Consider the following 57671-nt stretch of genomic DNA (forward strand, 5'->3'; position numbering starts at 1 on the left):
CTTCGCGCATCTTCTCGGCCACGAGGGGCATGACCGAGATCTTGTTGATCGCAGCGTTGATCTTCAGGACGATATCGTTCGGCATTTTTGCCGGGCCGACGAGGCCATAGAACGTGTAGCCGCTCATCCCCTTGAGATCACCAGTGGCGGCTTCAGCCATGGTCGGCACGTTGGGCAGGGCGTTGAGGCGCGTTGTGCTGGTCACTGCGATCGGGCGAACCTTACCGTCTGAGGCCAGCACAACCACCGACTGCGCAGGCGCAAGGCCCACGTGCACCAATCCGCCTGCCACCGCCTGAACCGACTCGTTGGCCGCCTTGTACGGGATATGCGTCATTGAGATGCTCGCCGCCTTCAGCATGTACTCCATCTGCAGGTGACTGGAGGAGCCAACGCCGGCCGAGCCGTAGTTCAGCTTGCCTGGGTTGTCTTTCGTGTAAGTGATCAGCTCTGCCATGGTGCGCACCGGCACGGATGGGTGGACGAAGAACACACCGGGCGCCGTGGCGATCAGGCCGATCTGCGTGAAGTCCTTCGCCGGGTCATACGGCAGGTCATTGCGGACTGCAGGGCCCATCGTGAGCGAACTGCCGGCCGCAAGCCACAGCGTGTAGCCATCGGGCGGTGAAGACATGAGCGTCCGGATGGCCATGAGCTCGGATGCGCCGGCCTTGTTCTCCACGATCACAGTTGCGTTCAGCGCGTCCTTGAGCTGCTGCGCGTAGAGGCGTGCGATCAGGTCGGTCGCACCACCAGGCGCGAAGCCCACGAGTATGCGGATCGGCCGCGAGGGGTACGACTGAGCCTGCAGTACGGTGGCGCTCAGTGCCAGAGAGAGAAAGAGAAGTGCGGGGCGCACAAGACGGTTGAATTGCATTCGGATTCCTGCATTCTGGAAGGCTCGGGCGTTCAATCTTAGTGCTAGCTAGTTCCATTGATTGGAATTGGTAGCGATGCACGAAACCTATGCTATTGTCTTTCCCATCAAAGTTCAAGTGGGGTGTCCATGACGACTCATCCCTCAGCCGCACGGGACACCATCGGGTTCATCGGCCTCGGCGCGATGGGCGCACCCATGGCCAGGCGCCTTGCGTCGCTCGGGTATAGCGTGTTTGTGCACGACGTGAACGCGCGGGCCGTGGAATCGGTCATCGCGGCCGGCGGCCGGGGTGCCGCGTCCGCCCGCGCTATCGCCTCCGAAGCGAAGCTGGTCATGACTTGCCTGCCGTCGCTGGACGTCCTGCGCCGGGTGGTCCTGGGCAAGGACGGTCTGCTCGAGGGTGGCGCGATTAGCACTCTCGTCGATTTCTCCACCACCGGTGCACACTTCGCGCAAGAGCTGGCGGGCGAGTTGCGACAGCGCGGCATCATGATGCTGGACGCGCCCATCACCGGGAATGTGGTCACGGCCGGCAACGGCGGACTGGGAATCATGTGTTCGGGGCCGCTGCCCGCCTTCGAGCAAGCAGAAGCCGTGATGCGCGAGTTGGCCTCGGCCGAGGTGCTGTATCTAGGCGAGCGCAACGGCAAGGCCCAGACGCTCAAGCTATTGAACAACCTGCTCTCCGCGACGGGCATGGCGGCGTCGTGCGAGGCATTCATCTTGGGAGCCAAGGGCGGGCTTGATCCGCAGGTACTGCTGGAGATCATCAATGCCGGCGAGGCGAGCAGCAGTGCTACGCGCAACAAGTTCCCGAGTTCGGTGCTTCCCCGCCGCTTTGACTTCGGCGCTCGCATGGCGATTACGGCCAAGGACACGTCGCTCACCATAAAGGAATCGGAAGAGCTCGGCGTTCCCATGTGGATCGGCCAGCAGGTGCGCCAGGTGTGGAACTTTGCTGTCTCGCAGGGCGGCGCCGATCGCGACGGCACCTCGCTCATCACCTACTTGGAACCGCTCGCCGATGTCGAAGTGTGCCTTCGCCCCAAATCGGAATCCTTTCCAGTCGATGACACCGCCCCGGCTTGGTCGTTCGACGACCACGTGCTCGTATGCACCGCGCGCCGTGCCCCTGTGCTTGCGCGGCGGCTGCGCGCCTTCGGCTGGCGCGTCGTCATCGCTGGCGAGTTGCATCCTGCGCCGCCAGTGGGCGGCAGGCTTTGCACGGTCGTCTGCGTAGAACGAGACATGGATTGCGGCACCGTCATCCAAGCACTGCCTCGCGCTGAAAGCCGGCGGGTGGTAGTCAATACCTGCCTGCTGCAGCCTGCGCATGCTCTCGCGCTTGCGCAGGGCCGTGGCGAAAACGACGTCTACCTCGACGCGCCTATCGCGGGTACTCCGCAGGACATCGAGTCAGGCACGGCAGCAGTGATTGTCTCGGGGCCGGCCGGCGCGCTGGAAAGCGCCGCCCCCTTGTTGGAGGCGCTTGCGGGCCGCGTGTTTCGCGTTTCGAGCCGGGGCGGCGATGCGCAACTCGCGCAGCAGATCAATGGCGCGCTGTCCGCCACACTGTTCGCGGTGACCTGCGAGGTGTTCGTGGCCGGTGCGAAGGCGGGGCTGGACCCGCTCACGATGACGCGCATTCTCGGCATCGAGACCGGTAGAAATGCTGCCAGCGCACGGATCATTCCGCAGCAGGTGGCGACGCGGCGATTCAATCATGGTTTGCTGCTCGGCGAGGCGCTGCGCGAATTGGAGCTCGCAAGTGATGCGGCACGGGAGCTCGGTGTTACGGCCTGGATTCTCGAGAAGTCGCGGCTCCTCTATGGCCTGGCCGCTCGCCTTGGGGATCCGCAAGACGACATCACGCGGCTCATCACGCACTACGAGCGCTGGGCCAGCGTGCAGGTCAGGGCGGGCGGTGTGTGAGCAAAAGTTGCCGGCGCGACAAGCTAGCGCGGAAGCCGCGCCAGGCAGGCGCGCTCATGGTGGGACGATTACGAGGTCGCGCGGAACCAGCAATTCGGGCCAAGGTGGCTGACTCGCCCGATGCCTGAGAAATGCTAGGCGGCCTCGTGGACAGCGCCCATCATCGTCAGCTGTGAGGGCGCCAGGGTCGTTGGTAGTTCGTGCAGGATGGCGAGCAGCGCACGAGCGCGTTGCTCGCCGAGCACGGGAGACGTGAGCTCCATGAACTTCGCGTCGTGTGCGTCTTCCTTCATGGGGTTGTCGGGTGTGCCGAGAGAGTTCTCGACGAAGTGAGTCTCGGTTGCGCCGTCGAGGAAGGTGATAGTCGCTTCCGTCACGAATTTGCCAGGGTACAGCTTGTCCATTTCGGGCGCTTCCACCAGCTTGACCTTCCGCGCGGCGCTGCGCACTTGGTCCATGTCAAGCTTGCCGTCGAGATAGTCCATGTGCGACTGGTAGCCGTTGCCGAGGCCAAGTAGCGCGAAGGCGGCCTGAACCGGCAGACTGAATTGCACCTGCTCGATGTTCCCTGGTGTGTACGCGTTGCTATTGACCGACCCGACCATGGTGTTGGCAAGCCTTGGGATGCGTAGCGACACACTCTCGATGTCCGCGAGGCGACCTGCATAAGCCGAAAGGATGTCGATCGCCGCGTGGTTGGCACCGCAGCAGCAGTAGCGCTTGTAGCCGCCGCGCAGGATCTCGAATTTTGCAGAGAAGCTGAAGCGGTCTGCCGCGTCAGTGGCCGGCGCGCGTTGCAGGAACGCGTTGTAGAAGCCTTTGACCCCACTGAGGAATGCGCGCGGACCGGTGATGCCGGCACGGGCAAGCGCAGCGGACATCATGCCGCCACGCACGCCGATGCCGGGATGCACTCGCTTGATCGAGCCACCGGTAGAACTGTATTCAGCCGCGCCCGATGCGTGACTCAGCGCGATGGAAAGCGCATGCAATGTCGTCTCGGCATCAAATTTTCGCAGTTTCGCCGTGACTGCGGCCGCGCCGAAGCTTGCGAGCATGGCGGCTGGGTGGAAGCCGCGCTGCATCAAGTCTGGTGCGCCCAGCACGCCGATGCGCGCATAGATCTCATACCCCATGAGGATGGCGGCAATCACTTCGTCCAATGTGGCGCCCACTTCTTCGCCCACAGCGATGGCGGTCGCGACGGCGCAACTGCCCGGATGGCTGTTGCTGGGCCGATGGCCCTCATCGTATTCGAAGCCATGTGCGTACGTTGCATTGATGAAGGCCGCGTCCTGCGCGCTCATTGTGCGTTCGCTCGTGATCACGCGGCTCGCACCGGGCACGTGGTGCGCATCGACCATCGCACGCACTTGACGCGACCAGGGCAACCGTGAATTACCAACCTGCGAGCTAAATTGGTCACGCATCACGCGGCTGACCAGTACCCGGAGTTGGGGGGTGACATGGGAAATGTCGAATTCCTGGATGAAGCGGACTACTGCGGTTTCCAGGGGGGGGCAATCGGCCGGCGCGGTGGCCGGATAAACCGAGGAGGAGAGTGTCGGCATGGTTAGAAGTCCTTCATTCTTCGGCTTTGATGTTGGCCGCCTTGATCAGTTCGCCCCAGTTCTTGAAATCACGTGCAACGAACGAAGACATTTCGATTGGGTTCAGGAATATCGGATCGGCGCCATTGGCGACGAACCGCTCGCGTACCTGGGGGTTCGCCATGATCTTCTGGCACTCTGAGCTCAGGAGCTCGACGATGTCTTTGGGCACGCCTGCCGGCCCGATGAGCGCATACCACCCAGAGCCCGTGGATAGCTCCCTCAGGCCTGCTTCTGCAATGGTCGGCACGTCCGGCAGCATGGCTGAACGCTTGGAGCCGGTGACGGCAATCGCACGTAGCTTGCCGTTTTGGATGAACGGCGCGGCCGCCACGACCGTGGGCAGCGACATATCGACATGGCCCGCCATGATGTCGGTGAGTGCTGGCCCCGACCCCTTGTACGCGACATATTCGAACTTCACCTTCGCGGCGCGCTGCAGCAGTTCGCTTGCGAGGTGGCCAGGCGCCGCATTGCCTGTGGTGGCGAGCGTGAGGGGGGCGGTAGTGCTTCGCGAGCGGGCCAGTGCGAGGAGATCTTTCAGGTCCTTGGCCGGCAGCGATGGGTTGACCACGATCACGTTGGGAACGCTCGCGAGCATGGCGATTGAGGTGAAGTCTTTCACCGGGTCACGCGGCGTCCTCTTGTACAAATACGGATTGGTCGTCATGCCCATAGAGGTGAGCAAGAGCGTGTAGCCATCTGGGGCAGCGGCGGCTACGGCGTTGGCCGCGAGCAGGCCGTTTGCGCCGCCCTTGTTTTCCACCACGACTGACTGGCCGAGTACCTCGGTCAGCTTTTGTGCCAGCAAGCGGCCGATGAAGTCCGTGGAGCCGCCCGGCGGAAAACCCACAAGCAGCGTGACCGGTTTGGTCGGGTAGCGCCCCTGCGCCAGGGCCGGGCCGCCCAAGGTGGCGGTAGCCAAGGCGGCTGGCACAGAAAGGACGAACCGGCGGGTGATTCCGGCGGCGGAGGGGGGGCGTGTCTGCATTGTGTCTCCTAGACCTGAAAAAAGCACCCGACAGGGCGGTTGCTTTCGGATTTGGTTCTGATTGTCAGTATAGGTTTCGATTAGTGAAACCTAGAGCTTGATTGTCAATCTGGCGTTGAAACTCAGTCAATCCGCTTTCGTTCAAGCGAGGCGGCTGTGCCCCTAGGCTCGGAAGGGCTTGACCCCGGACGGGTCGATCACCATCCAGGAAAAAGAGCACATGGACCTGACCACACAGCGGCTTGCGCGCTACTCCCACGCCTTCAAGCTCGGATCCCTTGACGCGCATAGCCTGCACGAATGCCGGCTGCGGCTGGTAGATGCGGCGGCCAGCGCGATCGCGGCGTACCGTGAGCCTTTCTGCGAGCACATCCGCGGCTTCGCGAGTCGCTTTACGGGCCCGCGGAACGCGCGGCTATGGGGTAGCGGCCAGCGCGCGTCGCTCGAGATGGCAGCCTTTGCAAACGGCACGACCCTGCGCTACCTCGACTTCAGCGACACATACATGAGCCGCAACGCCGGTCACCCGAGCGACATGATTGGTGCGCTGGTCGCGACGGCTGAGGCCATGGACCGCAGTGGTGAGGCGCTGACCGCGGCGCTAGTGGTGGCCTACGAGCTGTATTGCGGCCTGTGCGACGCAGTGGCTTTGCGCGATCATGGCGTAGACCAGGCGACGTGTGCGGCGGTGGGCACCGCGGCCGGAGTCGGTCGCTTGCTGGGGCTGAGCGAGGAACGGATCGGCGAAGCCATCGCCCTCGCGCTCGCGCCGAACGTGCATCTGTACAACGTGCGCAAGGGCACGCTGTCGGAGTGGAAGGGCTGCGCGGGTCCGAACGGTGCGCGAAACGGAGTGTTCGCTGCGATGCTGGCTGCCGAAGGCGTGGCCGGCCCCACAGCAGTGGTCGAAGGTGAAGGCGGCCTCTTTGAAGTCGTCGGCCGCTTCGACTGGACGGTTGGCGAGCGCGCGGCACCGCGCATTGTCGAGACGCACCTAAAGCTGCATCCAGTGTGCTACCACGGGCAAGCAGCGATCGACTCGATCCTTGCGCTCCGCGCACAGTTGAAGCCGGAGGACGTCGAATCCATCGACGTGGAAACGTACGACGCTGCGTTCCACATGGTGGCAGGTGATGCGCAGCGCTGGGCGCCGACCACGCGCGAGACAGCCGATCACAGCCTGCCGTTCACGGTGGCGGCGGCCTTGATGGACGGACGACTGTCGGCGGCTACGTACGCGCCTGACCGGTTGGTCGACCCGGTCACGCTCGCCCTCGCGCGTAAGGTACGCGTCGTGCGTTCATCGCAGCTCACGGCGCAGTTCCCTGAAAAACTGGCGATCCGCTTCACCGTGCGCTCGCGCGATGGAAGCGTCCTCAGACGCGCACAGGACTGGCCTAAGGGACACGCGATGAACCGCGCATCCGATGGAGAAGTGGAAGCAAAGTTCATCATGGCTTACGAGGAATGGCGAGGTGCGGCGGCTGCCAGGGATGCGCTGAAAGTACTGCGCGCGGCTGATCGTCTACCGAAGGCAGCGATGCTGGTTGACATGCTCTGCGAAGACCAGTGACTGCCCGAATACGCGGCGCGAGAAGCGCGCGTATGCTGCATTCGTCGCCATTCCTACTGAACTTTCCAGGCCATCCATGCAGAACGTCCGTGGGATCACCACCTTCATCCGTATCGTGCAGACGGGCAACTTCAGCCGCGCCGCGCGCGAACTCGGCATCACGCCGCAGGGCGCGAGCATCCAGGTCAAGCAACTGGAAGAGTGGACCGGCGTGCGTCTGTTCAATCGGAGCACGCGCAGGATCAGCTTGACCGAGGAAGGAAAGAGCTTCTACGAGACCTGTGTGACAGCGATCGGCTCGATCGATGCAGAGGTAGAACGCATGCGCGACTCGTCGCAGGAAGTGGTCGGCACGGTGAGGCTCGCGGCACCTGTAGGCATGGGGTCGCGCTTCATCGCGCCCTCGCTCGGGCGCTTCCTCGAAAAATACCCGCGCGTGTCGGTGGACCTGTTGGTGCAGAACCGTATTCCCGATATCGTGGGCGAGGGCATCGACCTGGGCATCTTGCCGCATCCGTTGCCGCACACGAACCTCGTGGCCCGCCGTGTTGTGACTTCGCCTTTCGTGCTCGTAGCTTCACCGGCATATCTTCAGCGGTACGGCAGGCCGATGGCCGTTGAGGATCTGGCGCGACATCGGCGGATTGACCTACGCAGCTGGATCACCAATACCGTGAGGCCGTGGCGCTTGCTGCGCGGTGACGAAGTCGTGGTGAGTGACGTGCGTGCGAGTCTAGTCACCAACGACGGCGACAGTCTCATCGAAGCGATCCTGAGCGGCGCTGGCATTGGCCTCATCACGATGTACCGCGTCGCGCCATACCTGCGTTCGGGACGGCTCGAGACTGTCCTCGATGGACTGGTCGAGGGGGATCTGAGTTGGTCGATCTACATGCAGCAACGCAAGCATGTGCCGCAGAAGATTCGGGTGCTATCGGACTACATCCACCACGTTCTCAGCACACACCCAGACCTGCAGGGGCGCGCGCCCGCATAGGGCACGCTACATTCGGTCAGTGCGACCGCCGTCGACGCGAATCGTTTCGCCTGTGATGAAGCTCGATTCGTCCGAGGCGAGGAACAGCACTACGTTCGCCAGCTCTTCGAGTTTGCCCGGCCGCTTGAGTACCGCCGCTTCGGTGCGCACGCGGATGTGCTCTTCTACCTCCTGCGGGTTGCGCGCAGCGCCAGTGAGCGGTGTGAGGAAGAAGCCCGGCGCCACGCAATTGACGTTGATACCGGTCGGCCCCAGTTCGCGGGCAAGGATCTGGGTGAGCTGGATCACCGCCGCCTTGGCAGAAGCGTAAGGGGCTGCGGCGCCGGCGCTCAGCGATCCCACGTGCGGCGTGGTGCCGGTGCCCAAGCTGGACGAGATGTTCACGATCTTGCCGTATTGCTGGCGCAGCATGTAAGTGGATGCAGCCTGCGCGCAGAAGAACACAGCTTTCAGATCCAAGCCAAGCACGGCGTCCCAGTCTTCGGGGCCCACGGCTCCAAAAGCACGGTAGCGAGTGATGCCAGCGTTGTTGACCAGGATGTCGATACGGCCGTGCGTGTCGACGAGTTCCTCCATGAAGTCGCGCAGCGCGCGCTGGTCTGTCACATCGACGCGATAGCCCTGCGCCTTACCGCCACGAGCTTCGATCTCGGCGACGGCCGTCGTCAGGCTTTGCTCGTTCAGATCCACGATGATGGCGGTGGCCCCCTCGTCGGCGAAACGCGTCGCGATGGATTTTCCGAGCCCGGAACCCGAGCCCGTCACCACCGCTATCTTGTTCTTCAAGCGCACTTTGCTGCTCCTTGCATTGATTATTGAACCGTGACCCGAAGGATAGGAGTCGACGGCTGCAATTGCACCCCGCATTCACAAGCTGTAGTTGAAAGTGCTTCAAGAGTCCGGTCGCACCAGAAAGGGAGCTGCCTCCCTAGCATTGCCCCTCAATAGAAAAACGGGAAACCTATGAACAGGATCGAAACGGATGCAGTGGTAGTCGGCGCCGGAATCGCCGGGCTGGTCACCGCCCTGCGGCTGGCTGAGCAGGGTGTGAAAGCCGTCGTGCTGGAGCAAGGCTCGCAGGACAAGTACCCCTGCAATACACGCATCGCGGGCGGCGCCTTTCACGTGGCGCACCAGGACGTGGCGGATGACCCTAAGATCATTCGAGACGCGATCATGAAGCGCATGGGCGACACCGCGCGCGACGACGTGGTGAACGCGTTGTCCGGTGACATCGGTGAGGCCGCGCAATGGCTGAAAAAAAAGGGCGTGCGCTTCATCAAGGTTGGCCACGAGTCGTACCGAAAGCACACGCTTGCACCGCCCATCTCAACCAAGGGCCGCAACTACTGGGAGGGTCGCGGCGGTGATGTGATGCTGCGCACCCTCGCTGGTGAGTTGGAGAAGGCGGGCGGAAAGATCCTCCGAGGGACGCGCGCGAAGCAACTCGTCATGCAGGACGGCAAGTGTGTTGGTCTTCGGGCTGAGCAGGAATCGAGCTTGATCGAGATCGCGGCACGCGCGGTGGTGATCTGCGACGGGGGCTTTCACTCCAACCTGGACCTCCTGCGCGAATTCATCAGCCCCGCCCCTGAGAAGCTCATGCAGCGCAACGCTCGCACCGGCAACGGCGATGGCTTGTGCATGGCGCGCGAAGCCGGCGCGCAACTCACAGGCCTTGACCGCTTCTACGGGCATGTGCTCGCGCAGGAGGCGATGACAAACGACGACCTGTGGCCGTTCCCGATGATGGACTTGGTGTGTGCGGCAGGCGTGGTGGTCGACGTCACTGCCCAACGCTTTCTCGATGAAGGCCTAGGCGGCGTGACGATGGCGAACGCCATCGCCCGCCAGATCGATCCGCTGGGCACAACGGTGATCTTCGACTCCGCGATCTGGAACGGCCCGGGCCGCGAGTACTTGATTTCCGCCAACCCAACGCTAGTTACAAATGGAGGCACTCTGCACACGGCGCCGGACCTGCGCGGCCTGGCTGCGAAGGTGGGCTTGCCGGCCGAGATGTTGGAGCGGACCGTATCGAACTACAACGCGGCGGTGGATGTCGCCGCCACGGAATCACTCGTGCCTCGGCGCAGTGCCGGTAGCCACCAACCGTGGCCGATCCGCCAAGCACCTTTCTATGCTGTAAAGCTGTGTGCCGGCATCACGTACACCATGGGCGGCATCGCTGTCGATGCAGAGGGACGCGTTTTGAATCCGTCGAACGAGCCCATGACGGGCTTGTATGCGGCTGGCTGTGCGGCTGGCGGCGTGGAGGGCGGCGTTCTGGAGCAGGTGGCCTACGTGGGGGGGCTCACTCGTTCCACCGTATTCGCGCTGCGGGCGGCTGACGACATCCTGCACAACCTCGTGACAGGCTAGTCAAATCGCAAGCGCTGCACCTCCTTACCGACCGCCCCGGTCGGCAATTTCGTTCTCGGTTTGTGGTTTCAAACAGTGGAACTGGTGCTTTTGTTCGAAACTTGGCGTAGAATATTTTTCATCGACGCACGGCGCTGTGCCGCATGGAGCATCAGATGGCTTTTCTGCGTACCTGCCTTTTAGAGGTCAGAAAACGGCATGGGCAGGATCTCCCGCCTCCGCTAGTTCCAGGCTGTTCAGGCCCGGCTGGCAGATGCGCAACCGATGACCTCGACCGCGCATGGGGTGCCCCGAGGCTCGCCATTTGTAACGCCCCTCCCGTGAGCGCTGCAGCCGTGCGCATTCAGAAACCACGAGCGTTCCCGATGGGCATGGGCAGGCCAGGCGCTCTCGAATCTGACCTGCCACGGCATGCAATTCAATCTCGCGAAAATTGACCTGGTGTCACTGCGGCTGGCGGTGCTGTGCTCGGAGACCGGTTCGCTCTCCGCCGCCTCGAGACGGGCGCACTGCTCCATTTCAGCAGCGAGTGAAAGGCTCAGCGCGCTCGAGGATGCACTGGGTCAGCGCTTGTTTGTTCGGGACCATCGGGGGCTGCGCATCACGGCTGCGGGTGAACTGCTGGTGTGCCACGGAGCGCTGATCCTGGAAAGACTACAGCTGTTGCACGGGCAGCTCGCGGCCCCCGAACTCGCCACGGCCGCGTTGGACGCAAGGGAAAATGTGGAATGAATACTGCTGACCTGGTGCTGCGCGGCCCCATGGTCCTTGAGAGGTCTCGGGCCTATTTTTTTGACTTGCGTGCTGGCTTTTCCCGGCGATAGCGCAATGCTTCGATCAACAGTGCCAGCGCTGGTGCGAGCTGGCGCCGATTGGCGTAGTACAGGTGATAGCCGGGAAACAGAGGCCACCAATCTTGCAAAACTGGCACAAGCCGGCCGGCCGCAATATGTGGCTGCATCAAATCCAAAGGAACGTAAGCGAGTCCCATGCCGTCCAATGCTGCTTGGAGCATCAGAAATGTGTTGTTGAACACGGTCTGACCATCCACCCGCACGTTAAGTTCTTGTCCATCCTTTTCGAAATCCCAGGCATACAGGCTGCCGTGAGTGGGAAGACGAAGATTGATGCAGCGATGGCTGGTCAGATCATGGGGCGTAGTGGGAATCGGTTTGCCGGCCAGGTACTCAGGCGACCCGGCCACCGCCATACGCAGATCTGGCGCGATGCGCACGGCAACCATATCCTTGTCAACGCGGTTGCCAATGCGTACGCCGGCATCAAAGCGATGCGCTGCGATATCGGTGAACGCGTAGTCCACACTGAATTCGAGCCTGATATCGGGGTATCCCTGCAGCATGGGCAGCAACCGAGGCCAGAGCACGGTGGCGATGGCGTGGTCGTGTGCAGTGATGCGTACCGTGCCGGCAGGCTTGTCACGCATGGCGCTGAGCGCGCCCAGCTCCAGTTCGATTTCATCGAGCCGAGGTGCAACGGTATCCAGCAGCCGCGCTCCGGCTTCCGTTGTCGAGACACTACGAGTCGTGCGTGTCAATAGCCGCACGCCCAAGCGGCGTTCCAGCGCAAGCATGGCGTGGCTAAGCGCCGAGCGGGACAGCCCCAGTTGTGCGGCCGCGCGGGTGAAGCTGCGTTCACGGGCCACCGTCACGAAGGCTTGCAGGTCATGAAGGTTCTCTTTTGCCATTGGTGAATTTTCTGCACAACCGTATCTCAATTTCACCGTCTTCTCAACCAATGATGCGCGCCATACAGTTTCATATAGGCGTGTGGCTTGGTTGAGAGCGTGAATTTCGAACGTCCTTCCAGTGGGCAGCCGCCCATGAGGACGGGTAGGACTTTGCAGAACTTTTCGGCGCAGACCATTGTTGATATCAAGAGGAGGCAAATGTGATCCACACCATTGCGAAGCAGCTATCGGCAACTTCGATGCAAGGAACTGGTCCTATGAATATCCATTTGACGATCAACGATCAAGTGCTCTCGGCGACCCTGGAGGAGAGTGCCGCTGCTCGCGAATTTCTTTCTCAGTTGCCGCTGACGTTGGAACTCGAAGACTATGCCTCCACCGAGAAGATCGCGCAGTTGTCCAAGAAAATTTCTACGGCGGGAGCACCAGCAGGCGTGACGCCTTCATCTGGTGATATTGCCTTCTACGCCCCCTGGGGAAATCTCGCCATCTTCTATCGAGATTTCGGGTACTCCGCTGGCCTCATCAGGCTCGGTCACATCGATGGCGACCTTCAGATATTGAGAACTCACGGCTCTCTAAGCGCGCACATCGAAGTCGCCGGGAAAGATTGACGCGCTAGACGTTGTCTACCCTCAGTATTGAAAGAACGCACTATGGAGCTCAAACGTGCTGGAACTGAACCCTCCATCAAAGGGCCAGCCGAGTGGTTCACCGGCATGGTCCGCATTGACCCCTTGAACAACCCATCCGCGCCGGCACGTGTCTCATGCGCCTCCGTCACCTTCGAACCGGGCGCACGCACGGCTTGGCACACCCATCCGCTAGGGCAAACGCTGATCGTCACCGCTGGCTGTGGCTGGACGCAGTGCGAAGGCGAATCCATCGTCGAGATCCGTGCGGGCGACGTCATCTGGTGCCCACCTGGCCATCGGCATTGGCATGGGGCTTCGCCGACCACCGCCATGACCCACATTGCGATCCAGGAAGCACTGGATGGCAAGAACGTCGAGTGGATGGAGCACGTCATCGACGCGCAATATCTCGCCGGCCCTGCGCGCGGCTGAGCCGCTTTGCATCACCATCAAGAAAGAATCTTCATGCACTCTCTCTTCAGAATGGCTCTGTGCGCTGCCGCCTTGCAGGCGGCCGTGACCATGGCCGCCGAGCCTCAGGCGACCACAACTGCTGGCGCCCAACTGATCACCCGCGCGGGTGATCAATCTTCGGTCGCCGGGCCAGTGGACTATTTTACCGGCCGTGCGCGGGTCGATCCGGTCTGGCCCGCCGACAAGAACATCAATGCTTCTGGCGGTCTCGTCACCTTCGAGCCCGGCGCGCGATCAGCCTGGCATACCCACCCCGCAGGGCAGCGCCTCGTGGTGGTTTCGGGTGTAGGCCTGACGCAAGAATGGGGCAAACCCATCCAAGAAATTCGTCCTGGCGACGTGGTGTGGTGTCCGCCTGGAATCAAGCATTGGCACGGAGCCGCCCCCGCGGTCGCTATGACCCACTTGGCTGTCACAGGAACGATGGATGGCAAGAACGTTACATGGATGGAGAAAGTCACCGATGAGCAATACAACGCCCGTTGAGCGTCGTAGGGCGCCTTTTTTTTCCGGCGCGCTTGCTTTGGCCCTGGGATTGGCCTCAGCGGCGAGCCTGGCCGCCGATACGCAGGAGATCAAACAGATGAATCAGATGCCAGCCAGCGCATCTAACGCTTCCGAAACCCTCACCGCCCGCCAACAGGCCATCGTGCCCATCGCGGCTTTTGGCGCGGCGGGCGACATCGCCAAGCTGAATGCCGCATTGAACAATGGGCTGGATGCCGGTATGACGGTCAGCGACGCCCGCGAAATCTTGGTGCAACTCTATGCCTATGCTGGCTTTCCGCGCAGCCTCAATGCGCTGGGCGAGTTGATGAAGGTGCTTGAGATGCGCAAGCAGCGCGGTATGCAGGATGCGCCCGGCAATGCGCCCAGCCGTCCGATCCCGAAGGGCGACGCGCTGTTGGCCGCTGGAATGGCCAATCAGACCAAGCTGTCGGGCGCTCCGGTCGAAGGACCGTTGTTCGAATTCGCGCCCACGGCGAACGAATATCTCCGCACGCACCTGTTCGGCGATATCTTCGAGCGCGACAACCTCGACTGGCAAAGCCGCGAACTGGCCACCGTGGGCATGCTGTCGGCATTGACCGGTGCAGAGTCGCAATTGCAGGCGCACATGCGCATCAGCATGAACGTGGGCCTCACAGCGGGCCAACTGCGTCAGCTCACCCAGGTGCTGGCCGCGCGCATGGACGCGCAAACAGCTCGCCGCGCGAACGAAGCGTTGGCGCGGCACCTGGCAACCCTTCCTGCCGGGAAGAAGCAAGAGCCCGCGTCATGATGCGGCTGGGTTGGCCCGGCAGAAAGTCAATGCGAGTGACCGTCGCCCAATTTTCGGATTCGCCTATCGATCGCACTCTACTGTCCTTGATGGCGTGCGTGTTCGTTGTATTCCTCGTCACGGGTGCGGCACTGCCCGCCTTGCCGCTGCATATCCACGGCGATCTTGGTTTCAGCGCATTCGTCGTGGGCCTCGTTTCGGGTGCGCAGTTCGCCGCGGCGCTGCTTTGTCGGCTGTGGTCTGGGACGGTTTCAGACCTGCGGGGCCCCAAGTTTGCTGTAGTGGCGGGCGTCGCATTGGCAGCGCTCGCTGGATTGTTTTACCTTGTGTCGACGCTAGTCTCTGGCGATCCCATCCTGTCGATCGCGATCCTGATCGTAGGCCGCGTGCTGCTCGGTGGCGCCGAAAGCTTCATCATGATTGGCGCGCAAAGCTGGTGCCTGTCGCTCGCGGGCGCTGGCAACGTGGGCAAGATGATCGCGTGGATCGGCACGGCCATGTTCGTCGGCTTGGCCCTGGGCGCACCCTCGGGGAGTTTTCTGTATGCGACCTTCGGTTTTGTGTCGATCGGATGGGCAACACTTGCCGGCGCCGCGGCAACCTGGTTGTTGGTCGTCTCTATTCCCGCTACTCGACCCGCGCCGCAAAGCCGCAAGGCTATCAAACAGGTTCTGAAAGCGGTTTGGATGCCTGGAGTGGCGATGGCTTTTTCCAGCCTGGGTTACGGCATCATCACGGCGTTTGGCGTGCTGCTGTTTGTCCAGAAGGGTTGGCAACCGGCTTGGTTGTCCTTCACCGCATTTGCCGTCGCCCTGATGGTCGCGCGTGTCTTCTTCGGTCCATTGCCGGATCGCCTTGGCGGCGCGCGCACCGCGATGATCTTCATCGCCATCCACAGCGCGGGACTCGCCCTCATTTGGCTCTCCCCCTATGCGTGGCTCGCTTTTTTCGGGTCGGCCATGGCGGGCTTCGGCTACGCGCTGGTGTATCCGGGCCTCGGTATGGAGGCCGTCGCTCGGGCACCGGTAGAGGCGCGAGGACTCGCCATGGGTGTTTACACGGCCTTCATCGACTTGGCGCTCGGCCTGTTCGTGCCGCTGCTGGGACTGCTTGCCAATGTGATCGGGCTAGCACAGATCTTTCTCATCACCGCGCTGCTCGCGCTTTGCGCCATACCGATCGCGGCATGGCTAGGTTCTCATCGGGCCCGCGGGATCGCGCCAGGCCTCGCATCGCGTGTCGGATAGCAATTGTAGGTATCCATTCAATCATTCAGCGGCTAGCCTTACAGATCAAGGACTTGGGAGTCAGCATGAGCGCTGTTGCATAACCCGAACTTCAGGCGAACCTTCCCTTACCCCAGACGCGGCTATGCCACGTGCACAGTCTCAGGCGCTCCCAGATTCGTGCACCTGTCGAGGATCGATCCTCCGTACCTGAAACTCGGTTTCCTGCCTTCGGAGGCCCCGCGCGATCACGCGCTCTCCCAGTCTCTTGAAGCACCCCGTCTTGGTCTCCACCAGGCTGCGGCGGTAATAGCCGATCCACTTCTTCCAGATTGAGCGGTGCGGTACTTCGCCCGCAGTGGCCTGCTCATTTTTCTAGCCTAACCATGATCGGGAGCCAATCCCGCGAGGTCATGCGACAACGCCCGCCAATATGGCCAAGCGAAGAAGATGGGGAGTGTCGTCAAGCTGTTCGCGTTGGATGATCTGTGGACGGCCTGTAGTCGATTGACGGACTGTGGGGAATGAGGATGCCTCAGCAAGGCCGGCTCGGGGCCTCGCTGAGGTGGCGCAATGGTCTCGCGCTGCTGCCGCCTCGCTAGTTTGATCTAGTCAGCAGGGGCATGCGTTTGCAACTCGCTCACTCGATCGAAGATTGTTTGCGGCAAGTCATGCTTGGTGAAAAACCCGAAACGACGCTCGACGGCTAGGCCATCAACGCCAAGGGTATTGGCCTATACGCGTGCAGTGCTCTGTAAGAGAGTCTTGGATACGGTATACGCCTCCAAACTGGTAGGGCCTCCTTCTCGGGCGATCCCGCTGTCCTTGACCCCCCCGAACGGGGTGTCTGCACCGCCAGCGCCGAAATGGTTGATGGATACCACACCGCATTCCAGCTCGCGTCCAATCCGGTCGGCTTCGTGCAGGGAGTTTGTGAAGGCGTAAGCGGATAGGCCGACGGGCAAGCTGTTCGCGATCTCGAGCGCCTCATCGAGGTGGTCGAATGCTACGCAGGCTCCGAGGGGGCCAAATGGCTCGACTTGCATCGAATCCGAGTCGATGGGCGCTTCGGCAATCAGGGTGGGGGCAAAAAAATATCCCCGGCTGCCGATGCGATGGCCGCCAGCGGCGATGCGAGCTCCTCTTGCCTTCGCATCTTCGACAATGGTCTGCAGGGCGGCCAACCTCCGCGCGTTCGCGACCGGTCCCATCTGACTATGTGGGTCGAATCCGTCACCAACCTGAATCTGCTGCGCCGCAGCGGCAAAGGAGTTTACGAATGCTTCATACGCTTTTCGGTGAACAAGGAAGCGTGTGGGCGAAGCGCAGATCTGCCCCGCAAGCCGCATCTTTGCCACTGCAGCCTGGCGTCCAAGCTTCGCGGCGTCTACATCCTCGCAGACTAGAACGGGAGCATTGCCGCCAAGTTCCATCAGGACCGGCTTCATTGCTGCTCCGGCTAGCTGTGTGATCTGTTTCCCAACGCCGACGGATCCTGTCAATGTCACCATGCGAACGGAGGGTGATGCGATGAGTGTGGACGAAATGTAGCCAGGGTCACCAAACACCAGGTTCAGTACGCCAGCTGGCAGTCCTGCTTCTTCGAAGCACTGAGCTAGCAAAACGGCGGCTCCGGGTGTTTCTTCCGCCGCCTTGAGGATGATGGAACACCCGGCCGCAAGGGCGCCACTGACTTTGCGTGCCGGCGCGCTGAGTGGAACGTTCCATGGGGTGAATGCGGCGACAGGTCCGATAGGCTGGCGCACGATCAGCTTTTGCATCCCCGGCTCTGTCGGAAGGATCATTCCGTAAGTTCGCGGGGCTTCTGCCATATCCCATTCGAAGAAGCTGATCGCGCGATCAACTTCCGCCTCCGCGTCGGCAAGCGGCTTTCCATGCTCTTGAGTGATCGTGCTGGCCACGAGTTTGCGACGAGACCGAAGCAGCTCCAGCGCACGATGGATCACCTGGACACGCGAGTGAACGGGCGTATCGCGCCATAGCCTGAAACCTCGTTCGGCGGACGCGATCGCGCGTGAGAGATCGTCTGGGCTGGCGTGCGGAACGGTCGCGAGACTGCTCTCATCACTTGGGTTGCGCACCTCGAGTTGTGACGTTTCTTGGAAGGTCCAACCGCCGTCGATGAACAGTCCAATGCGCGGATAAGGTAAGCGTTTTTCGGTGTTCATTGATTTGTCAGTTTCGTTTTTGTCAGACGAGATTTCTAGAGTGAGATCGAGTCTGTTCAATGTTTGTGCAGTCGTCTTGCCGGCATCCGTCTCAGCAGTTGCTGTCCAGACGGTAGAGGCGTTTGGCGGTATCCGAAAAAAGCAGCCGTCTTTCATCGGCAGAGCACCCGGCCGTGATCCTCTTGAACATGTTCCATAGAACGCCGTATGTCATGCCTGCCTTTTCCACAGGGAAGTTTGAAGACACCATGCAGCGGCCGGCACCAAATAGCTCGATGCAAGGTTCGAGGTACGGTCGCCATAGCGATGCCAGCTCTTCAGAGGAGGGGGGCTTCGCGGCGGAGGTGAAATCGAAGTTACCTAAGCACATTAGTAGCCCGCCTAGCTTGACCGAAACGTTCGGGCATTGTGAGAGATGCTTCATGTCCCTCAACCAGGACGCACGTATTTCGGCCTCCTTTCCGTGGTAGGAGGAAAAGCCTACCGGGCTGCCTGTATGAACCAGCACGATGCTCACGTTCGGATGCGCCCGCGCCAGCGCCGCGACATCGCGGATCTGTGGGTGGAAGATGCTCGCTTCGAAAAGCAAACCCTTCTCAGCGAGCAGCGAAATACCCTCGCCGAACTCAGGTCGAAGGTACAAGCCCGGGCCATCCGCGCAGAAGGAACCCCGCACTACGGGATCAGGATCCCACTTGGCGCGCTGCCGGATGCCGCGAAGCCGTCCGTTGGAAGCCTCGATATGCGCATCGACAGTCTCGCGCACCAAGCTTCCAAGGGTTAGGTCGGCGAAGCCAACGATTGCCGCGGCGCAGTGGACTGACGTGTAGCGGCCGCTGGCGGCCATCGCAGCCTGCCCAACGGCAAACTCGGTTTCCCCGACAGCTTTCAGGTTGTCTGGCCCGCTTACGCGATACATCGTGCTGCATTCGACGAAGACTGTGGCTTCGATTTTGTGCCCGCTCGTCGCCACGTCCTTCGCGAAATCCTCGACGAAGTACCTATTTCCGCCGTGATGCCAGAAGTGGACGTGTGGATCGACAATCGGCAGGTCCGGCTCAAGGGCAACTTCGGACTCCGCCTTCGCGAGCCACTCCTCGTTAGGGACGCGCGGGCTGCCGAACACGCCCGGATCAGTTGAATCACTCATGCTTTTTCTTCGCCCTCTTCAAACCTCGGATGCTTCACTCCTTGGGAATATTGAGCTCCTCAATGAGCTTGGAGGAGTCGGCCACATCTTTCGCGACGTATTCGCGGAACTCGGCCGGGGTCATGAATGACGGGTCGACGCCGTCCGCGTGAAACCGGTCCACCAATTCCTTGCTGCTCGTCGCGTACTTCAGCGCTTCGGAGAGTTTCTCGACGACCTCCTTCGGCGTGCCGGCTTTTACGATCAGGCCTAGCCAGTAGGAGTAGGTCATATCGATGCCCTGCTCGACCAGGGTCGGCACGTTCGGCAGAACGCTGATGCGGGATGAGCCGGTGACCGCAAGGGCGCGCATTTTCCCGGAGCTGATGTAGGGGGCGCTGCCAGCATAGCCGTCGGTCATTAGGCCGACACGCCCGGAAATGACATCGGGATAAGCTGCTGCTGCGCCCTTGTATGGAACATGCATGACGGTCACTCCAGCCTTCTTCATCAGCATCGCCGCAGCGAGATGAGGGGAGCTACCTATTCCAGGCGAGGCATAGGACAACTGTGACGTACCTGCTCGCGCCAGGAAGTCTTTGAGTGTCTTGTCCGGCTGCGCCGCGCCAAGTTCTACAACGACGGCACCACGAACCATCGGGCCCAGCGGGATGAAGTCCTTGAGGGGATCGTAGCCGGGGTTCAGTTTCAGGGCTGGCTGCGATGAAAAAACGTTCGATTGCGCAAGAATGGTATAGCCATCTGCGGGCGCGTCCTTCACCAAACGAGTGCCGAGGACCGTATCTCCCCCGGGCCGATTGTCCACGATGATGCTTTGACCCAGCTTCTCACTCATCTTGATCGCTACCAGACGCGTCGTCATGTCCATGGCGCCGCCCGCCGGGACGGGAACGATGATGCGGATGGGTTTCGTGGGATAGTTCTGTGCCCACGCGGGTAGTGTTGCAGCCACGCTGGTCACGAGCACGGTCAAGCCGCGCATCAAGACTGTTTTCTTCATATTTTTGTCTCCTCGCAAGCCCTTAGTTATCCCCGCACGACGACGTCGGCGAGTTGCTCGTAAACTTTCATCACCGCGACGCCGTCCTCGTTGCCGAGGCCGGCCGCGCGGGCAATCTGGTACACCTGCTGTGCAAGATTGCCCATTAGTAGAGGCACCTTCAGCGACTTCGCAAGCTGGGTTTGCAGCTCCACGTCCTTGTAGGTGATGTCCAAGCGAATGCCGTCAAAGTCGCGCTTGAGAACCCGCGGTGCCATGTATTCGAACGCCACGCTGTTCCCAGTAGCCCGCAGGATTGAATCGACCATCAACTTGGGGTCGAGTCCAGCCTTGGTCCCGAGCGCCAGGGCCTCCGCGCAGAGTACCCATCCCACCTGGCACAGCATGTTGTTGATAAGCTTCATCGTCGTGCCCTGACCGATCTGCCCGAAATGCACAATCTCGGATGCCATCGTTTCGAGTACTGGCAAGGACTTCTCGAGATGGGTAGCGCTTCCTCCCACATATGCTTTCAACGTGCCAGCGATCGCGCCTTTCTGCATGCCGCTCACCGGAGCGTCGATCAGGCCGATACCCTTGGTGGCGAGCTTCGCATGCATCGCGCGAAGTACTGCCGGATCAATCGTGCTCATCGAGATGATCACGTCGCCCTCTCGCATACCTTCAATCAGCCCTCCAGGACCGACGATGACCTCCTCCGCCTGTGCAGTGGTATCTACCATCGACACGACGATGCTTGCCTGCCTGGCCACATCCGCAGGCCCGGAGGAGGCACGGCCGCCGAGGCTGCAGATGCCATCCAACGTTTCCTTGAGAATGTCGTAAGCCACCAAGGATCGCCCTTTCTTTAGGATATTGGTGGCCATGGGATAGCCCATCATTCCGAGGCCAATGAAGCCTACGGTTTCGGTGCGATTGATTTTGTTCATGCGTTCTCCTATTGAAATATTTCGTCTTCGGGCGTGGCAATGCCTGCCTTGTTTGGGTTCGGCATCAATACAGCCCGCAACGCGCGTCCGGCAGTACTCAGTGATTGGGCTTCTTGTAGATCGTGTCGGGCTTTCCGAGGATGTCCGGTTCATGTACCAGCGCAACCCAGTCGGACGGGGCGACGTCCTCAATGCCGACGGAAATCCATTCTTCCGGGCATTGCAATGTGGACATGACCACGCGCGTCAACTCTTTCGCCAGTTTTTCCTTCTGCTGTTGGGTGCGACCGGCGTACATCTTCACGACTACGTGGGGCATTCGATTTCCTTTTAGTGCATGGGGAACGCACCAAATGTAGGAGTGCACAGATGCCGCGACTAGCTGGCAGAATCCGCATGCACTTATCGATCTGTCGAAGAAATGGCACGCGAAGACATACACGACCTAGTCTCTTTCGTGGCCGTAGCCCGCGAACGCAGCTTTACCCGGGCGGCAGCTCAGTTGGGTATTTCGCAATCGACGCTCAGTCACACCATCCGCACAATGGAGGAGCGACTGGGTGTCAGATTGCTCACGCGTACCACTCGCAGCGTCTCGTCTACAGAGGCGGGCGAGCGTCTGTTGCAAACTGTGGCTCCGCGTTTCGAAGAGATCGAAGCGGCGCTGGCCGCGCTAGTGGATTCGCGAGAAAAGCCTGCGGGGACCATCAAGATCACCGCGACCGACTACGCTGCGAACACATTGGTCTGGCCGAAGTTGGCCAAGACGATGCATGCCTACCCCGACATCAAGGTCGAAGTGGTCTCCGACTATGCGTTGACGGACATCGTGGCGGAGCGCTTCGATATTGGCGTGCGCTGGGGTGACATGGTCGCACGGGACATGATTGCCGTACGTATCGGACCGGATCGTCGAATGGTGATTGTTGGCGCCCCATCGTATCTTGCGCGGCGGAAATCTCCGACGACACCGCAAGAGCTTGTGGATCACGTTTGCATCAATCACCGGCTTCCTACGAGCGGTGGCGTGTTGGCGTGGGTATTGCGCCAGGGCAAGAGGGAGATGCAAGTCCGTGTGGATGGACAGTTCACTTTTGGTAGCGCTTTTCAGACCAGGGACGCTGCCTTGGCGGGCTATGGACTGGCCTATGTCCCGGAAGATCTGGTGTTGCCCTATGTGGAAGCAGGGCAGTTGCAACAGGTACTGGAAGACTGGTATCCCATCTTTCCCGGACATCATGCCTACTACCCGAGTCGGCGTCAGCCCTCGCGTGCGCTTCAGATTGTGATCGACGCGTTGCGCCATCGCACTTGAGACTTGATCATTCCTCCGCCGCGGCCGGAAGCGTGTGCTTCTTCGCGCCAGTCTGTCCGAATCCTTCGACGCATTTGCCCTGCTGCACGTCTTCCTATCAGACAGTCTGACTATTCAATCGCGTAGCGGCATCCCCTAGCGCGTGTGGAGTTGGAAATTCGGTGACCCATTCTTGAGCACCGAGGTTTGTCGTGTGCCGTGTGTACTCGACGAGACTGCTGTGGGCGGAAGCCCCAAAGCGACACTGATTTTGACGGCCACCGAGTGTGAGGTGCTCAAGGCCTTGGCATTGCGGTGCAAGACGGCAAGGTGGTCGCAGAGCCCTGCGCGTCACGCTGCAGCGGGTCAGCAAGTGGCAAGCGTGGTTCGTCGAACATCGACTCGATAGCTTGCTGAGCGCGCCGCGCTCTGGTGTGGTCAAAAACGATTGACGATAACCCGGTAGCCACAGGCTCGCAGGCCCATTCGGCCTCACCCACGGCGCGGACTGGCTTCGCCGCCGCCAGTTGATTCGGATTAGCGCCGCTTCGGGCTTGGCGGGGGTGTCACGCGCAGCGCGTTAACTACCAGCGAAAACGCGGGGGAGGGCTGTCGGCGGGTCGCGTAGTACAGGTAGTAGCCCGAGAACGGCGGGCACCAGTCCTCCAGCACGCGCACCAGTCGACCTTCCTCAAGGTGCGGTGCGAACTCGTCTTCGGGCAAGAATGCAATGCCCAGTCCTGCCACCGCCGCATCCACCATACTGGGCGACGTGTTGAAGATGAGTTGCCCGTCCACCCGCACATTCAGCGACCGGCCGCGGCGCTCGAAGTCCCAGATGTAGAGACCACCTGCAGTCTGCATACGCATGTTGATGCAATTGTGATTCATCAGGTCGCTCGGCCCCTTGGGCATGGGATTCGCAGCGAAATACGCAGGCGAGGCGGCAACCGCCATGCGCAACTGCGGCCCGATCGGCACTGCAATCATGTCCTTGTCGATGGTGCCGCCCATACGCACGCCCGCATCAAAGCGGTCAGCCACAATGTCCCGGAATCCATAGTTGATGTCGAACTCGACTTTGATGTCGGGGTATTCGAGCAGCAGGGGCGTGAGCTTGGGCAGCAGCGTCGTCCGAAGAATGTGCTCGCCACAGGTGATGCGCACCGTGCCGGCCGGCTTGTCCCGCATCTCTGTCAGTTCATCCAGTTCCGCATCGATCTCGTCGAAGCGGTGGCCGATGGCATTGAGCAAACGCTCGCCGGCAGCGGTGGGCGACACGCTGCGCGTGGTACGCGTGAGCAGCCGAATCTCCAGCCGTGCCTCCAGGCCGCTGATGGCTTGGCTGAGGGCCGATTGGGTGACGCCCAGCAGCGAGGCGGCGCGCGTGAAGCTGCCTTCCCGCGCCACCGTCACGAAAGAAAGGAGATCGTTGAGGTTGCGTTTGAGCATGACGGCAGTTTTACTGGGCTGATTGATTAATTGAGCTGATATGCCCTAGAAGTTTGCATTAGCTAGTCAAGCTGACTTCCAACCCCGAGCATCCCAGGCATGAAGTCGATACCGATGCCCCCGGGCTGGCCAAGATGCAAGCCCTGCCGGTTTCGTGACGCAACCGATGAAGGCGGAGAGAAGAATGGCAAATGCCGACCGAATACGCATCCATGGGGATGAAACCGTATCGCGCGGGCGCCGGAGCGTGATCCGCGGCGTTGCGGCACTGGCGGCGGCACCGCTGGCCTCGCTTCTGCCGGTCCTGCCGGCGTTCGCGCATCACGGGTGGCCTGGCTTCAACACGGACCACCTCATCTACATCGCGGGAACGGTCTCTTCGGATGGTGTCTGGGGTAATCCACACTCGCTCTTCGATGTAACTCTGGACAGCAACCTGCCTGCCCGCGCCCCCAAGCTGACGATTCCAAAGGAGTTGCAAGATCCCGAGGACAGTATCCGGGTCAATGCCGCTCTCTCGTACAAGGGCCCCCACAAGAAGCTGGAGATCATCATTGCGCCGCCGTCGTGGTCGGGCAGGTGGGGTCTGGGTCGTGCGCTGAAGATCGGGGAGCGTTTCCAGGCGGTCGGCTACATCAATCGGACAGACGACAGTCTGTTTCGGCCGGTTGTGTTCTGGTACGGGCATGACGCAGTGTCTGTGAACCAGGTGCTCGGTAACGCGCTCCCGGTACGAGCGCCGCTGCCGAGATAAGGCTTCTGCGACAGATGCAACCAGCAGGCCAGAAGCCGCAGTGCAAGACTCCGGAGGTTGGGTGATGTGGGCCGTGTTCGGGATCATCGTCGCCGCAGCAAATACGGGCGGCTTACGCCGCCTGCGCCACTGCACCGAGCGGAATTGAACGGACTATGCCCGACTTGCTCAACTCGTTGCTGAAGCTGTTGCAAGGCTCTGCGCTCGGAGAGGCGGTGCGGAGCGCCGAATACCTCTATCCCGTGCTTGAAGCCAGCCATATTCTTGGGATCGCTCTCCTTGTCGGTCCGGCTTTCACCTTCGACCTTCGGTTGCTGGGAGTCGGACGCCGCGTCGTGTCCGTAACGACAGCCGCGCGCAATCTGCTGCCCATCTCCCACATCGGCTTTGCCATCGTCATTATCACGGGCATCGCACTGCTCAGCGCGCAGGCGACCGTGGTTGCTGGCACCGGAGCTGCGCCGTGGAAGCTCGGCCTCTTGATCCTCGCTTGTCTCAACGTGCTGGTGTTCCACTGCGGCATCTACCGCCGCGTCAATGAATGGACGGATGCCGCTGCGACCCCGTTCGCCGCCCGCGTTGGGGCACGCGTGTCACTGATCGCATGGACTGGCGTGATCTTCGCTGGCCGGCTCCTCGCTTACACGTGATCCTCGGAGCGTCGGGATCGACTCCAACCTCTGTCTGTTGTTCGACCAGAACGGCATTTCTAGATGATTGATTAGTGGGGCTAATATTGCATAGAAGATTGCATTAGCTAGTAAAGCTGACTTCCAAGCCCCAACATTCAAGGAATGAAGTAGTCCATGCCGATGCCCTTGGGCTGGCCAAGACGCCGAGCCTTGAGCTTCATAGCCCGCGTCGACTTTGTCGCCGCACGCATCCCCTCCTATTGCCGTGCTCGCTGGACAGTGCGGCGTTTCCCACAGACATCCGGGCAAAGAACGAAGAATTTCATGACGATTCAAGCAGGTGAGACTCAGGCAGCTACCTTTTCTGCCCAACACGGCGCCGAAGCTAAGCCCGCCAACTGGAGTGGTGTGTTTGCGATGTCGCTGTGCGTCTTCGCACTGATTGCATCCGAGTTCATGCCGGTTAGTCTGCTGACGCCGATCGCTACAGATCTCCACGTTACTGAGGGGATGGCGGGCCAGGGCATTGCGATCTCTGGCGCATTCGCAGTGCTGACCAGTCTGTCGATCTCCGCGCTGGCCGGCAGCATGAACCGAAAGACGCTGCTGCTGGCGTTGACGGCGCTGATGGCTGTGTCCGGCGCCGTGGTGGCGATGGCGCCGAACTACCTGATCTACATGGTTGGTCGTGCGCTCATCGGCATAGTCATCGGCGGCTTTTGGGCCATGTCTGCGGCGACGGCCATGCGCCTGGTGCCCGTCAGCCAGGTGCCGCGTGCGCTGGCAATTTTTAATGGCGGCAACGCGCTGGCGACGGTGATTGCCGCTCCGCTGGGCAGCTACCTCGGCTCCGTCATGGGCTGGCGTGGCGCTTTCTTCTGCCTGGTGCCGGTGGCGGCGGTTGCTCTGGCCTGGCAGTGGATCAGTCTGCCAGCCATGCGGGCGCAGCAGCGCCCGCCGGGTTCTGGCAACGTGTTCAAGGTGCTGGGCAGTCGCCCCGTTGCCTTGGGCATGGCCGCATGCGGCGCCTTCTTCATGGGCCAGTTCGCCTTATTCACCTACGTGCGCCCGTTCCTCGAAACAGTGACGCACGTGAGCGTGTCCACGCTGTCGCTCATCCTGCTGGTGATTGGCGTGGCTGGTTTCGTCGGCACGGCGCTGATTGGCTCCATCCTTAAGCGTGGCCTGTACAGCACGCTGATCGTCATTCCAATCCTGATGGCACTTATCGCCCTGGCGTTGATTCCCACGGGAGTCCGGGTCGCGGCTGTCGTGGTGCTGCTGGGGCTGTGGGGCCTGATGGCGACTTCGGCCCCGGTAGGCTGGTGGAGCTGGATTGCTGAAGCCATGCCGCACAACGCGGAGGCCGGAGGTGGCCTGATGGTGGCGGTGATCCAGTTGGCGATTGCCCTGGGCTCGACCGTAGGCGGCCTGCTGTTCGACTCGACGGGCTACCGCAGCACTTTTATGGCGAGTGCCGCCGTGCTGCTGTTCGCGGCTCTCCTCGCCTTCCTGACCTCGCGTTCGCAAGTCCGGCAAGCGGTCTAAGCCGCACGTCACACCAGGAGAACCTATGGCCACGAGCCCCAGTACCCCTCGCAACGTCGGCCACCAACCGGCGATTGAGCATCGCCCCACGCGCAGCTTGAGGGCCATACGACCGCTGAGCCTGCTGTGCGGTCTATTCGTCCTCGGCGGGTGTGACGCTGCCCAGCCGGGAGCCTCTGCAGCTCCCACCGCCACTGCGGCGGTAATCGTCCAACCGGAGGAATCTCGCATGTGGATGACCGTCGGCGAACGCCGCTTCGCTATTACCCTGGCAGACACCGAAGCAGCCCGCGCCTTTGCCGCCATGCTGCCGCTCACGATCGACATGCCCGATCTCAACGACAACGAGAAGCACGCGGAGTTGCCGAAGCCGCTGCCGACCAATGCCAGCAGGCCAGGCACGATCGCCACCGGCGATCTGATGTTGTATGGGGCGCGAACCCTGGTCGTCTTCTATCTGACCTTCAACTCGTCCTACTCGTACACCCGCCTTGGCCGTTTGGACGACCCTGCTGGCCTAGCACAGGCACTCGGCAGAGGCACTGCGCGGATAACGTTCTCCAAGAACTAACGCTCAATGCCTGAGGCAAGCGGATGGTTGGCCCGTATGTCCCATCAACCTGAAGGCGGCGGAAGTCGCCGCGCAGTCGGGACTGACCTATGCCGTTCTGCACCCATTGTGGCTGAACGACAAGCCGACCGAAGAGTTCCAGTTGGCCCGCAAAGGCGAGGTCTACAAGGGCACGGAAACCTCACGCGCGAGCATTGGCTGGCTCATCGCCGAGATCGTGAAAAACCCGCAGCTTCATGCCAACCAGAACTCGGGCATCAGCCAGCCCAAAACCGACGGCGACAGGCCAGCAGCGTACCGCTGAGCGAACGCTACTGACCCTGCCGGCCTATTCACCAAGCACACAACGGAGAAAGTCATGAACGAAGCGACCCTGAAAATCACGAATATCAGACGGCGCACGGCCCTAGAGGGCTTCGCCCAAGGTGCCATCTTTGCTGGCCTGGCCGCGACCCTCGGGAGCCAGACGGCGTTGGCGCAAACGCCTTCGCCCACGAACGCGGCGAGCGGCCTGCGGCTGACGCAGGAATGGGACAAGGTCTTCCCCAAGAGCGAGAAGGTCGATCACCAGAAGGTCACCTTCAAGAACCGCTACGGCATCACCCTCGCGGCTGACCTGTACTTGCCGAAGAACCGGCAGAACCAGCGGCTGGCGGCAATCGTCGTCGGCGGCCCGTTCGGCGCGGTGAAGGAGCAGTCCTCGGGCCTGTACGCGCAGATCATGGCCGAGCAAGGCTTCGCCACGCTGGCTTTCGACGGCTCCTATACCGGGGAAAGCGGCGGCGAGCCGCGCAACGTCGCCTCGCCGGACATCAATACCGAGGATTTCATGGCGGCGGTCGATTTCATCGGCCTCCAACGTTACGTCGATCGCGAGCGCATCGGCGTCATTGGGATCTGCGGTTGGGGCGGTTTCGCATTGAACGCTGTGGCTGCGGATAAGCGCGTCAAGGCCGTCGTCGCCAGCACCATGTATGACATGACGCGCGTCATGTCCAAGGGCTACAACGACAGCGTGACTTCCGAGCGGCGCGCGCAGACGCTGGAGCAGCTGAGCCGGCAGCGTTGGGAGGACGCTGCGAGCGAGAAGCCGGCGTACCAGCCGCCTTACAACAAGGAACTGAAGGGCGGCGAAGCGCAGTTCATGGTCGACTACCACGACTACTACATGACGCCACGCGGCTACCACCCGCGGGCGGTCAACTCCGGCAACGCCTGGACGATCACCACGCCGCTGTCGTTCATGAACATGCCGATCCTGAACTACATCAAGGAAATTTCGCCGCGCCCCATTTTGTTCGTGCACGGAGAGAAAGCCCACTCGCTCTATTTCGCCCAAACCGCCTATGCGGCCGCCGCGCAGCCGAAGGAACTTCTGATCGTCAAGGGCGCCAGCCACGTCGATCTGTACGACCGCGTGGACAAGATTCCCTTCGATGCAATGACCAGGTTCTTCAACAAGTACCTGCACCGCTGATCAGCTTCGGGGAATGCACATGAACATTTCCTACGACTTTAAAGGGCAGGTCGCGCTGGTCACCGGCGCGGCCTCCGGCATGGGCCTCCATACGGCGCGCGCATTCGCCAAGGCTGGAGCAGCCGTCACGTTGTCGGATGTGAGCGAAGCTGCCTTGCAGCAGGCCGTGGACCAGATCACCGCGGAGGGCGGCAAGGCAATCGGCGTGATGTGCGACGTCGCCGACGAGGCGCAGGTCGCCGCCATGGTGGAACGCACCGTCGCCGCTTTCGGGCGTCTGGACGCCGCGTTCAACAACGCAGGCATCCAGATTCCCGCTTCGGAGATCGCGGATCAGTCCATCGAGGACTACGACCGCATCAGCGCCATCAACCTGCGCGGCGTATGGGCCTGCATGAAGCACGAGTTGGCGCAGATGCGCAAGCAAGGCAGCGGTGCAATCGTCAACTGCTCGTCCATCGGCGGGCTCACCGGCAGGGCACTGATCGCCGCCTACCACGGCACCAAGCACGGCGTGATCGGGCTGACCCGCAGCGCGGCGCTCGAATACGCCACGCGTGGCGTGCGCGTCAATGCCGTATGCCCGGGAACGATCGACACGCCGATGGTCTCGTCCATGTTGGACAAGGGGATGCTGTCAATGGATGACCTGCTGCGCGACCTGCCGATGAAGCGCCTGGGGCGCGGCGAGGAAATCGCCGATGCAGTGCTCTGGCTGTGCAGCTCGGGCTCGACCTTCGTCACCGGCCAGGCCCTGGCTGTGGACGGCGGATTCACCGTGTACTGATGGCCACGCCGGCAACCGTTGCTTGCACACAGAGAAAGAGAAGGAAGAACACAACATGATCAAAGAAAAAGTCATCATCATCACCGGCGCCTCGTCCGGCATCGGCGAGGCCACGGCCAAGCTGCTTGCAAGCCAAGGCGCCAAGGTCGTGCTCGGCGCGCGACGGGCAGACAACCTGAAGCGAATCGCCGACGAGATCAAACAGCACGGCGGCCAGGCCGTGTATCAGGAGCTGGACGTCACCAAGCAGTCCGAGAACGATGCCATCGTCAAGCTGGCTAAGGAAAAGTTCGGCCGCGTGGATGTCATGTTTCTCAACGCCGGCCTGATGCCGAACTCGCCGCTGTCCGCGCTCAGGACCGACGAGTGGCACCAGATGGTCGATGTCAACGTTAAGGGTGTGCTCAATGGGGTGGCGGCCGTGCTGCCCGAGTTCCTGGCGCAGAAGTCCGGCCACGTCATCGCCACCTCTTCGGTAGCAGGTCTCAAGGCCTATCCGGGCGGCGCCGTCTATGGCGGCACCAAGTGGTTCGTGCGCGACTTCATGGAAGTCCTGCGCATGGAGTCCGCCATGGAGGGCTCCAACATTCGCACCGCGACGATCTACCCCGCAGCCATCAATACCGAGTTGCTGAAGACCTTCACCGACAAGACGTCTCTCGACCAGATGCAGGGCGTCTATGACAAGTTCGGCATTTCGCCGGATCGGATCGCCAACGTCGTGGCCTTTGCGATCGACCAGCCTGAGGACACGACGATCAATGAGTTCACGGTCGGGCCAGCAAATCAACCTTGGTAAGGGGTGCTCCATGACTCCAGCATCTTTCCGCGAGGCAGGCCGCCAGCGCGGCGGCCTGCCGGGCGCCAAAATGCGTCCAGCCTTCATCGCCACCTTCTTGGTCCTGGGCATGGGCCTCGTGTCGGGAGCGTCGGCGCAGCAGGACAACGTCGCCGGGTTGGCCTACGACGCGCAGACGCGCAGCGCGGTGCCTATCCCTGCATCCGAGCGCGCCTTGCAGGCGGCCGTGGCCGAACCCTGGTTCAAGGTGTCCAACGAGGGCTTGATCCTCGAAGGGGCGATCTTCGACCGCAGTGGGAATTTGCTTTTTTGCGACGTGAGCGGGCGCCGCGTGTTGCGTCTGACGCCGAACAAGCGGTTGTCCACCGTCGTCACGCTGGACGCGCTCTCGCCGGGCGGCCTGTCCTTCCATCCGAACGGGCGTCTTTTCATCGCGGCACTGGACATTCCGAACAACCGCGGCGCGATCTTCGCGGTGAACCCGGATGGCTCGGGCCTGCAGGCGGTCGTACCACCCCTGGCCGGGTACATGCCCAATGATCTGGTGTTCGATGCACGCGGCGGCTTCTACTTCACCGATTTCAAGGGCAATGCGACCGAACCCAAGGGCGGCGTGTACTACGCCGCGCCGGACCTGAGCACGATCAAGCCCGTGCTGCCTCATCTCGCGATGGCCAATGGCCTGGCGCTCAGTCCCGACGGCAAGACGCTGTGGGCCACCGAGTTCGGCCGTAACCTGCTGCATCGGATCGAACTGGCGGACGCGACCACTATCGCGCCCATCGGCTCGGCCATCGCCTACCACTTCACTGGCCCCGCGCCGGACTCGATGCGGGCGGACGCCGACGGCAATGTGTACGTGGCGATCTACGGACAGGGTCGCGTGCTGGCTTTCAATCGCAACGGCATCCCCATCGGCCAGGTCCTGCTGCCCGGACGTGATGGCGGCCACAACCTGGCTTCCACCAGCCTGGCCATTCACCCCAGTAGGAACGATCTCTACGCCGTCACCAGTGACATGGACAAGGGCCTAGGCGCGACGGTGTTCCATGCCAAGGCGTTCAACAGGGGGCTGCCGCCGGCTTCAACCCAATGATCCGCCTTGACAACGCGGCGGGCCACTCGGCCGCTCGCGGCCTGAACGGAGGGCTCGTCCATGGACCGTCGAACATTTATCACCGGAGGCGCCAGGGTGGCCTCGGGTGTGGTGCCGACCGCGGCGACATCCTGGGAGCAGACACCGCCGAGCTCCCAAAAGGGAGACACCTGAATAGGGCGGGCCCATTGGACCAACCCAGCAGGAGGACCCCATCCATGCGCATCTGATTCTGACAACTCACAAGACGCGGAAGTAGCTGACACCGCATTGGTCGCTGCCACCCCTGGCCATGCCAAACGCCAACGCCTTTGAGCGTTACAGAAAGGATTCCACGATGAAACACCCCATCGAGACCGAACCTCCGGTCGAACTGAGCGCCGACGAAGCGGCGCTCCTGAGCGAGATGCCTGAGTTGGATGGCGTCGGCCAGTCGCGGCGCACCTTCATGATCAATTCCGCCGTGGGCGGCGTGGGCGTGTTCGCGGCGAACCTCCTGGCCCAGGAGGCCGCATTGGCGCAGATGTCGCTAGCCGAGGGGGCGTCCGTTGCACCAATCAAGGCGCAGAACGTCGTCCAAGTGGCCTTCCAGGTCAACGGCGTGCAGCAGACGCTGCAACTCGACTCGCGCGTTGTGCTGCTGGACGCGCTGCGCGAACGACTAGCGTTGACGGGGTCCAAGAAGGGGTGCGATCAAGGACAGTGCGGCGCTTGCACGGTGCTGGTGGACGGGCAGCGTGTCCTTTCCTGCCTCACCCTGGCTGCGACCCTCGAAGGGCGTGAAGTCACCACAGTTGAAGGGCTGGCTCAGGGCGACCAACTTCATCCGGTGCAGGCCGCTTTCATCAAGCACGACGGCTTCCAGTGCGGCTACTGCACGCCGGGACAGATTTGCTCGGCCGTGGGCCTGCTCGGCGAGGCCCGTCGCGGCGACGTCAGCCACGTTACCGCAGACGTCGGAAAGACAACGACACGCCTGACGGACGACGAAATCCGCGAGCGCATGAGCGGCAACATCTGCCGCTGCGGCGCCTATCCCGGCATCGTTGCCGCAGTGAAGGAGGCGCACTCAGGTCGCCAGACCGCCCAGACCTGGGCATTCGCCACTGAGATGCAATTGGCGTCGGTACGTAAGGAGGATGGCCATGAGACCGTTTGAGTATGTAAGAGCGGCCGACGTCGCATCCGGTGCTGCCGCGGTGGCGGGCGTTCCTGGCGCGAAATTTCTCGCGGGTGGGTCCAACCTCGTGGACCTGATGAAGGAAGATGTCGAGCGGCCCACGCGCTTGGTGGATATCCGCCAGTTGCCGCTGCGGCAGATCCAGCGCACCCGCGTCGGCCTGTCCGTGGGTGCGCTAGCGACCAACACCGAGACCGCCAATCATCCGCTGATCCGTGAGAACTACCCGCTGCTGACCCAAGCCATCGTCGCTGGTGCCTCGGGGCAGTTGCGCAATATGGCGACCAACGGCGGCAACCTCCTGCAACGCACCCGCTGCAACTACTTCTACGACACCGCTACGCCGTGCAACAAGCGCGAGGCCGGAAGCGGCTGTGGCGCGCGCGAGGGGCTGAACAAGATCCACGCCGTGCTCGGCTGGAGCGAAGCCTGTGTGGCGACCTACCCGGGCGACATGGCCAACGCGCTGTACGCACTGGATGCCAACGTGCGCATCCGAGCGACGGACGGACGTGAGCGACTAATCCCCATCGCCGACTTTCATCGCCTGCCGGGCGATACGCCGCAGCGGGATAACAACCTCGAACACGGGGAGCTGATCCTCGCCATCGAGTTACCGGTCTCGGCCGCGGAGTTCGCACGCAACTCCCACTACCTCAAGGTGCGCGACCGGACCTCTTACGCCTTCGCCATGGTCGCCGTTGCTGCTGCCCTGCAGCTCGACGGCAGCACCATTCGCCAGGCGCGTGTGGTGCTGGGCAGCGTCGCCCACAAGCCCTGGCGCAGTGCCGAGGCCGAGGCCGCGCTGGTTGGCCAGCGCGCGAACGAGGACACGTTCCGCCAGGCTGCCCAGGCTGCACTGAGCGGTGCCCGTCCGTTGGCCCACAACGCCTACAAGGTGGAACTGGGCCAACGATCCGTCGTGCGTGCGCTGATGCGCGCCGCGAGACTGACCTGAGCGTAAGGAGAATCGTCATGGCACGCTATCTCGGAAAAGAAACGACCCGGGTGGACGGGATCGCCAAAGTCACGGGCAAGGCCAAGTACACGGCCGAGTTCCAGGTTCCGCATGTCGCCTACGGCTTCATAGTGCTGAGCACGGTGGCCAAGGGCTGGATTGCCGCGATCGATACCCGCGAAGCTGAACAGGCTGCAGGCGTGGTGCGCGTCTTCACCCATCTCAATGCCGGCCGTCTGGGCAAGGCTCCGGCCGCCGATGCGCCGTCGCAATGGGCCTGGCCGCTGCAGTCGGATCGGGTGTTCTTCAACGGCCAGCCGATCGCCCTGGTGGTCGCCGAAAGCTACGAGCAGGCACGCCATGCGGCGCGCTTGGTGAAGGCTACCTACCAAGCCGAGGCGCATGTGACCGATTTGCACGCGGTAATTGATCGGGCGCAGCCGGATCCAGACACGGCCAAGGGCAAGCCGCGGGGCAACCCGACTGCCGCGCTCGAGGCCGCAGCGGTCAAGATCGAGTCGGAGTACCGCATCCCGATCAACCACCACAATCCCATCGAGCCCCACGCGGCGATTGCCTTCTGGGAAGGCGAACAGCTCACGATCTTCGACAAGACCCAGAACGTCTATGGCGTCCAGAAGCACCTGGCCGAAGGCTTGGGCGTGCCCGCCGAGAAGATCCGGGTGGTATCGCCCTTCGTCGGCGGCGCCTTCGGCTCCTCGCTCAAACCGAACTACTACCCGTCGCTCACCGCCATGGCCGCGCGCGAGCTTAAGCGCCCGGTCAAGGTGGTCCTTACGCGCGCGCAGATGTTCACAGGGCACGGTTATCGGCCGCAGACGATCCAGAAGGTCACCCTCGGCGCGGACCCAAGCGGCAAGCTGCAGGCCATCGTCCACGAGGCCTTCCACAACACCTCCTCCTTCGAACCGTTTTCGGACAACACCACCAGCTTTCTCAAGCAGGTCTATGCCTGCCCCAACCTGCATGCGCCGCTCAAGGTCGCTGCCACCGACCTCGCGACGCCGACCTGGATGCGCGCCCCGGGTGCGGTCAGCGGCATGTTCGCGCTGGAGAGTGCGATGGACGAGCTGGCCTACGCCCTGAAGATCGACCCGCTGCAGCTGCGCCTGATCAACTATGCCGAGGTCGATCCGGAAAGTGGAAAGCCGTTCTCCAGCAAGGCCCTGCGCGAGTGCTACCGCTTGGGCGCGGAGAAGTTCGGCTGGAAAAGCCGCAACCCCGAGCCGCGCTCGATGCGCGATGGCAAGCTGCTGGTCGGCTGGGGCATGGCGTCGAGCGTGTGGGGCGCCATGCAGATGCCCGCGAGCGCGCGCGTCATCTACCGCGCCGACGGCACCGCCAGCGTGACCAGCGCGACCAGCGATATCGGCCCGGGCACGTACACGGTGATGACCATGATCGCCGCCGAATTCCTCGGGCTTCGGCTGGACCAGGTGAAGTTCGAGCTGGGTGACACGCGACAACCCCAGGCGCCGGCCCAGGGTGGCTCGTGGACGACCTCCAGCGTCGGCTCCGCGGTGCGCGGCGCAGCGCTGAGCATCACCGCGAAGTTGCTGGATCTGGCGAACCGGGAGGCCGCTTCGCCCCTGCGCGGCATCGCAGCCACCGACGTGGAGATGCTCGACGGCCGCTTGCGCGCCAAGGGCGATCCGTCACGCTCCGTCGATATAGCCGAGGTCATGCGGCGCACGGGCACCAGCGAGATCAACGAGGTTCACAACTCGACGCCGTCACCCGAGCGCGCGAAATATGCCTCGCTGGCCCATGGCGCCCAGTTCGTCGAGGTGAAGGTCGATCCCGACCTGGGCACGATCCGGGTGACCCGCGTGATTGAGATCACCGCCTGCGGAAAGATCCTCAACCCGCTGGCCTCGCACAGCCAGGAGATCGGTGGCGTGGTCTGGGGCATCGGCATGGCGCTAGAAGAGGCAACCGAAGTGGACCACCGCACCGGCCGCATCATGAACGCGAGCCTACAGCACTACCACGTGCCGGTGAACGCCGACATCCACGCCATCGAGACCATCTTCGTCGAGGAAGACGACACCATCGTCAACCCGCTGGGCGTCAAAGGCATGGGCGAGTTGGGCATGGTCGGCATCCCGGCGGCCATCGCCAACGCCGTGTACCACGCCACCGGCAAGCGCATTCGTGACCTGCCCATCACTCCGGAAAAGCTGCTATGAATCCACCCAGTACGGCAACAAGGTCCACGGGGCGCCTCAGCCCCGGAAGCCCGACTCCGGAGGTGCCGCGGTCCTGGTCCCGACGGGTCGCCGCGCTCATTCTGTTTGCATTCGGTACGGTGCTCGCTGTGGGCGGCGCGATCCTGGCAGCGAACGGTGGCTCGCTCTACTACGTGGTCACCGGTTTGGCCTATGTCCTCAGCAGCGTCTTGCTCTGGCGAGGTGATGCGCGCGGGGTATGGTTCTACGGCGCGATGCTCGTCTGGACCGTGGCTTGGAGCCTTTGGGAAGTCGGCTTCTCGGGCTGGCAACTCGCCCCCCGTCTGATCGCCCCCTTCGTCCTCGCCGCCTTGTTGCTGCTGCCGTCCATCAGGCGGTTGCCGTCGCCTTGGCGGGTACGTGGCGGGGCCACCTTCGCTGGCGGCCTGGTCGCCGCGGTGGTGGTGGGCAGCGTTGCCCATAGCCTGGGCGCGGACACTGCGGTGCCCTCGCTGCGGCGCGGTGTCCAGGCGCAGGCGCCGGGACCACTGCCGCAACCGCTGGCGACGATCGAGCGCGACGACTGGCGGGCCTACGGCAATGACCAGGGCGGCACGCGCTTCAGTCCGCTGGACCAGATCAACACCTCCAACGTCTCCGGCCTGACCAAGGTCTGGCAAGCCGAGATGACGGCGACAGTGCCCGGCGAAATGAATGCGCTGCAGACGACACCCATCATGGTGGGCGGTACTTTGTACGCCTGCGACGGCAACAACGGCGTGCACGCCTTCGACGCTGAAACCGGGAAGGTGCGCTGGCGGCGCAACGTCTCTGGCGGCCAGGAGCCGTCCGGCAAGCCCTGCCGCGGTGTGGCCTACTACAAGGTGCCGGATGCCCCGGAGGGGAGGATGTGCGCCGAGCGCATCTTCGCGCCCAGCCACAACCCGACACTGGCGGCCATCGATGCACGCACGGGCGAACTCTGCCCTGGCTTCGGCGACAAGGGCCTGGTGGATCTTCAACAGGGCATCGAACCCTATCCGCATGGCCTGTTCTACGTCAGCTCGGCACCGCAGGTGATCCGCGGCAAGGTCGTGGTCGGCGGCGGCATCCCGGATGGCCAGTACTGGGGCGGCCCCTCGGGTGTCATCCGGGCATTCGACGCCGTGACGGGCGAACTGGCCTGGGCGTTCGATGCCGGTGTCCCAGATCGAATCGGCGCGCCACCGGAGGGGCAGGTCTATACGCCATCGCTGCCCAACAGTTGGGCGCCAATCAGTGCCGATGAGCAACTCGGCCTTGTTTACATGCCGATGGGCGGGGCGACGCCCGATGCGTTCGGCGGCATGCGCCGCCCATTCGATGATGACATTGGCAGCGCCGTCGTCGCACTTGACGCCGAGACAGGCCGGATGCGCTGGCGCTTCCAGACCACCCACCACGACATCTGGGACTATGACGTCGCGTCGCAGCCGACCTTGGCTAACCTGCCCACGCCGCAGGGCGTTCGTCCGGCGCTGATCCAGCCGACCAAGCGCGGCGAAATCTTCGTGCTCGACCGTGAGACCGGCGAGCCGATCAAGACGGTGCGGGAGTTGCCCGCGCCGCAAGGCGGTATCGCCGAGGGCGAGCGCCTGTCCCCGACCCAGCCTGAATCCAGCGACCTGCCTGCGTTCCGCGAACCCGACTTGCGCGAGAAGGACATGTGGGGCATGACACCGCTCGATCAGTTGTACTGCCGCATCGAGTTCAAGCGTTCGCGCTACGAGGGCATGTTCACCCCGGTCACGCTCAACAAGACCATCGTGATCGCTCCTGGCTCCATGGGCGGCGTCAACTGGAACGGCATCTCTCTCGACGCGGACCGCGGCATCATGATCGTCAACTGGACTCAGGTGCCCGACCGGCTCGAACTAATCACGCGCGAGGAGTCCACGCGCCGCAACTTCCAGATCGCGCCGGGCCTGGATGCGGGCGGGCAGACCGACCAGCCGATGCTGAACACGCCCTATGGCGCCTACCGCACCCAGTTCCTCTCGCCGCTGGGCTCACCCTGCACCGCGCCGCCATGGGGGCTGATCGCCGGCGTTGATCTGGTGAACGGCAAACTGCTCTGGTCCAAGCCGTTCGGCACCGGGCGCGACATCGGCCCGCTGAAGCTGGGTGTGAAGACGATGCTCCCTATCACCATCGGTACGCCCACTGCTGGCGGTGCGGTAACGACACGCGGCGGGCTGGTGTTCATCGGCGGCGCCGCCGAGCACACCTTCCGTGCGTTGGATGCCGCCACCGGCCGGGAACTGTGGAGCAGCCGTCTGGCCACCAGCGCCAATGCGACGCCAATGACCTACCGCAGCCCGGTCAGTGGTCGGCAGTTCGTGGTGGTCGCCGAAGGCGGTCGGCCTGCCTACGGCACCAAGCCAGGAACGAAGCTGGTGGCCTTCGCGCTGCCTGCGGCCCAGCAGTGAGGGCTCCGCCGATGCGTATCGCCGCGATAGCTTTGGTCATGCTGACGGCACTCGGCCTGAGTGCCTGTGCGTATCTACACAAGCCATTGGGACAACTGCCCCAAGGTGAGTGGCTCAGTGCCGTGCAGGCCTCGCCGCAGTACCGCGATGGCGCCTTCCGCAACGAAGTACCGTCCCCACCGCGCCCCAATGGTTTGGCCTTCGCATGGAGGGTGATACAAGGCCAATTTGCGGCCAAGGAGCGGCCCAGGCCCCCAGCACCCCTGCCAGCTATCAAAACTGACCTGGCAGCCCTGCCGCTCGATCAGGACATCGTGGTCTGGCTCGGACACTCGTCGTACTTCGTGCAAGTGGGTGGCAGGCGCCTCCTGGTTGATCCGGTGTTCAGCAGCTACGCAGCGCCGCTGCCTTGGATGGTGAAGGCGTTTGATGGCACGAGCATCTACAGCGTCGAAGACATTCCGGAGGTCGATGCCGTGCTGATCTCGCACGACCACTACGACCACCTCGACTACGCCAGCATGAAGGGTCTGCTGTCTAAGACCCGTGTGGTCATCGCCGGGGTGGGCAACGGCGCGCATCTAGCGCATTGGGGCTATCCGCCAGAGAAGATCCGCGAGATGGATTGGCATCAGACGGTGGAGCTTGCGCCCGATCTGAAGATCCACGTGCTGCCGGCACAGCATTACTCGGGCCGCTTCATGGATCGCAATCAGGCATTGTGGGCCAGCTTTGCGGTCGAGACGCCACAGCGGCGCCTGTACTTCAGCGGTGACACCGGCTTCGGTCCGCATTTCGAGAGTATTGCCAAGCGCTTCGAGAGCTTCGACCTGGTGGCGCTGGACGCAGGTCAGTACAACGAGCGCTGGGCCGATATTCACATGAATCCGGAAGAGGCGTCGCGCGCTGCCGAAATCCTGCGTGCACGCGCCTTGCTGACGGCTCATGCCGGCCGATTCACCCTGGCCCGCCATGCCTGGGACGAGCCTTTCCAGCGCGCCGCCGCTGCGAGTGTGGGCAAGTCCTATCGACTCCTGACGCCGCGCATCGGGGAAGCGATCCACCTGAGCGACGCTGGCCAGCAATTCCAGACATGGTGGTCTGGCATCGAATAGGCGCTTCAGTTCTCAAGACGGGAACAACCGACGCGGCTACTCAGAATCGATAGGCGGCATCACCCCCCAACTGCGCCCAGGCACCGGCTCAAATTAGCGGACGTTCCCCCTCGTTGACGATCACTGAGCCGGCATCACGTCGGTCTGCCAAATTGTCTATGTCTACGCGCGCGAAGGCACTGAGCGTGAGCGTCCTGTCGTTCCATATTGACCCGGGCCCGAGTCCGTGATCCTCAAGAGGATCGTTGATCCAACGGAGGCGACGCACTCCGCGAGGTTGAGGGCGGCCAGCAGCAGGTATTTCTCGACATCGGTGCGCACACGCAGCAAGGTAAGCGCGCGGTGATCCTGTCTTGACTACAGTCGCAGATCAGGCTGCCGACGGCACCCATCGATGCTGCAGCAGCTCGGCGACGCGACTGCCCGGCACACGCATTGAGGCAGTGAGGCTCCAGCAGGGCAACAGTGGGTTTCCATTGGACGATGTCATCGTCGGTGTGATCGATGCTGTCGGGCAGTGGAAGTTGCTGGAGATTCGGATCAAGCGGACGATCACCTTCAGCCCGAAGGACTAGGTTTTCATCAAGGTCGCCGGGCAGATCGCCGGCACCGGCTAGAGCGAACGCTTCAAGTCCTCGACGGTGGCGATGGCCATCGTCGCGAGCCGTGGCTCAGCCAAGATCGAGGGGCGTACTAGGACCCGCTGGCGTTGGCGTCATAGTTAGACGAAGAAGACTCCGCTCCTTAGGGTCTCGTCAAACGCGTCGTGCGTGTTGCTTCGGTAAAGCAGGCGAACTTGCCAAAGGTAGAACGATCGAACCACCTCTCCTTCGGCGGCAGGGAGCTCCCGGTAGGTCGTTCCGCGAGAGACCAAGGCTGCACCGCAGGCCCCACTCAGTGGCCCCGGACGCACCGGACCCCAGCCGGTATTCCAGTGAGCGTAGTCCGCCACCACTTGTTCATCCTCGAGGACCTCGAGCGTGGTGCCCACTTGACGCACCTCGGTTTGAGCAGTTCTCGCGAGCGTCGGCACGAAAAGGCGAGATGGATAGAGGTTCAATTGCAGGTATCCCATGCGACCAAAGTCCATCCGTCCGGCCAAGGGCAACGACCCCGACGGATCGTCCAGTAGCTGGTCGAGGGGCACTGCGCCCAACCAAGTCTTCTTGTCGAGCGGCGTCGTGGGCAGGCTTGGCAGCGAGGGCATGTCGCGCCAGAAGGAATCGAGATGCGCAGCCAGATCCTGGTCAGGCACCTCGCTGTCGCCGGCCTGCAGCCAGCGTACCAGCGACACCTCCGCGCAGCGTCCCATCGTCATCTCGACAGGAGTGCTGAGAGCGATCAGCTCATCGCCGGGGCGCTCGGCCGCTGCGCTATCGACGACGCTTCGCAGGATTCCCTCGATCGCGTTCGAGTCCCCGCTGAAGTCTCTCCGCGCCGGCACCCATGCCGGACGCGACGGCCTCAGCGCGGCCAGCGTCGGATGGATGGGCAAGGCCTTGAGCGCGCTGTGGCGTACGACACTGGGCGGCAGTCCCCACAACCGCTCCGCAACAGCCAAGGTGCGCAAGTAGGCAGAGATCGCACGAAGGGCGGCGCGGGCGGAGAATGGGCCCACGAAGCCCTTGCCCAGGGGCCGCGCAAAGTGCCAGAGGTCGCCCTGCAGGGGAGCCTCGGGATAGGCCCTCCCGTTTTGAGCCCATTCGAACGCCATCTGGCGAATTAGTGGAAGGTCGGTTCGAAGCTCCAGCCTGCTCAGCGTTGTCCGGAATATCCTGGCTAGGTCCACCCCCTGCACCCCATCGAAATCACCGGGCGTTTCGAAGTCATTCGGCGCCGCTTTGAGGTCGGCATCGAGCGCCTGGGCCGTGAAACCGAGCGCCTCGAGGAACAGATTGGACAGTAGTGACGGCTTTGGTGTGTGGGCTGGAAGGTCGGCATTCGGGGCACCGCCGTGTGCACTCGCCGCCATCCAGAAGATGCAGAGAACCTCGACGACTTCTGCTTCGAGCTTGCGCGAGTGCAGCAGCGTCAGCAGCGCGGCCTCGGTCTCGGCCGCCGTCGCGGGATCGCCTAGCCTGGTCACAAGCTCCTGAATGGTCCACCACCGGCCGGCCGGCGTCGGCCAGCCAAGACGAGCGATAAGAATTCGAAGGTCGTCCATCAAGCCCCCGGCGCGTCGGCAGCAGCCAGCTCAGTCCCCCAGCGCGGGAAGGTCAGTGGGAGAGTTCGGGTGTCTTCGAGCACGCAGTCGACCATGACCTGCGCGAACGCAACCGCCGCATCGATGCGTCCCTGCTTCGCGTAGAAGTACACCATGGCCTCGCCCGGCGCAAATCGCGGCCGCTCTGGTTCGCCGAACATGGCATAGGCCGTTTCGGTCACGAAGTTGTCGCACAACGTTGGATAGTACCGAACCACTAGGTCGAGCCGTGCGAGTGTCCTCTCATGGGGCTCGATGTAGCCGATCCAGGCACCGCTGTTGATCTGCGCGCTGACGAGGTACTTCCAAGCGGCCCTCAGTCCGCCCTGCTTGCGTCGGGTGTGAAAGGCATGGCCGGACAGGTGAAGCAAGTCACGGCCTCGACCTCGGTTGGACAAGAGTGAGTCATCGAGCGCTTCGAGGAGTCGTTTCCCCTGGCCCTTGGCGTCCCAGTGCCGATACCAAGCCTGAAGCGCCGCGTCCTCGTCGTAACCACCGCCTGACAGTCGATCGAGCAGGGCTTTCAGCTGCTCGGGCTCGAAGGTCGAGACGTCACCATCGAAGGGCTTGCCATCCGTGTTGGAGCCCGCGCGTTCCTGACGATCTAGCACGCCGATGTCCCACCCGCTGTGAGTCTTGAGTACCTGTAGCCGATCAGCGGCACTCGCGACGCCATCCTTGGCAAGCCGCTGTAGCAAATCGCCAACTTCCGGGTGCAGGCCCGTGCGCATCAGCGCATCGAGCGGCCAGCCGGCCTTCACGCCCTGCTCGACGTAGGCATTCAGGCTGTTCTCTGCCTGAGACCACTGCCCGGCGTCGACGTGCTCCTCGTACTTTGCAACCAATGCGGCGGGAGCCAGCTTGGACAGCAGCGCGTCGGCCTCAGCTAGCACATGCCGAGTGCCGCTGCCGTCCGTGTAGTCCAGCACCGAGTGGACTTGAGAGGCCACCTTCGCCAGTAGTCGACGCGCATCCTTCGGCGAAGCTTCGACCAGGAAGCCGATCGCGTCGAGGGTGTTGTTCAACGTCGGGTCCTTGCGATGCGAGAAGCCCGTTGCCAGCTCCCAGGTCTTCCGACAGAGTTCGCGCGCTGGCGCCACTAAACCATGCGTGACTGCGATCCCGCACAACTGCAGCGGCGTCTGCAGATGCACGCTGGTCTCCTGTCTGATCTCCGCATCGAACAGCTCGTGCTGGGATTGCACGAAGGCTGCCGCGGCCTCATCGGACATCTTCGTCAAGAGTCCAGCGGAGTACTGCTCGCGGAAGGACACAGCATCGAACCATTTGAATGCCCCTGCGGCGGCCAGCGTCGCGTCTGTCAGGTCAGCCGCCACGGAATGGCCCAACAGGATGCTGCCGAGACGGACGTCGCAGGCCACGTGATGCAGGGCTGCCCTGAAGTCATCGGCTGCTGATTGCCAGTCGTAGCTCTGTCGGAAATGCCGGAACTCCACCGGCGTCAACAGCTCATAGAGTTCGTGGAAGTCCACAAACTCGCCCCGCCACCAGTGATGCGCAACCTGTGCGGCGATGCCCGAGAGCGCATCCAGGAAGTTCGTGATGTTCTCTCGATCGGCGTAGACCGGTGCGCGCGCAAGGCTGAACTCGGGCTGCCCTTCCGCGGCTATGCAAAGGCTCAAGTGCACAGCGCTGAAGAACCAGTGGTGCACTAGCCTCGCGAGCTTCAGCTTGCGCTCGCGGTAGTCGACCCCCAGCCAGTCGATTGGAATCGAAGCGTTCAAGGTCGTCACGGCCCGCATGTGAGCTGACTCCAGGGCTGCAACAAAGGGCGTTCTGGCGAGTGCGTTGAAGTCGGGGCGCTCGACGACGCTCACGCCGATCTGAGCGGCGGCCCGGAGACAGGCATCGCTGACCACGCACTTGCGTCGGCCGTCGTCCATCGAGGCCGCGAGCGACATCAGCTCATCAAGCTGCCCGTCTGCGGCCATCAGCCGTACGCGCGGCAACCACCCCTCTGGGTGAGCGCGTGTCACGAGCTGCTTGAGCGTCTCCGGCGTGGTCCCCACTGCGCCCAGGCGCGCAAACGCACCCGCCAGGAAACGGAAGGCATCCAAGCCGTTGCCTGTGGCGTATTCGCTCGAGAACCGGCTCGCGCCTCGGAAGCGCAGAAGCGTCTCCTCGCCGCAGGCCTCGGCCATGATGTAGTCGCCGCGAGCTCTCAGCGCTAGACCCAGCGCCGCCACAAGTTTGATATCCGTCTCGTGTCTGGACGCGACGGCCTCGCGGATCACACCGTCGTCTGGCGCCAGCGTCCACGTGTAAGAGACCAGCCGGGCCATATCTTCGTCCTGCATCTGGTACTGACTGCCATCAACCATGCGAGCCTTCAGATGCTGCAGCCGATAGGCCTGCGCAAACTCGGCCTGATCCAGCGCAGCGGCCACGGCATCGGTGATCAACGTGTCGAATAGCGACTGCGGATAGCCTTCTTCCAGGCGCAGTAGGACCCAGTCTCGGGTCAGGCCTGCGATCAGGTGACTCGGATCGCCGAGTTGCGCCTGCACTGTCCACAGCCAGTTGACCCGCAATGCGTTGGGCGCCGACGTCTCCAGCCAGCGCGCGACCTCCGGACGCAACGCCGCGATGCGATCATCGTAGCCGTCGGTCGACCGCACGTGCACGGCCAGGCTCTCGTGGAAGACCTTCAGACCGGCGGCCGACGAATGAAGCAGATGCTCCACTTTTTCGATCTCCGGCGTCGCTAGCTTCATCGCGGTCGCGATCTCGCCGAACGAAGTCCGTGGCCAGAAGAACGGGAAGGCGCAAACCAATCGCAGCACATCCTTCAGGCTGGGCGAAAGCCGCTCCCACAGCGACCCATAGTAGAACTTCGCGTCCTGACTCAAATCTCCGGTGAGTTGCTCGACGGCCCATCGCGTGACATTGCCGCCGGCAAGCACCAACGCGGAGGTCGCGTAGATGACGTGCAGCGGATGACCGTTGGTCCTGGTGCGGAGCGCCGCCGCGGCATTCTGCAGCTCCTGCTCAGCGGCAGCCTCGCGTGCCGCGGAAACTTCAGGCGGTTCAGTCTCCTCCGCCTCCGCATGAAGTTCCGGCTCGTCGGGCATTTCGGGCTCGACGAGCTCGAAGCCTGTGCTCAACCGACCGGCCCGCACCGCTTGATGCAAGTACGAAAGGACAGCATCGCCGGACATGGCGGGAAGCGTTTTCCAACTCGCCTTCGGTGCCGCAATCAACAGGTCTGTCGGCAGTTGGGCGTCGTCCACCGGCTGGGTGCCCACGAGCAACACCAAGTTTTCAGGACACGGCACCAGTTGGGCGAACAGGTCCTCCAGAGGTCGTTTGTCCTCGGCATTGATGCGCCAGACATGATCGAGGCCGTCCAGAATCAGCACGAAGGGCTTGTCGAGCGTCTTGTAGTGCGCTGCAGCGGCTTGCAACAGCGCGTGCAGGCCACCCGATGTTCGGGGGATGGCCGGATGAAATCGCTCGATCTGCGACCGGATTGACTCCTCGACGACGTAGCTGTGCACGCGATCCCGACTGCGCTCTGTCGTAGATAGGAAGTAGTGGTGGCGAACCGTTGGAACGTCTTCGTCGGCGAGTGTGTCGCACAGCGCACTGAGGTAGGTGCTCTTGCCGCGACCCGGCGGACCGGTCAGAACGAGCACCTTGCCGGTTGAACGCAGTGTGTCCTCGACGAAAGCATCGTGGAAGTCAGCATCGGGCACCTCATAGCCCTTGGGGACCGCAAAGTCTTCCGGCAGCGGCGCAGGCGGTGTCGCCTGGAGGATCGCACGAAGGTCGGGCAGCGTGATCCAGCCGGACGGCGGCGGAGAGTTCTTCTGCGTCGCCCAGTTCAGGGCGATGTTCTTCAAGACGGCGATGCCCTCTGGCGTGCCATACATGCGCAGCCGTGCGTTGACCTCGTGCTCAAGGGTCTCGTAGCCCTTGTCACTGTGCTTGATTTGCAGTCGACCGAGAAACTCCTCACAGTTCTTCTCATCGCCGAGTTCGGCGATGAGCATCACGCGCCTCGGGTCCGCGACCTTTGCGAGATCGATCTTCCCCCCGGCCATGCAGGCTTCGATCTCGGCATCCGGCCGCCGGTTGGTCAGCAGAGAGAGATCGCCGATGCGGGCCGGGTTCAGCGACCTGTACGCGTCAAACCACTTTTTCAGCATCGAGCGGGACCGCTCCGTCTTGCCGGATTTCTCAAGAAGCCAATCCCAAGATAGCGGATGCGCATCAGGGTTCGGCGTGAACTTGACCTGCTTGAGGTCCTGCAAACCGTCCGCGCGCTCGACCACGATGTCGTCCAGACCCATCGGTGCATCCGCCTCAACGTCACACTCGAACTTGACCTTCGCGTACCGAGTCGGCGCGTCCAGCCAGTCGCACAAAAGCCGCAACCCTTGACGGTTCTGATAGATGTAGCCGGCGGAGGTGATCGCGGTGTTCTTGATGTTCTCAGTCATTGGTCACGGTCCCTTCCGCCGCAAGCACAGCGTCGGCCTGCGCCGAGAAATCAGTGATACGGGTGTCCGCCTATGGGGTATTGGAAGTGCGCCGTCATCGAGACACATCCCAGTGGATTCAGATAAATCGCCCAGCAGTGCGATGGGGTCCACATAGAAGTAGCCCTGGCTCACTTGCCTTTTTTGCGGGCGTCCCACTTCTCGTAGCAAGCGTCGAGCGAAGCCTTATGTGCGAGAGCTGACGGAGTTCTGCCTCTTTCCGCCCGTCCGCGCGGTTCCTCAGGCGTATACCTGCTCCTGAACTCCCCTGGAACGCACTGCTTTACGAATATGTCCATCTCAGCGTCGTCGCGGCGCCGATCCTCAGTGGCCGCCAGTCGGTCTGCCGTGCGCTTGTCCTCTGCGACACGTCTCGCTTCGCGGGCAGCGTCCCGGGCTTCCTGCGCCTCGCGCACACGTTGTGCTTCAGCGGCTTGTCGTTTTTCGACGGCTTGACGGTTCACCTCTGAGTCGCTGCGGCGTTTCTCCTGGAGCGCTTGCTGTCGCTCTTGCGAAGCCGCTTCACTTCGTTGGCTCCATGATTTACGTTGTTCAGCCGCCTCGCGATCTCGCTTGAACATTTCCTCGCGCCGCTGCTGGGCTTGCTCCCGTGCGAGTGCTGCGCTATCCGTTGCGGGTGTCTGTGCGACGGCGGTTGTGCTGAGGCTGAGAGCAAAAAGGACAGCCCAAAAAATTCTCATGAAGTCAGTGTCCTACTTGCGGGCTCTAAAGCGTGGGGTGAAGAACGACTGTGTTGTTCTTCTTGAAGTCATCGTCCCAGGTGAGCTGAACCTGGTACTTGGTGCGAGTCATCCCGAGGTGCCGCCAAACTCGTAGCTCAACCGATGCATGGACTGGCAATGTCTCAAGCGGAAACTTAGCCTCAATATCGTCTTGCTGAATGCAGTCAATGTCATCAGGGAAATCAATCCTGACATTGTGCGCAGTGGCCTTGCCTTTGTTGAAGATCTTGAGCCGCTGCACGCTTGCGCCGAGGCTGTAGAAGTTCGCACCCAGCTCGGCTTTCTTTAGGGCATCGGCTTCAGCCTTTTCTTTAGCAATCTGAAGCTGCGAAAGCCTGAAAGTTCTGTAGCCAAAAAGGATGCCAAGCCCAGCGACGAGGGCGCTGCCAGCGAACACGATCCATTCAGGCATCATTTGAAGCGAATGTTCTTACTGCCGCTGAAGGCCTTCTTCAGCGTGTTGTGCAGCTCTTGTTGCACGTCCCAGAGCACCTTGGCTTTCACTTCCTCAAGGTTGACTGCGACGTTCTCGGCGTTTTCCTGCCACAAAACCTCAGCAGTGAGCTCGCGACTGCAGCCTTGACACACCAGAAGGCGCGATTCACCAGCATCCGGGTTGGCATCCAAGAATTCTGTCCCGGCGCAGGTCGGGCAATGTGCCACGACTGTTCGATTGTGTTTACTTAAGTCCATGGTCTTCCACAGTTGAGATTATTTGGTAGAGGCGCCTTGCATGCTGGAAACGATGAGGTAGCTTGAGGTTGACTTGAGTTTCTTGGCGTGGTCCCTCATGACCTGATCACCCACACGAGAGTCGATGCTCTTCGCCCACTCGGTCTTTGTCGCTGCGCGTCCTTTCCGTCCTGAGCCCATTGCTGACTACTCCACTTCAGACTGAGAGCGCGTACCCGGTCAGCGTCCTCCTTGAAGAACTTGCGCATATCGTCGTTCTTTGTGGCGAGTTCTGACAGGAGAAACCTAGACCAACCGCGTCAGCAATGAGGCTTGAGAAATGGTTGGTCTGCTCGGTGCTTATGGCAACCCATGGGGCGTACCTGACTTTCGAAAGAACCTCTTGAAGCCCTCAAACATTATTCTCTCCCGTGCGCAACTACTCGGTGTGTTTCGCGAGCTCTTTCTTTGCTTGGCTGAGCTTTGTTGCGAGCGGAATCATTTCGGCTAGGTGCATGTCGCATTGTTTTGACAAACCAACACGACGGGCTTGAACGAGGCCCATGGCTTGGTCAGAGGTCATGCCTTGCTTCAAGAGCATGGCATACAGCTCAGAGGAAGCACCGTCCTTCTTCACCGCGTCTTGCTGGCAGGCTTTGTGGGTTCTAGCCTTGGCTGAGATTGATGCCTCAATCTTCGTTACCTCGTCGGTCCAATAGCTCTCCGGCATAAGCAGTTTCTTGCCAAAGCCGAAGAGAAAGACTGCCACGCTGAGAGGTAGCGCGAACACGAAGAGAGTGGGAATTCCTTGGGCCAACAGGGCGGCCAGTCCCTGAAAAGGGCGGGAAGCTGCCATCTGCTCATCGGCACCACTGCTGTTCGCAGGGCACACCGTCATTGTTGCCGTCCATCTTCACACTCGGGCAGTTCTTCAGGAAGTAAGTGGCTTCCTGGCAGGAGGTCATTTGCGAGCAGTACTTCCGACCATCGCAAGAGAACGTCGCGGCTTGAGGCGGTGCTGTGGTGAGCTTGAATGGTGCCGAAGGTTCAGCCGATCGCTCGGTCAGCCTCTTCACCTGGTAGGCCTCGTATCCCTTCCACGCCCCAAAGAGCAACGCGGCTATCACCAACAACCTGAGCATCTTTCCCTCCTGGGGCCCTTACGCCTGTTTACACTAGCTTACAGCCTTTTGTTTTCGTCGGGATGGAGGGGAAAGTCGTGAGCTTTGAACGCGAACGGGTCGCAAGGGCCTTTCAGACCGCTATGCGGGTGAGCCGCGCTGAGCTCTTTGAGGCGGAAGAGAGCTTGCCCGTGTCGCTGGCCGACTCCATTCATATCCCCTACCTCGGGTGGGTGGGACAAAACTATCGAGGCGGGACGGTGCTGATTGCCAAGAATCCGGGGGGTGGGGGCGACAGTCAGGTTGAAACCACGGCGCTAGACGCGAGGGTGATTGCCCGCTTCCGCTGCAAAGCAGATAGGCGCGGCTGGCTACATGCAAAGAAGGCGGGATGGGAATGAGTTCCTCATAAGCCACACAGTCGATAGCTGAAAACGGTGGCCGATCAGTGCGCAGGATCCATGCGCAGCCGGTACGCCACGCCATCGCGTCCGGGGTCGGCGCCGCCATGCAGACCGTCGGCCTGTACCTGCACGCCGTGCACCCAGCCGATGGTGTAGTTGTACGGGTTGCGGCCAATGGCGTAGCCCTGTGCTTCCAGCGCGCGTGTGGTGAAGCGCGGAATGCGGTTGCACACGTCGATGGAGTTGCTGGTGGACGAGAAGCGAGGTGCCGACACGGCTGCCTGCATCTCCATGCCGTGATCGATCACGTTGAGCAGCACCTGCAGCACGCCCATGGCGATCTGTGTGCCCCCCGGGGCGCCGAGCACCACGTCGAGCTCACCGTCCTTGAAGGTCATGGTGGGGCAGGACGAGGTGAAGCGGCTCTTGCCCGGCTGGATGCTGCCGGCGCGGCCCGGACGCGGGTCGAACACGCCCATGCAGCCGTTGTACAGAAAACCCATGCCCGGGGTGATGATGCCCGAGGGCATGGCCAGCGAGTGGGTCAGGGACACGGCGTTGCCGTCGGCGTCCACCACGCTCAGGTGAGTGGTGTCGCGCGGCACGGGTGCGCCGGGGTTCACGCGCTCCACGTTGAAGCGATGGCCCGCCCGAATCTGCTCGGCCACTTCGCGGGCCATGTCCTTGGACAGCAGCTGATCCAGCGGCACATCGAAGAACTTCGGGTCGCCGATGCAGCGGTCCTTGTCGATGGTCGCCTTCTTCATGGCCTCGCACACCCGCTGCAGATAGGCGGGACTGTTGTGCTCCAGGCTCGCTAGATCGAAGTGCTCGAGGATGTTGAGCATCTCCAGCAGCATGGCGCCGCCGCCCGGGGGCTGGTTGGTCGTGATGGTGCGGTCGCGGTAGCTGCCCACCAGCGGCGGGTTGCGCTGCACCTGATACCGGGCCAGGTCGTCGAGCGTGATCAGCGCCCCCAGCGACTGCAGGTGCGTCACCATTTTTAGCGCCAGGTCGCCCTGGTAGAACGGGCGCGCACCTTCTTCAGCAATTTGGCGCAGCACGGCAGCCATGCCTTCGTTGCGCAGTGGTGCACCGATGGGCTTGGGGCGGCCATCGGGGCGGCAGTACAGCTGGCGGCTTTCCTCGCAGTACTGCAGCCGCTCCAGGTTGCCGACGCGACCCATGGTGGGCTCGTCGATCCAGAAGGCGTGCATGCCGGGTCGCACAAAGTAGCCGTCCGCGGCCCAGCGGATGGCGGGCTCCACCACCTGCTGCCACGGCAGGCGGCCGTGCGCCTGGTGCATGGCCTCCAGGCCCTTGAGCGTGGCCGGCGTGCCGATGGACTGGGGGCCGATGTCGTTGACGCGGCCCTTGAGGATGAAGCCGAAGCCGTCCTTGGTTTCGCCCTCCAGCAGGTGCTCCCACATGTTTTCCCTGGCCGCCAGCGGCGCGGGCGAGTGGAAGTCGAAATATTCATGCACCTGGGCGCCCGGCAGGTAGACGGCGGCGGTGCCGAAACCTGCGATGCCGCACATCAGCGGATCGACCACGGTCTGGGCCAGCGCGGTGGCCACGGCGGCATCCACCGCGTTACCGCCTGCGCGCAGGATGTCGATGCCGGACTCGGCGGCCTCCGGCTGCGGGCAGACCACCATTGCTTCTTTTTTCATGAGGTGTGATGACGAACCCCTTGCTGCATCGGCGATACGGCAAGGGGTGAAGATGGAAGAAAAGGGGGGCGGTGCTTGTGCGGTCGCCGGCTTACTTGGCGCTGAGGTTCAGCGCTCCGAGCGTGGGCCCCCAGGCCTTGGCGTCACGCGCCGCCGTTTCCATGACCAGCGCGGAAGGGCCGGACATGGGGATCACGCCCATGCTTTTGAGCTTGGCCTGCACGTCGGGACTCTGGTGGAAGGCCGTCGTCGCCTTGTTGAGCTTTTCCACAATGTCGGCCGGCGTGCCGGCGCGCGCCACCACGGCACTCCAGCCCATGTTGTCAAAGCCCTTCACGCCCAGCTCGCCCAGGGTGGGCACATCGGGCAGCTCAGGGGTGCGTTGCGGCGACAACACGGCCAGTGGATTGAGCTTGTGGTTCTTGATGTGGGGCAGGGCGGTGCCATACACCGGTGCCATCACCTCGGTTTGCCCGCCAATGGTGGCCAGGATGCCGTCGGCCTCGCCCTTGTAAGGGATGTGGGTCATCGAAATGCCCAGGGCATTGGACACCAGCTCGACCGCCAGGTGGGTGGAGTTGCCCAGGCCGGCGGACGCGAAGTTCAGCTTGCCGGGCGCCGCCTTGGCTTTTTCCGTCAGATCCTTGAGCGTCTTGATGCCCGTGGCCGGGTTGGCCGACAGCACGAACGGCACCGTCGTCAGCATGGTCACGCCAACAAAATCCTTCTCGGGGTTGTAGGGCAGTGGCTTGTAGGTGAACTGATTGAGCACCATCAGCGACACGCTGCCCAGCAGCAGGGTGTAGCCATCGGCGGGCGCATTCAGCGCGTTCTGTGCGGCAATGAGGCCGCCCGCACCGGGCTTGTTCTCCACCACGATGGTGGCGCCAATGGCCTTGCCTGCGTGTTCGGCCCACATGCGCGCGATCGTGTCGCTGCTGCCGCCCGGGGCCTGCGACACGATCAGGCGCACGGGACGACTGGGGTAGGAGGCTTGCGCGAACACGGTGGTGGCCGTGGCGGCCGCGACCGCGGCACCCATCAGGATCTTATAGACGTTCGTGATTGCTTTGGGCACAGGGATTCCTCAGAAGGTCTGTCATGGAAGATGAAGTAATTTTCATGACAACCCCTGTCATTCACCTAGTGAAAATGCAAAATGGATGCATGAAGATTTACTCATGATCGAGCGTTCGGAAGGCCTGTCCTGGGCACGAGGCATCAAGGTCCGGCATCTGGAATCCTTTCTGGTGCTGGACGAGGCAGGCACGCTGACCGAAGCGGCGGCGCGCCTGCACATGACGCAATCTGCCATGTCGCACTGGCTGGCGGAGCTCGAACGCGTGGCGGGCACGCCGCTGGTGGTGCGCGGGCGCAAGGTGCAGCTGACGCCTGCCGGGCATCTGCTCAAACGCCTGGCCATCACGGTGCTGGGCGATATCGCCCGCACCGGCCTCGAAATGCATGCGGTGGCTGCGGGACGCGTGCCGCGACTGAACGTGGGCAGCGTCTGGGCAGGCATCGCCGGCGGCCTGCCCGAAGCCGTGACCGCGTTCCAGCAGCGCCATGCCGACGTGGCCGTGTCCATCCACGACGGCCTGTTCGATGATCTGCTCAAAGGTCTGGACACGCGTGCCATGGATGCCGTGATCGGCGTTCTGGATGCGCGGGCGCACCAACCGCAACTGGCGCACCACGTGCTCTTTGACGACCGGGTGAGCATCGTCATCGGCCAGGGCAGCAAGCACTGGGACAGCAACCAGCCGCTGGGCTTTGCCGACGTGCTGCGCGAGCATTGGGTGATGCCACCCCTTGGCACGCTCACTCGCATCCAGATGGATGCCTACCTCATCGAGCAACAGGCATCGTGGCTGGTGCCCAAGGCAGAAACCGCCTCGTTGGCCATGATGCAGGCGCTGCTGCAAAAGGGCGACTATGTCGGCGTGTGTGCGGAATCCATGGCGGACTACATGGCCTCGCTGGGACTGTTCCGCAAGGTCGCCATCGATTCGAACATCCGCTTCGGCCCCATCACCGTGGTGTGGAACCGCGAGCACGTCTCGGCCACGCTCATGGACTTCATTGCCTGCCTGAAGGCGCACGCGCGGGGCTTGCCTGCTGCACACGTGCAGGAGGCGCCCAGCGCTTAGCGGCTGGGCAAGGCAAGTGTCTCAGATCGAATCGGAAGCTTCGTAGACCACCACTGCCGCGGCCAGGTCCTCCAAGGCGGTGCCCACGGCCTTGAAGACGGTCCGCCCGTCACCATCGGCGCGTCCCTTGATCCGGCCCGTGGCCAGGTCGGCCAACTCCCCTGCCACATCGTCGGCGGCGAACACGCCGCGCGACAGGGGCCCGAGCAATTCGCCACTCTTTTGCAGCGCTTCTTGCGTATCGACAAACAGACGTGCACCCGCAAAGCAGGCGTCGTCGGCTTCGCGCATCTGCGGCGTGAAACTGCCGATCAGGTCGAGGTGGCTGCGAGGCCGCAGCCACGCGCCCTGCACCACCGGCTGCGTGGCGAGCGTGGCACAGCTCACGATGTCGACATCGTTCACCGCGTGGGCAAGGTCCGGCGCAACGGCCGCCTCGATGTTCTGCGCGCACAGCCGCGCAGCGAGTGCCTTCGCCGCAGATTCGTCGCGGTCCCACACCAGCACGCGTTCGATGGGACGCACGGCGCGGTAGGCCTCCGGAATCAGACTGCCGACACGCCCGCAGCCGACGACCAGCAGGCTGCGCGCATCGGCAGGCGCGAGATAGGACGCGGCCAAGGCCGAGGCGGCAGCGGTGCGGCGCGACGTGATCTCGTTGCCGTCGATCTGCGCCAGCGGCTCACCCGTGCTGGCGTCGTACAGCACATAGGTCGAGAACAGTCCGGGCAGGCCGCGTTGCGCGTTGTCCGGGAAGATGGTCACTGTCTTGATGCCCAGGTAGCGGTCGTGCTGCCACGCCGGCATGACCAGCACGGTGCGGGGCGAGGCGTCCGTCCCGGCCTGGAGCGAATGCGTGTGCCGCAAGGGCACCTCGCAGCCGGCGATGAACATCTCCCGAAGGGCCGGGATCAGGCGGTCAAAGGGCAGCGCACGGCGGGTGCTTTCGGTATCGATGATCTTCATGAGGTCGCGGAGGAAATCAGGTGAATGAAAGTGCCGGCCGTCATGCCTCGAGCACCACGTCTTCGAGCGGGATGGCCTGGCAGGCCAGGCACACGGCCGGGTCTTCCGGTTCGCTGCCGTGCAGATGGCGCACCTTGCCGCTCAACAGGCGCACGGCGCAGCTCTCGCACTGGCCCACACGGCAGCCGCTGGCCATCTGCACGCCGAGCGATTCGCCAAAGGTCAGTAACGTGCCCTGCCGGGGCGTCCACGTTGCGGGGGCGCGGCCTGAGCGCGCAAAGCTGACGGTGAAGCGCTGGTCGCCGTCGGTGGGCGGCGTGGTGGGCGAGCGGAAGACCTCGCTGAAGATGTCGAAGCGCGGAACGCCCCGCGCCACGAGGCCGGCGGTCACCGCGTCCATCATGGCCGGCGGTCCGCACAGGTAGAAGCGGGCGCGCTGCGCGATCAACGCGTCGTCCACCACGCTCGCGTCGATGAAGCGATCCGACTGGTAGTCGATGCCCTGACGCTCCTGCGGCTGTGGTGCGTTGTAGTGGTCGACAACCTGCAACTGCGGCAGCCGCGCGCAGTGCTGCGCAATGCGCTCGCGAAACGCGTGGGTCGTGCCGTTCTGGTTGGCGTAGTAGAGCCAGATGGCCGGCCCCTGCGCGCCGTCGGGCAGCGATTCGAGCAGGCTGATGAAGGGCGTGATGCCGATGCCGCCCGCGAAAAAGACCAGCGGCTGCGGCGAGTGGCGCGGCAGCACGAAGCCGCCGGACGGCGCCCGCAGCGCGAGGGTGTCGCCGACTTTCAACGCGCGGTGCAGATGGCTCGACACGCGCCCCTCGTGCGGCGTGCCGTCGGCCGAGCGGCCGCGCTGGTGGCGCACGGCCACGCTGTAGCTGCGCCGGCCCGGCACCTCGGCCGCGCCCGTGAGCGAGTAGGCGCGCGTGACCTGCGTGCCATCGCCCAGATGCAATTGCATCTCGATGTGCTGACCGGGTCGGTAATCGGGCAGTTCGCTGTCGTCGACCGGCTCGAAGTGGATGCCCAGTACACCGTCGGCCTCAGGCCGCAGTGCGCTGATGCGGAAGGGGCGGTAGCCGGACCACTTTCGCTGCCGCACCTCCGTGGCCGGGTCGCGTTCGATGTCGCAGAGAAACGAGCGATGCGGCACCGAGCCGCTCACCGGATCGCAGCTGTCGGCGGATATCAGCGCGTTGAAGTTGCTGCCCAACGCGCCTTCAATCGGCAGGCCGTCGCGGTCGAGCTCGGGGCAGCTCTGCCACCAGCCGAACTCGGCCACGATGACGTCGTCCGCCAGTTGGGGCGTGACGCGTGCGACGAAGCGGGCCTCGCCCACGCGCGTGCGGATGCGCATCCAGTCGCCGTCCACGATGCCTTTGGCGGCCGCGAGCGCGGGGCTCAATTCGGCCACCGGATCGGGCGCGCGCTTGCGCAGCGAGGCCAGACTGCGGTGCTGGCTGTGGCAATAGAAGCCGTTCTTGGCCGAACTCAGCACATAGGGAAAGCGGCCCTGGCGCGTGGCCTTCGCATCGCGCGGCGTGTCTGCCGGTTCGACGAAGGTGGCGACCGGCGGCTGGCCGTGGCGCAGCAGGGTTTCCGAATAGAGCTCGACGCGTCGCGTCGGGGTGTCGAAGCCGCGCACGCCGGTGGGCGTGGCGCGGGCGTACTTCTGCTCGCTCGCATCGATGGCGCAGGCCATGCCTTCGGGCCGGGCACGCAACTGGTCGACCGTGATGCCGAGTGGCTCGAGCATGTGGTTCCAGCCCGCGTCGAGGCTGCCACCGAAGAAGTCGCTCCCCATGCCCAGGCGAACGGCCAGATCGAACAGCACGTCGTTGTCGGCGCGCGATTCACCGCGTGGCGTCACCATGCGCTGGCGCAACTGCACCCAGCCGGCCGCACGGTCGTCGATCTCGAAGCCGATGCGCAGGCCTTCGCGCTCCCAGGGTGTGTTGACCGGCAGCAGGATGTCGGCGTACCGGGCGGCGGGTGTTTCGAACAAGTCGCAGTGCACGTGGAATTCGAGCTGCGACAGTGCCTGGTGCGCGAGCGCGCTGTCGGCCTGCGACACGGGCAGGTTGGTTCCGAAGGCCATCATCGCGCGCACCTTGTAAGGCTCGCCTTCGAGAATCGCGCGGTAGGTGTCGCGCGCCGTCACCCAGCCGTGCGCGGGAGGGCCGATCGGGCGCTGCGCCAGACCGAGGGCCTTGGCGCGCTGCGCGTCGGGCAGCAGTGAGAGCGAGTTGACGGCGTTGACGCGCGGACCGACGCGAACGCGGTTCGCGCCGATGCGGTCGAAGCTGCCGCACAACGCATACAGCGTGGCGACAGCGCGCTCGGCTTGCGTCGCGTTGGTGTGCTGGCCGATGCCAGTCCAGGCGTGATAGGCCACGCGGCGGCAAGTGCCGAAGAGGTCGGCGACTGCGTGCAACGAAGCTTCAGCAACGCCGGTGATGCGTTCGACATTCGGCGGTGTGTAGGCCGTGCAGCCCTGGGCCAGCAGTTCGAACGCTGGCGCACACGACAAGCGATGTGCGCCCACGTCGATCTCGACCGCGCCGCGCAGGCGGAAGTGGGCGGCGTCCTGGGTTTGCGCCGCCTGCTCGGTGTCATAAGGCACCGCGCAGCCAAGCGCGTCGTTCCATGCCATGAAGCGGTTGCCCTGGGCATCGGGCCACAGGTCCTGCTCGCGCAGGAAGTGTCCGTTGTCGCCGCGCACCAGCAGCGGGGCATTGGTCCATGCGCGCACGAAACCTTCGTCGAAGCGCGCGTCCGCGATCAGCAGGTGGATCAGCCCCAGCGCCAGTGCCGCATCGGTTCCGGGCCGCACGGGCAGCCAGGTGTCAGCCTGCCGCGCGAGCGCCGTGGGGCGCGGATCGATCACCACCATCTTCGCCCCGTTCGCGCGGCCTCGGCCGATCGCGTTGGCCTGCGCCAGCCAGGTGTTCGCTGGGTTGTGCCCCCACAGCACGATCAGTTCGGCCTGCGCGTAGTCGGCCGCAGGCATCCCGCAGCCGAAGGTGAAGGCGTGCGCGAAGTCCTTGTGCCAGTTGCAGACCTCGGTCGCGTAGCAGATGTTGGGACTGCCAAAGAGGCGCACGAAGCGCTCGATCCAATCGATGCTGTCCGTCAATGGCGTGCCGCTGGGCGTGGTCACAGCGAACACCACCGACTCGGCACCGCTCTCGGCCTTGATGGCACTCAGGCGGTTGGCGGTCTCGGCCAGCGCCTCGTCCCAGCCGATGCGCACCCAGCCCGGATCCGCTTCGGTCTTGGGCCTCGTGCGACGCATCGGGTAGCGCAGCCGGTGCGGGCTGTGCACCAGCTCGGGCGCGGCCTTGCCCTTCATGCACATCGCCTGGCCGGTGGGGTGCGAGGCGTCGGGCCGTACCGACACCAGCATGTCGCCCTGCACCTCGTTGAGCGTGCCGCAGCGCGAACGGCAGAGTGTGCAGTAGCCCTGCTTGGTTTGCGTGGGCGCCGTCGTCGTCATCACTTGCATCCGGTATCTGCGTGACTCAAGGCATCACCGGCGCGACATAGCTCAGCGTGCGACCGAAGGCCCAGAGCATGAAGAGCACCAGCGGTGCATGCACCAGCAATTGCAGGAACGTAAAGCCCACGATGTCGCGTGCCTTCAGCGACAGCACGCCCAGCAGCGGCAGCATCCAGAACGGGTTGATCAGGTTGGGTAGCGCCTCGGCCGCGTTGTAGACCTGCACGGCCCAGCCCAGGTGGACCTTCAGGTCGTTGGCCGCTTGCATGACGTAGGGCGCCTCGATGATCCACTTGCCGCCACCCGAGGGAATGAAGAAGCCCAGCACGGCGGAATACGCGCCCATCACCACGGCGAAACTGTCGACGTTGGAGATGCTCACGAACAGATGCGCGATGCGGTCCGACAGCGTGATGCCTGCGTCGCCCTTGGCGGCGGTCAACATGGCCGCGATGGC

General features: G+C 62.9%; 48 protein-coding genes and 2 pseudogenes (2 of these 50 running past the window's edge). 27 read left to right on the forward strand and 23 right to left on the reverse strand.

Annotated elements, in window-relative coordinates; translation table 11 throughout:
* On the reverse strand, positions 1-877 hold the 5' portion of the coding sequence (locus tag AC1RL8_RS07980; protein WP_492684952.1) for a Bug family tripartite tricarboxylate transporter substrate binding protein. It extends 116 nt beyond the left edge of the window; the window shows 877 of its 993 coding nt (coding positions 1-877); the start codon lies at positions 875-877; the stop codon falls past the left edge of the window.
* Positions 878-1006: 129 nt separating this feature from the next.
* Between AC1RL8_RS07980 and AC1RL8_RS07985 the strand changes: the two genes are divergently transcribed.
* Positions 1007-2812: an NAD-binding protein gene (locus tag AC1RL8_RS07985; protein WP_492684954.1), complete on the forward strand. Its 1806-nt coding sequence runs from the start codon at positions 1007-1009 to the stop codon at positions 2810-2812.
* Positions 2813-2946: 134 nt separating this feature from the next.
* Here the strand turns inward: AC1RL8_RS07985 and AC1RL8_RS07990 are convergent, their stop codons facing one another.
* On the reverse strand, positions 2947-4383 hold the full coding sequence (locus AC1RL8_RS07990; RefSeq protein WP_492684955.1) for an MmgE/PrpD family protein: 1437 nt from the start codon (positions 4381-4383) through the stop codon (positions 2947-2949).
* 13 nt (positions 4384-4396) lie between these two features.
* Entirely contained in the window at positions 4397-5413 is a 1017-nt protein-coding gene (locus AC1RL8_RS07995; protein WP_492684956.1) for a Bug family tripartite tricarboxylate transporter substrate binding protein, read from the reverse strand.
* 220 nt (positions 5414-5633) lie between these two features.
* Here AC1RL8_RS07995 and AC1RL8_RS08000 point away from each other — a divergent pair, with 220 nt between their 5' ends.
* Entirely contained in the window at positions 5634-6986 is a 1353-nt protein-coding gene (locus AC1RL8_RS08000) for an MmgE/PrpD family protein (protein WP_492684957.1), read from the forward strand.
* A 76-nt stretch (positions 6987-7062) separates the two neighbouring features.
* Positions 7063-7983, forward strand: a complete 921-nt coding sequence (locus tag AC1RL8_RS08005) for a LysR family transcriptional regulator (protein ID WP_492684958.1) — start codon at positions 7063-7065, stop codon at positions 7981-7983.
* Between the two features lie 6 nt (positions 7984-7989).
* Here AC1RL8_RS08005 and AC1RL8_RS08010 read toward each other — a convergent pair whose 3' ends face one another.
* Entirely contained in the window at positions 7990-8775 is a 786-nt protein-coding gene (locus AC1RL8_RS08010) for an SDR family NAD(P)-dependent oxidoreductase (protein ID WP_492684959.1), read from the reverse strand.
* Positions 8776-8946: 171 nt separating this feature from the next.
* On the opposite strand from AC1RL8_RS08010, the gene AC1RL8_RS08015 reads away from it, so the two are divergent.
* Together AC1RL8_RS08015 and AC1RL8_RS08020 are read left to right on the forward strand one after the other, a co-directional pair.
* A complete protein-coding gene (locus AC1RL8_RS08015) occupies positions 8947-10365 on the forward strand; it encodes an FAD-dependent oxidoreductase (RefSeq protein ID WP_492684960.1) in 1419 nt (472 codons plus the stop codon).
* A gap of 411 nt (positions 10366-10776) precedes the next feature.
* Positions 10777-11097 carry a LysR family transcriptional regulator gene (locus tag AC1RL8_RS08020; RefSeq protein WP_492684961.1) on the forward strand — a complete coding sequence of 107 codons (321 nt, stop codon included), beginning with the start codon at positions 10777-10779 and terminating at the stop codon, positions 11095-11097.
* Positions 11098-11149: 52 nt separating this feature from the next.
* On the opposite strand, the gene AC1RL8_RS08025 is transcribed toward AC1RL8_RS08020, so the two are convergent.
* Positions 11150-12070 (reverse strand): LysR family transcriptional regulator, encoded by a 921-nt coding sequence (locus AC1RL8_RS08025; RefSeq protein WP_492684962.1) that lies wholly within the window; start codon positions 12068-12070, stop codon positions 11150-11152.
* 203 nt (positions 12071-12273) lie between these two features.
* Between AC1RL8_RS08025 and AC1RL8_RS08030 the strand changes: the two genes are divergently transcribed.
* Genes AC1RL8_RS08030 through AC1RL8_RS08050 form a run of 5 tightly spaced genes read left to right on the forward strand, consistent with a single transcriptional unit; the run spans position 12274 to position 15711 of the window.
* Positions 12274-12687 (forward strand): cyclophilin-like fold protein, encoded by a 414-nt coding sequence (locus AC1RL8_RS08030; RefSeq protein WP_492684963.1) that lies wholly within the window; start codon positions 12274-12276, stop codon positions 12685-12687.
* Positions 12688-12729: 42 nt separating this feature from the next.
* Complete coding sequence (locus AC1RL8_RS08035; protein ID WP_492684964.1) at positions 12730-13140, forward strand: (R)-mandelonitrile lyase; 411 nt, start codon at positions 12730-12732, stop codon at positions 13138-13140.
* A gap of 33 nt (positions 13141-13173) precedes the next feature.
* Positions 13174-13668, forward strand: coding sequence for a (R)-mandelonitrile lyase (locus AC1RL8_RS08040; protein ID WP_492684965.1), 495 nt, complete (start codon positions 13174-13176; stop codon positions 13666-13668).
* Positions 13646-14464 carry a carboxymuconolactone decarboxylase family protein gene (locus tag AC1RL8_RS08045; protein ID WP_492684966.1) on the forward strand — a complete coding sequence of 273 codons (819 nt, stop codon included), beginning with the start codon at positions 13646-13648 and terminating at the stop codon, positions 14462-14464. The genes AC1RL8_RS08040 and AC1RL8_RS08045 overlap by 23 nt, the downstream gene beginning before the upstream one ends.
* A 29-nt stretch (positions 14465-14493) precedes the next feature.
* Complete coding sequence (locus AC1RL8_RS08050; RefSeq protein ID WP_492684967.1) at positions 14494-15711, forward strand: arabinose transporter; 1218 nt, start codon at positions 14494-14496, stop codon at positions 15709-15711.
* A gap of 122 nt (positions 15712-15833) precedes the next feature.
* Here the strand turns inward: AC1RL8_RS08050 and AC1RL8_RS08055 are convergent.
* The 6 genes and pseudogenes from AC1RL8_RS08055 to AC1RL8_RS08080 form a co-directional block, all read right to left on the reverse strand.
* Positions 15834-16029: pseudogene (locus tag AC1RL8_RS08055) on the reverse strand (IS5/IS1182 family transposase); the annotation flags it as partial.
* 395 nt (positions 16030-16424) lie between these two features.
* Positions 16425-17939, reverse strand: a complete 1515-nt coding sequence (locus AC1RL8_RS08060) for an NAD-dependent succinate-semialdehyde dehydrogenase (RefSeq protein WP_493196453.1) — start codon at positions 17937-17939, stop codon at positions 16425-16427.
* A gap of 31 nt (positions 17940-17970) precedes the next feature.
* Positions 17971-19029, reverse strand: coding sequence for an amidohydrolase family protein (locus AC1RL8_RS08065; protein ID WP_492684969.1), 1059 nt, complete (start codon positions 19027-19029; stop codon positions 17971-17973).
* 34 nt (positions 19030-19063) lie between these two features.
* The gene (locus tag AC1RL8_RS08070; protein ID WP_492684970.1) at positions 19064-20029 is read right to left on the reverse strand and encodes a Bug family tripartite tricarboxylate transporter substrate binding protein; all 966 of its coding nucleotides are present in this window, start codon (positions 20027-20029) and stop codon (positions 19064-19066) included.
* A 26-nt stretch (positions 20030-20055) separates the two neighbouring features.
* Complete coding sequence (locus AC1RL8_RS08075; RefSeq protein ID WP_492684971.1) at positions 20056-20958, reverse strand: NAD(P)-dependent oxidoreductase; 903 nt, start codon at positions 20956-20958, stop codon at positions 20056-20058.
* 97 nt (positions 20959-21055) lie between these two features.
* The gene (locus tag AC1RL8_RS08080; protein WP_492684972.1) at positions 21056-21277 is read right to left on the reverse strand and encodes a tautomerase family protein; all 222 of its coding nucleotides are present in this window, start codon (positions 21275-21277) and stop codon (positions 21056-21058) included.
* 102 nt (positions 21278-21379) lie between these two features.
* On the opposite strand from AC1RL8_RS08080, the gene AC1RL8_RS08085 reads away from it, so the two are divergent.
* Positions 21380-22273 carry a LysR family transcriptional regulator gene (locus tag AC1RL8_RS08085; RefSeq protein WP_492684973.1) on the forward strand — a complete coding sequence of 298 codons (894 nt, stop codon included), beginning with the start codon at positions 21380-21382 and terminating at the stop codon, positions 22271-22273.
* A gap of 516 nt (positions 22274-22789) precedes the next feature.
* Here the strand turns inward: AC1RL8_RS08085 and AC1RL8_RS08090 are convergent.
* A complete protein-coding gene (locus AC1RL8_RS08090; RefSeq protein ID WP_492684974.1) occupies positions 22790-23704 on the reverse strand; it encodes a LysR family transcriptional regulator in 915 nt (304 codons plus the stop codon).
* A gap of 184 nt (positions 23705-23888) precedes the next feature.
* Here AC1RL8_RS08090 and AC1RL8_RS08095 point away from each other — a divergent pair, with 184 nt between their 5' ends.
* The 14 genes from AC1RL8_RS08095 (at position 23889) to AC1RL8_RS08160 (ending at position 39278) form a co-directional block, all read left to right on the forward strand.
* Positions 23889-24458, forward strand: coding sequence for a hypothetical protein (locus tag AC1RL8_RS08095; RefSeq protein ID WP_492684975.1), 570 nt, complete (start codon positions 23889-23891; stop codon positions 24456-24458).
* A 155-nt stretch (positions 24459-24613) separates the two neighbouring features.
* On the forward strand, positions 24614-25108 hold the full coding sequence (locus AC1RL8_RS08100; protein ID WP_492684976.1) for a DUF6644 family protein: 495 nt from the start codon (positions 24614-24616) through the stop codon (positions 25106-25108).
* Positions 25109-25507: 399 nt separating this feature from the next.
* A complete protein-coding gene (locus AC1RL8_RS08105) occupies positions 25508-26638 on the forward strand; it encodes an MFS transporter (RefSeq protein WP_492685696.1) in 1131 nt (376 codons plus the stop codon).
* 229 nt (positions 26639-26867) lie between these two features.
* Positions 26868-27209: a cyclophilin-like fold protein gene (locus tag AC1RL8_RS08110; protein ID WP_492684977.1), complete on the forward strand. Its 342-nt coding sequence runs from the start codon at positions 26868-26870 to the stop codon at positions 27207-27209.
* Between the two features lie 49 nt (positions 27210-27258).
* Positions 27259-27513 (forward strand): NAD(P)H-binding protein, encoded by a 255-nt coding sequence (locus AC1RL8_RS08115; RefSeq protein ID WP_492685697.1) that lies wholly within the window; start codon positions 27259-27261, stop codon positions 27511-27513.
* Positions 27514-27567: 54 nt separating this feature from the next.
* Positions 27568-28686: an alpha/beta hydrolase gene (locus AC1RL8_RS08120; RefSeq protein ID WP_492684978.1), complete on the forward strand. Its 1119-nt coding sequence runs from the start codon at positions 27568-27570 to the stop codon at positions 28684-28686.
* Positions 28687-28705: 19 nt separating this feature from the next.
* Complete coding sequence (locus tag AC1RL8_RS08125) at positions 28706-29473, forward strand: glucose 1-dehydrogenase (protein ID WP_492684979.1); 768 nt, start codon at positions 28706-28708, stop codon at positions 29471-29473.
* 55 nt (positions 29474-29528) lie between these two features.
* On the forward strand, positions 29529-30272 hold the full coding sequence (locus tag AC1RL8_RS08130; protein ID WP_492684980.1) for an SDR family oxidoreductase: 744 nt from the start codon (positions 29529-29531) through the stop codon (positions 30270-30272).
* A 10-nt stretch (positions 30273-30282) separates the two neighbouring features.
* Complete coding sequence (locus tag AC1RL8_RS08135; protein ID WP_492684981.1) at positions 30283-31368, forward strand: SMP-30/gluconolactonase/LRE family protein; 1086 nt, start codon at positions 30283-30285, stop codon at positions 31366-31368.
* Between the two features lie 337 nt (positions 31369-31705).
* Positions 31706-32527, forward strand: a complete 822-nt coding sequence (locus AC1RL8_RS08140) for a 2Fe-2S iron-sulfur cluster-binding protein (RefSeq protein ID WP_492684982.1) — start codon at positions 31706-31708, stop codon at positions 32525-32527.
* Positions 32514-33506 carry an FAD binding domain-containing protein gene (locus tag AC1RL8_RS08145; RefSeq protein ID WP_492684983.1) on the forward strand — a complete coding sequence of 331 codons (993 nt, stop codon included), beginning with the start codon at positions 32514-32516 and terminating at the stop codon, positions 33504-33506. Before AC1RL8_RS08140 ends, AC1RL8_RS08145 begins: the two co-directional genes overlap by 14 nt.
* 17 nt (positions 33507-33523) lie before the next feature.
* Positions 33524-35716, forward strand: coding sequence for a xanthine dehydrogenase family protein molybdopterin-binding subunit (locus tag AC1RL8_RS08150; protein ID WP_492684984.1), 2193 nt, complete (start codon positions 33524-33526; stop codon positions 35714-35716).
* Positions 35713-38163: a membrane-bound PQQ-dependent dehydrogenase, glucose/quinate/shikimate family gene (locus AC1RL8_RS08155; protein ID WP_492684985.1), complete on the forward strand. Its 2451-nt coding sequence runs from the start codon at positions 35713-35715 to the stop codon at positions 38161-38163. The genes AC1RL8_RS08150 and AC1RL8_RS08155 overlap by 4 nt, the downstream gene beginning before the upstream one ends.
* Positions 38164-38201: 38 nt before the next feature.
* A complete protein-coding gene (locus AC1RL8_RS08160; protein WP_492684986.1) occupies positions 38202-39278 on the forward strand; it encodes an MBL fold metallo-hydrolase in 1077 nt (358 codons plus the stop codon).
* Positions 39279-39999: 721 nt separating this feature from the next.
* Here the strand turns inward: AC1RL8_RS08160 and AC1RL8_RS08165 are convergent.
* The 6 genes and pseudogenes from AC1RL8_RS08165 to AC1RL8_RS08190 form a co-directional block, all read right to left on the reverse strand.
* Positions 40000-41442: a multidrug DMT transporter permease gene (locus AC1RL8_RS08165; RefSeq protein WP_492684987.1), complete on the reverse strand. Its 1443-nt coding sequence runs from the start codon at positions 41440-41442 to the stop codon at positions 40000-40002.
* Complete coding sequence (locus AC1RL8_RS08170; RefSeq protein ID WP_492684988.1) at positions 41442-45944, reverse strand: ATP-binding protein; 4503 nt, start codon at positions 45942-45944, stop codon at positions 41442-41444. Before AC1RL8_RS08170 ends, AC1RL8_RS08165 begins: the two co-directional genes overlap by 1 nt.
* 765 nt (positions 45945-46709) lie before the next feature.
* Complete coding sequence (locus tag AC1RL8_RS08175) at positions 46710-47141, reverse strand: DUF8453 domain-containing protein (RefSeq protein ID WP_493196454.1); 432 nt, start codon at positions 47139-47141, stop codon at positions 46710-46712.
* Positions 47138-47419: an ECs_2282 family putative zinc-binding protein gene (locus AC1RL8_RS08180; protein WP_492684990.1), complete on the reverse strand. Its 282-nt coding sequence runs from the start codon at positions 47417-47419 to the stop codon at positions 47138-47140. The genes AC1RL8_RS08175 and AC1RL8_RS08180 overlap by 4 nt, the downstream gene beginning before the upstream one ends.
* A 418-nt stretch (positions 47420-47837) precedes the next feature.
* Positions 47838-48296: a hypothetical protein gene (locus tag AC1RL8_RS08185; protein WP_492685714.1), complete on the reverse strand. Its 459-nt coding sequence runs from the start codon at positions 48294-48296 to the stop codon at positions 47838-47840.
* Positions 48259-48396, reverse strand: a pseudogene (locus tag AC1RL8_RS08190) (excalibur calcium-binding domain-containing protein); the annotation flags it as partial. The pseudogene AC1RL8_RS08190 and the gene AC1RL8_RS08185, both read right to left, overlap by 38 nt.
* A gap of 221 nt (positions 48397-48617) precedes the next feature.
* Between AC1RL8_RS08190 and AC1RL8_RS08195 the strand changes: the two are divergent.
* Positions 48618-48920, forward strand: coding sequence for a hypothetical protein (locus AC1RL8_RS08195; RefSeq protein ID WP_492684991.1), 303 nt, complete (start codon positions 48618-48620; stop codon positions 48918-48920).
* 44 nt (positions 48921-48964) lie between these two features.
* Here the strand turns inward: AC1RL8_RS08195 and ggt are convergent, their stop codons facing one another.
* Both ggt and AC1RL8_RS08205 read right to left on the reverse strand, forming a co-directional pair.
* Positions 48965-50596 carry a gamma-glutamyltransferase gene (gene ggt / locus AC1RL8_RS08200; RefSeq protein WP_492684992.1) on the reverse strand — a complete coding sequence of 544 codons (1632 nt, stop codon included), beginning with the start codon at positions 50594-50596 and terminating at the stop codon, positions 48965-48967.
* Between the two features lie 91 nt (positions 50597-50687).
* Positions 50688-51674: a Bug family tripartite tricarboxylate transporter substrate binding protein gene (locus AC1RL8_RS08205; protein WP_492684993.1), complete on the reverse strand. Its 987-nt coding sequence runs from the start codon at positions 51672-51674 to the stop codon at positions 50688-50690.
* A 103-nt stretch (positions 51675-51777) separates the two neighbouring features.
* Here AC1RL8_RS08205 and AC1RL8_RS08210 point away from each other — a divergent pair, with 103 nt between their 5' ends.
* Entirely contained in the window at positions 51778-52746 is a 969-nt protein-coding gene (locus AC1RL8_RS08210) for a LysR family transcriptional regulator (protein WP_070059860.1), read from the forward strand.
* Between the two features lie 21 nt (positions 52747-52767).
* Here AC1RL8_RS08210 and lhpI read toward each other — a convergent pair whose 3' ends face one another.
* The 3 genes in view from lhpI to AC1RL8_RS08225 are tightly spaced (at most 40 nt apart) and all read right to left on the reverse strand, a layout consistent with a single transcriptional unit that may run on beyond the window.
* Positions 52768-53712, reverse strand: a complete 945-nt coding sequence (gene lhpI / locus AC1RL8_RS08215; RefSeq protein WP_492684994.1) for a bifunctional Delta(1)-pyrroline-2-carboxylate/Delta(1)-piperideine-2-carboxylate reductase — start codon at positions 53710-53712, stop codon at positions 52768-52770.
* 40 nt (positions 53713-53752) lie between these two features.
* The gene (locus tag AC1RL8_RS08220) at positions 53753-57220 is read right to left on the reverse strand and encodes a molybdopterin-dependent oxidoreductase (RefSeq protein ID WP_492684995.1); all 3468 of its coding nucleotides are present in this window, start codon (positions 57218-57220) and stop codon (positions 53753-53755) included.
* A gap of 16 nt (positions 57221-57236) precedes the next feature.
* Positions 57237-57671, reverse strand: partial view of a short-chain fatty acid transporter gene (locus AC1RL8_RS08225; protein WP_492684996.1) — the 3' portion only. The gene runs 1044 nt beyond the window's last position; the window shows 435 of its 1479 coding nt (coding positions 1045-1479); its start codon lies off the right edge, out of view — the gene reads right to left on this strand; its stop codon occupies positions 57237-57239.

Source organism: Variovorax sp. GW822-FHT04E09 (assembly GCF_058800845.1).

Bases quoted from the DNA above. Each gene is read 5' to 3' on its own strand.
- AC1RL8_RS07985 (WP_492684954.1), top strand. From the start codon at position 1,007: ATGACGACTCATCCCTCAGCCGCACGGGACACCATCGGGTTCATCGGC.
- AC1RL8_RS07990 (WP_492684955.1), bottom strand. From the start codon at position 4,383: ATGCCGACACTCTCCTCCTCGGTTTATCCGGCCACCGCGCCGGCCGAT.
- AC1RL8_RS07995 (WP_492684956.1), bottom strand. From the start codon at position 5,413: ATGCAGACACGCCCCCCCTCCGCCGCCGGAATCACCCGCCGGTTCGTC.
- AC1RL8_RS08000 (WP_492684957.1), top strand. From the start codon at position 5,634: ATGGACCTGACCACACAGCGGCTTGCGCGCTACTCCCACGCCTTCAAG.
- AC1RL8_RS08005 (WP_492684958.1), top strand. From the start codon at position 7,063: ATGCAGAACGTCCGTGGGATCACCACCTTCATCCGTATCGTGCAGACG.
- AC1RL8_RS08015 (WP_492684960.1), top strand. From the start codon at position 8,947: ATGAACAGGATCGAAACGGATGCAGTGGTAGTCGGCGCCGGAATCGCC.
- AC1RL8_RS08020 (WP_492684961.1), top strand. From the start codon at position 10,777: ATGCAATTCAATCTCGCGAAAATTGACCTGGTGTCACTGCGGCTGGCG.
- AC1RL8_RS08025 (WP_492684962.1), bottom strand. From the start codon at position 12,070: ATGGCAAAAGAGAACCTTCATGACCTGCAAGCCTTCGTGACGGTGGCC.
- AC1RL8_RS08035 (WP_492684964.1), top strand. From the start codon at position 12,730: ATGGAGCTCAAACGTGCTGGAACTGAACCCTCCATCAAAGGGCCAGCC.
- AC1RL8_RS08040 (WP_492684965.1), top strand. From the start codon at position 13,174: ATGCACTCTCTCTTCAGAATGGCTCTGTGCGCTGCCGCCTTGCAGGCG.
- AC1RL8_RS08045 (WP_492684966.1), top strand. From the start codon at position 13,646: ATGAGCAATACAACGCCCGTTGAGCGTCGTAGGGCGCCTTTTTTTTCC.
- AC1RL8_RS08050 (WP_492684967.1), top strand. From the start codon at position 14,494: ATGCGAGTGACCGTCGCCCAATTTTCGGATTCGCCTATCGATCGCACT.
- AC1RL8_RS08065 (WP_492684969.1), bottom strand. From the start codon at position 19,029: ATGAGTGATTCAACTGATCCGGGCGTGTTCGGCAGCCCGCGCGTCCCT.
- AC1RL8_RS08070 (WP_492684970.1), bottom strand. From the start codon at position 20,029: ATGAAGAAAACAGTCTTGATGCGCGGCTTGACCGTGCTCGTGACCAGC.
- AC1RL8_RS08075 (WP_492684971.1), bottom strand. From the start codon at position 20,958: ATGAACAAAATCAATCGCACCGAAACCGTAGGCTTCATTGGCCTCGGA.
- AC1RL8_RS08080 (WP_492684972.1), bottom strand. From the start codon at position 21,277: ATGCCCCACGTAGTCGTGAAGATGTACGCCGGTCGCACCCAACAGCAG.
- AC1RL8_RS08085 (WP_492684973.1), top strand. From the start codon at position 21,380: ATGGCACGCGAAGACATACACGACCTAGTCTCTTTCGTGGCCGTAGCC.
- AC1RL8_RS08090 (WP_492684974.1), bottom strand. From the start codon at position 23,704: ATGCTCAAACGCAACCTCAACGATCTCCTTTCTTTCGTGACGGTGGCG.
- AC1RL8_RS08095 (WP_492684975.1), top strand. From the start codon at position 23,889: ATGGCAAATGCCGACCGAATACGCATCCATGGGGATGAAACCGTATCG.
- AC1RL8_RS08100 (WP_492684976.1), top strand. From the start codon at position 24,614: ATGCCCGACTTGCTCAACTCGTTGCTGAAGCTGTTGCAAGGCTCTGCG.
- AC1RL8_RS08105 (WP_492685696.1), top strand. From the start codon at position 25,508: ATGTCGCTGTGCGTCTTCGCACTGATTGCATCCGAGTTCATGCCGGTT.
- AC1RL8_RS08110 (WP_492684977.1), top strand. From the start codon at position 26,868: ATGTGGATGACCGTCGGCGAACGCCGCTTCGCTATTACCCTGGCAGAC.
- AC1RL8_RS08120 (WP_492684978.1), top strand. From the start codon at position 27,568: ATGAACGAAGCGACCCTGAAAATCACGAATATCAGACGGCGCACGGCC.
- AC1RL8_RS08125 (WP_492684979.1), top strand. From the start codon at position 28,706: ATGAACATTTCCTACGACTTTAAAGGGCAGGTCGCGCTGGTCACCGGC.
- AC1RL8_RS08130 (WP_492684980.1), top strand. From the start codon at position 29,529: ATGATCAAAGAAAAAGTCATCATCATCACCGGCGCCTCGTCCGGCATC.
- AC1RL8_RS08135 (WP_492684981.1), top strand. From the start codon at position 30,283: ATGACTCCAGCATCTTTCCGCGAGGCAGGCCGCCAGCGCGGCGGCCTG.
- AC1RL8_RS08140 (WP_492684982.1), top strand. From the start codon at position 31,706: ATGAAACACCCCATCGAGACCGAACCTCCGGTCGAACTGAGCGCCGAC.
- AC1RL8_RS08145 (WP_492684983.1), top strand. From the start codon at position 32,514: ATGAGACCGTTTGAGTATGTAAGAGCGGCCGACGTCGCATCCGGTGCT.
- AC1RL8_RS08150 (WP_492684984.1), top strand. From the start codon at position 33,524: ATGGCACGCTATCTCGGAAAAGAAACGACCCGGGTGGACGGGATCGCC.
- AC1RL8_RS08155 (WP_492684985.1), top strand. From the start codon at position 35,713: ATGAATCCACCCAGTACGGCAACAAGGTCCACGGGGCGCCTCAGCCCC.
- AC1RL8_RS08160 (WP_492684986.1), top strand. From the start codon at position 38,202: ATGCTGACGGCACTCGGCCTGAGTGCCTGTGCGTATCTACACAAGCCA.
- AC1RL8_RS08165 (WP_492684987.1), bottom strand. From the start codon at position 41,442: ATGGACGACCTTCGAATTCTTATCGCTCGTCTTGGCTGGCCGACGCCG.
- AC1RL8_RS08170 (WP_492684988.1), bottom strand. From the start codon at position 45,944: ATGACTGAGAACATCAAGAACACCGCGATCACCTCCGCCGGCTACATC.
- AC1RL8_RS08175 (WP_493196454.1), bottom strand. From the start codon at position 47,141: ATGATGCCTGAATGGATCGTGTTCGCTGGCAGCGCCCTCGTCGCTGGG.
- AC1RL8_RS08180 (WP_492684990.1), bottom strand. From the start codon at position 47,419: ATGGACTTAAGTAAACACAATCGAACAGTCGTGGCACATTGCCCGACC.
- AC1RL8_RS08185 (WP_492685714.1), bottom strand. From the start codon at position 48,296: ATGACGGTGTGCCCTGCGAACAGCAGTGGTGCCGATGAGCAGATGGCA.
- ggt (WP_492684992.1), bottom strand. From the start codon at position 50,596: ATGAAAAAAGAAGCAATGGTGGTCTGCCCGCAGCCGGAGGCCGCCGAG.
- AC1RL8_RS08210 (WP_070059860.1), top strand. From the start codon at position 51,778: ATGATCGAGCGTTCGGAAGGCCTGTCCTGGGCACGAGGCATCAAGGTC.
- lhpI (WP_492684994.1), bottom strand. From the start codon at position 53,712: ATGAAGATCATCGATACCGAAAGCACCCGCCGTGCGCTGCCCTTTGAC.
- AC1RL8_RS08220 (WP_492684995.1), bottom strand. From the start codon at position 57,220: ATGCAAGTGATGACGACGACGGCGCCCACGCAAACCAAGCAGGGCTAC.